Annotated in this window: 49 protein-coding genes and 3 tRNA genes; 43 read left to right on the forward strand and 9 right to left on the reverse strand. The window is 73.3% G+C overall.

Annotation, left to right across the window (positions count from 1 at the left end; translation table 11 throughout):
* Positions 1–56: 56 nt before the first annotated feature.
* Positions 57–1,457, reverse strand: a complete 1,401-nt coding sequence (locus ACK8HX_RS15760; protein WP_411941674.1) for an alkaline phosphatase PhoX — start codon at positions 1,455–1,457, stop codon at positions 57–59.
* 209 nt (positions 1,458–1,666) lie between these two features.
* Between ACK8HX_RS15760 and ACK8HX_RS15765 the strand changes: the two genes are divergently transcribed.
* Together ACK8HX_RS15765 and ACK8HX_RS15770 are read left to right on the forward strand one after the other, a co-directional pair.
* On the forward strand, positions 1,667–2,869 hold the full coding sequence (locus ACK8HX_RS15765; protein ID WP_411941675.1) for an AI-2E family transporter: 1,203 nt from the start codon (positions 1,667–1,669) through the stop codon (positions 2,867–2,869).
* Positions 2,870–3,049: 180 nt separating this feature from the next.
* Complete coding sequence (locus ACK8HX_RS15770) at positions 3,050–8,560, forward strand: ATP-binding protein (RefSeq protein WP_411941676.1); 5,511 nt, start codon at positions 3,050–3,052, stop codon at positions 8,558–8,560.
* A gap of 6 nt (positions 8,561–8,566) precedes the next feature.
* On the opposite strand, the gene ACK8HX_RS15775 is transcribed toward ACK8HX_RS15770, so the two are convergent.
* A complete protein-coding gene (locus ACK8HX_RS15775; RefSeq protein WP_411941677.1) occupies positions 8,567–9,244 on the reverse strand; it encodes an NADPH-dependent F420 reductase in 678 nt (225 codons plus the stop codon).
* A 78-nt stretch (positions 9,245–9,322) separates the two neighbouring features.
* Here ACK8HX_RS15775 and ACK8HX_RS15780 point away from each other — a divergent pair, with 78 nt between their 5' ends.
* The 9 genes from ACK8HX_RS15780 to ACK8HX_RS15820 all read left to right on the forward strand — a co-directional run bounded on the left by ACK8HX_RS15780 (position 9,323) and on the right by ACK8HX_RS15820 (position 18,329).
* On the forward strand, positions 9,323–9,889 hold the full coding sequence (locus ACK8HX_RS15780; RefSeq protein WP_411941678.1) for a TetR/AcrR family transcriptional regulator: 567 nt from the start codon (positions 9,323–9,325) through the stop codon (positions 9,887–9,889).
* Positions 9,886–10,485 (forward strand): nucleotidyltransferase family protein, encoded by a 600-nt coding sequence (locus tag ACK8HX_RS15785; RefSeq protein WP_411941679.1) that lies wholly within the window; start codon positions 9,886–9,888, stop codon positions 10,483–10,485. The genes ACK8HX_RS15780 and ACK8HX_RS15785 overlap by 4 nt, the downstream gene beginning before the upstream one ends.
* 48 nt (positions 10,486–10,533) lie before the next feature.
* Entirely contained in the window at positions 10,534–11,424 is an 891-nt protein-coding gene (locus ACK8HX_RS15790; protein ID WP_411941680.1) for an AAA family ATPase, read from the forward strand.
* Positions 11,421–12,536 carry a vWA domain-containing protein gene (locus ACK8HX_RS15795; protein ID WP_411941681.1) on the forward strand — a complete coding sequence of 372 codons (1,116 nt, stop codon included), beginning with the start codon at positions 11,421–11,423 and terminating at the stop codon, positions 12,534–12,536. Before ACK8HX_RS15790 ends, ACK8HX_RS15795 begins: the two co-directional genes overlap by 4 nt.
* On the forward strand, positions 12,529–13,677 hold the full coding sequence (locus ACK8HX_RS15800; RefSeq protein ID WP_411941682.1) for an XdhC family protein: 1,149 nt from the start codon (positions 12,529–12,531) through the stop codon (positions 13,675–13,677). The genes ACK8HX_RS15795 and ACK8HX_RS15800 overlap by 8 nt, the downstream gene beginning before the upstream one ends.
* A gap of 134 nt (positions 13,678–13,811) precedes the next feature.
* Positions 13,812–14,300: a (2Fe-2S)-binding protein gene (locus ACK8HX_RS15805; protein WP_411941683.1), complete on the forward strand. Its 489-nt coding sequence runs from the start codon at positions 13,812–13,814 to the stop codon at positions 14,298–14,300.
* Complete coding sequence (locus ACK8HX_RS15810) at positions 14,297–16,771, forward strand: xanthine dehydrogenase family protein molybdopterin-binding subunit (protein WP_411941684.1); 2,475 nt, start codon at positions 14,297–14,299, stop codon at positions 16,769–16,771. The genes ACK8HX_RS15805 and ACK8HX_RS15810 overlap by 4 nt, the downstream gene beginning before the upstream one ends.
* Complete coding sequence (locus ACK8HX_RS15815; protein ID WP_411941685.1) at positions 16,768–17,616, forward strand: FAD binding domain-containing protein; 849 nt, start codon at positions 16,768–16,770, stop codon at positions 17,614–17,616. Before ACK8HX_RS15810 ends, ACK8HX_RS15815 begins: the two co-directional genes overlap by 4 nt.
* Positions 17,617–17,621: 5 nt before the next feature.
* On the forward strand, positions 17,622–18,329 hold the full coding sequence (locus tag ACK8HX_RS15820; protein ID WP_411941686.1) for an SRPBCC family protein: 708 nt from the start codon (positions 17,622–17,624) through the stop codon (positions 18,327–18,329).
* Positions 18,330–18,372: 43 nt separating this feature from the next.
* Here the strand turns inward: ACK8HX_RS15820 and ACK8HX_RS15825 are convergent, their stop codons facing one another.
* A complete protein-coding gene (locus ACK8HX_RS15825) occupies positions 18,373–18,657 on the reverse strand; it encodes a hypothetical protein (protein WP_411941687.1) in 285 nt (94 codons plus the stop codon).
* A gap of 83 nt (positions 18,658–18,740) precedes the next feature.
* Between ACK8HX_RS15825 and ACK8HX_RS15830 the strand changes: the two genes are divergently transcribed.
* Positions 18,741–19,694 (forward strand): GlxA family transcriptional regulator, encoded by a 954-nt coding sequence (locus ACK8HX_RS15830; protein ID WP_411941688.1) that lies wholly within the window; start codon positions 18,741–18,743, stop codon positions 19,692–19,694.
* 73 nt (positions 19,695–19,767) lie between these two features.
* Here the strand turns inward: ACK8HX_RS15830 and ACK8HX_RS15835 are convergent, their stop codons facing one another.
* Positions 19,768–21,537: a vWA domain-containing protein gene (locus ACK8HX_RS15835; protein ID WP_411941689.1), complete on the reverse strand. Its 1,770-nt coding sequence runs from the start codon at positions 21,535–21,537 to the stop codon at positions 19,768–19,770.
* A gap of 213 nt (positions 21,538–21,750) precedes the next feature.
* Here ACK8HX_RS15835 and ACK8HX_RS15840 point away from each other — a divergent pair, with 213 nt between their 5' ends.
* From ACK8HX_RS15840 to ACK8HX_RS15860, 5 genes are all read left to right on the forward strand, one after another.
* Positions 21,751–22,458, forward strand: a complete 708-nt coding sequence (locus ACK8HX_RS15840; RefSeq protein WP_411941690.1) for a response regulator — start codon at positions 21,751–21,753, stop codon at positions 22,456–22,458.
* On the forward strand, positions 22,455–25,058 hold the full coding sequence (locus tag ACK8HX_RS15845; protein ID WP_411941691.1) for a DUF4153 domain-containing protein: 2,604 nt from the start codon (positions 22,455–22,457) through the stop codon (positions 25,056–25,058). The genes ACK8HX_RS15840 and ACK8HX_RS15845 overlap by 4 nt, the downstream gene beginning before the upstream one ends.
* A gap of 46 nt (positions 25,059–25,104) precedes the next feature.
* Positions 25,105–25,557 (forward strand): type II 3-dehydroquinate dehydratase, encoded by a 453-nt coding sequence (aroQ, locus tag ACK8HX_RS15850; protein WP_411941692.1) that lies wholly within the window; start codon positions 25,105–25,107, stop codon positions 25,555–25,557.
* Between the two features lie 53 nt (positions 25,558–25,610).
* Positions 25,611–28,856, forward strand: a complete 3,246-nt coding sequence (gene icmF, locus ACK8HX_RS15855; protein WP_411941693.1) for a fused isobutyryl-CoA mutase/GTPase IcmF — start codon at positions 25,611–25,613, stop codon at positions 28,854–28,856.
* 333 nt (positions 28,857–29,189) lie between these two features.
* A complete protein-coding gene (locus ACK8HX_RS15860; RefSeq protein WP_411941694.1) occupies positions 29,190–32,786 on the forward strand; it encodes an ATP-binding cassette domain-containing protein in 3,597 nt (1,198 codons plus the stop codon).
* Between the two features lie 17 nt (positions 32,787–32,803).
* Here the strand turns inward: ACK8HX_RS15860 and ACK8HX_RS15865 are convergent, their stop codons facing one another.
* Positions 32,804–33,604 (reverse strand): deoxyribonuclease IV, encoded by an 801-nt coding sequence (locus ACK8HX_RS15865; protein WP_411941695.1) that lies wholly within the window; start codon positions 33,602–33,604, stop codon positions 32,804–32,806.
* A gap of 71 nt (positions 33,605–33,675) precedes the next feature.
* Here ACK8HX_RS15865 and ACK8HX_RS15870 point away from each other — a divergent pair, with 71 nt between their 5' ends.
* From ACK8HX_RS15870 to ACK8HX_RS15905, 8 genes are all read left to right on the forward strand, one after another.
* Positions 33,676–34,437 (forward strand): SDR family NAD(P)-dependent oxidoreductase, encoded by a 762-nt coding sequence (locus tag ACK8HX_RS15870; protein ID WP_411941696.1) that lies wholly within the window; start codon positions 33,676–33,678, stop codon positions 34,435–34,437.
* Positions 34,434–35,204, forward strand: a complete 771-nt coding sequence (locus ACK8HX_RS15875) for a helical backbone metal receptor (protein WP_411941751.1) — start codon at positions 34,434–34,436, stop codon at positions 35,202–35,204. The genes ACK8HX_RS15870 and ACK8HX_RS15875 overlap by 4 nt, the downstream gene beginning before the upstream one ends.
* 49 nt (positions 35,205–35,253) lie before the next feature.
* Positions 35,254–35,326 (forward strand) — tRNA-Thr (locus ACK8HX_RS15880).
* Positions 35,327–35,368: 42 nt separating this feature from the next.
* A tRNA-Met gene (locus tag ACK8HX_RS15885) sits at positions 35,369–35,442 on the forward strand.
* Positions 35,443–35,576: 134 nt separating this feature from the next.
* Positions 35,577–35,747, forward strand: coding sequence for a 50S ribosomal protein L33 (gene rpmG / locus ACK8HX_RS15890; RefSeq protein WP_166099994.1), 171 nt, complete (start codon positions 35,577–35,579; stop codon positions 35,745–35,747).
* Between the two features lie 98 nt (positions 35,748–35,845).
* Positions 35,846–36,295, forward strand: a complete 450-nt coding sequence (locus ACK8HX_RS15895; RefSeq protein WP_411941697.1) for an FAS1-like dehydratase domain-containing protein — start codon at positions 35,846–35,848, stop codon at positions 36,293–36,295.
* A 2-nt stretch (positions 36,296–36,297) separates the two neighbouring features.
* Positions 36,298–36,720 (forward strand): MaoC family dehydratase, encoded by a 423-nt coding sequence (locus ACK8HX_RS15900; protein WP_411941698.1) that lies wholly within the window; start codon positions 36,298–36,300, stop codon positions 36,718–36,720.
* Complete coding sequence (locus ACK8HX_RS15905) at positions 36,720–37,793, forward strand: UDP-N-acetylmuramate dehydrogenase (RefSeq protein WP_411941699.1); 1,074 nt, start codon at positions 36,720–36,722, stop codon at positions 37,791–37,793. The genes ACK8HX_RS15900 and ACK8HX_RS15905 overlap by 1 nt, the downstream gene beginning before the upstream one ends.
* Positions 37,794–37,854: 61 nt before the next feature.
* On the opposite strand, the gene ACK8HX_RS15910 is transcribed toward ACK8HX_RS15905, so the two are convergent.
* The 4 genes from ACK8HX_RS15910 to ACK8HX_RS15925 form a co-directional block, all read right to left on the reverse strand.
* A complete protein-coding gene (locus ACK8HX_RS15910; RefSeq protein ID WP_411941700.1) occupies positions 37,855–38,358 on the reverse strand; it encodes a helix-turn-helix domain-containing protein in 504 nt (167 codons plus the stop codon).
* Between the two features lie 536 nt (positions 38,359–38,894).
* Entirely contained in the window at positions 38,895–39,947 is a 1,053-nt protein-coding gene (locus tag ACK8HX_RS15915) for an adenosine deaminase (protein WP_411941701.1), read from the reverse strand.
* Positions 39,944–40,402 carry a hypothetical protein gene (locus tag ACK8HX_RS15920; protein ID WP_411941702.1) on the reverse strand — a complete coding sequence of 153 codons (459 nt, stop codon included), beginning with the start codon at positions 40,400–40,402 and terminating at the stop codon, positions 39,944–39,946. Before ACK8HX_RS15920 ends, ACK8HX_RS15915 begins: the two co-directional genes overlap by 4 nt.
* A gap of 9 nt (positions 40,403–40,411) precedes the next feature.
* Positions 40,412–41,707, reverse strand: coding sequence for an aminotransferase class I/II-fold pyridoxal phosphate-dependent enzyme (locus tag ACK8HX_RS15925; RefSeq protein ID WP_411941703.1), 1,296 nt, complete (start codon positions 41,705–41,707; stop codon positions 40,412–40,414).
* A gap of 200 nt (positions 41,708–41,907) precedes the next feature.
* Between ACK8HX_RS15925 and ACK8HX_RS15930 the strand changes: the two genes are divergently transcribed.
* The 18 genes from ACK8HX_RS15930 to ACK8HX_RS16015 all read left to right on the forward strand — a co-directional run bounded on the left by ACK8HX_RS15930 (position 41,908) and on the right by ACK8HX_RS16015 (position 57,073).
* Positions 41,908–41,980: transfer RNA gene (locus tag ACK8HX_RS15930), tRNA-Trp, on the forward strand.
* A gap of 115 nt (positions 41,981–42,095) precedes the next feature.
* Positions 42,096–42,365 carry a preprotein translocase subunit SecE gene (secE, locus tag ACK8HX_RS15935; protein WP_411941704.1) on the forward strand — a complete coding sequence of 90 codons (270 nt, stop codon included), beginning with the start codon at positions 42,096–42,098 and terminating at the stop codon, positions 42,363–42,365.
* 65 nt (positions 42,366–42,430) lie between these two features.
* Entirely contained in the window at positions 42,431–43,342 is a 912-nt protein-coding gene (gene nusG, locus ACK8HX_RS15940; RefSeq protein WP_411941705.1) for a transcription termination/antitermination protein NusG, read from the forward strand.
* 89 nt (positions 43,343–43,431) lie between these two features.
* The gene (gene rplK, locus ACK8HX_RS15945) at positions 43,432–43,863 is read left to right on the forward strand and encodes a 50S ribosomal protein L11 (protein ID WP_411941706.1); all 432 of its coding nucleotides are present in this window, start codon (positions 43,432–43,434) and stop codon (positions 43,861–43,863) included.
* Positions 43,864–43,991: 128 nt separating this feature from the next.
* Entirely contained in the window at positions 43,992–44,714 is a 723-nt protein-coding gene (gene rplA, locus ACK8HX_RS15950) for a 50S ribosomal protein L1 (RefSeq protein WP_411941707.1), read from the forward strand.
* Between the two features lie 303 nt (positions 44,715–45,017).
* A complete protein-coding gene (gene rplJ / locus ACK8HX_RS15955) occupies positions 45,018–45,662 on the forward strand; it encodes a 50S ribosomal protein L10 (RefSeq protein ID WP_411941708.1) in 645 nt (214 codons plus the stop codon).
* Between the two features lie 67 nt (positions 45,663–45,729).
* Positions 45,730–46,122 carry a 50S ribosomal protein L7/L12 gene (gene rplL, locus ACK8HX_RS15960; protein ID WP_411941709.1) on the forward strand — a complete coding sequence of 131 codons (393 nt, stop codon included), beginning with the start codon at positions 45,730–45,732 and terminating at the stop codon, positions 46,120–46,122.
* 256 nt (positions 46,123–46,378) lie between these two features.
* Positions 46,379–47,350, forward strand: a complete 972-nt coding sequence (locus tag ACK8HX_RS15965; RefSeq protein WP_411941710.1) for an ABC transporter ATP-binding protein — start codon at positions 46,379–46,381, stop codon at positions 47,348–47,350.
* A complete protein-coding gene (locus ACK8HX_RS15970) occupies positions 47,347–48,114 on the forward strand; it encodes an MlaE family ABC transporter permease (protein ID WP_411941711.1) in 768 nt (255 codons plus the stop codon). Before ACK8HX_RS15965 ends, ACK8HX_RS15970 begins: the two co-directional genes overlap by 4 nt.
* A gap of 4 nt (positions 48,115–48,118) precedes the next feature.
* Positions 48,119–48,946 carry an MlaE family ABC transporter permease gene (locus ACK8HX_RS15975; RefSeq protein WP_411941712.1) on the forward strand — a complete coding sequence of 276 codons (828 nt, stop codon included), beginning with the start codon at positions 48,119–48,121 and terminating at the stop codon, positions 48,944–48,946.
* Entirely contained in the window at positions 48,943–50,274 is a 1,332-nt protein-coding gene (locus ACK8HX_RS15980; protein WP_411941713.1) for an MCE family protein, read from the forward strand. The genes ACK8HX_RS15975 and ACK8HX_RS15980 overlap by 4 nt, the downstream gene beginning before the upstream one ends.
* The gene (locus ACK8HX_RS15985) at positions 50,271–51,299 is read left to right on the forward strand and encodes an MCE family protein (protein WP_411941714.1); all 1,029 of its coding nucleotides are present in this window, start codon (positions 50,271–50,273) and stop codon (positions 51,297–51,299) included. The genes ACK8HX_RS15980 and ACK8HX_RS15985 overlap by 4 nt, the downstream gene beginning before the upstream one ends.
* Positions 51,299–52,270 carry an MCE family protein gene (locus tag ACK8HX_RS15990; protein WP_411941715.1) on the forward strand — a complete coding sequence of 324 codons (972 nt, stop codon included), beginning with the start codon at positions 51,299–51,301 and terminating at the stop codon, positions 52,268–52,270. Before ACK8HX_RS15985 ends, ACK8HX_RS15990 begins: the two co-directional genes overlap by 1 nt.
* Entirely contained in the window at positions 52,270–53,451 is a 1,182-nt protein-coding gene (locus ACK8HX_RS15995) for an MCE family protein (protein ID WP_411941716.1), read from the forward strand. The genes ACK8HX_RS15990 and ACK8HX_RS15995 overlap by 1 nt, the downstream gene beginning before the upstream one ends.
* Positions 53,448–54,656: an MCE family protein gene (locus ACK8HX_RS16000; RefSeq protein WP_411941717.1), complete on the forward strand. Its 1,209-nt coding sequence runs from the start codon at positions 53,448–53,450 to the stop codon at positions 54,654–54,656. Before ACK8HX_RS15995 ends, ACK8HX_RS16000 begins: the two co-directional genes overlap by 4 nt.
* Entirely contained in the window at positions 54,653–55,909 is a 1,257-nt protein-coding gene (locus ACK8HX_RS16005) for an MCE family protein (RefSeq protein WP_411941718.1), read from the forward strand. Before ACK8HX_RS16000 ends, ACK8HX_RS16005 begins: the two co-directional genes overlap by 4 nt.
* Entirely contained in the window at positions 55,906–56,409 is a 504-nt protein-coding gene (locus ACK8HX_RS16010; protein WP_411941719.1) for a hypothetical protein, read from the forward strand. Before ACK8HX_RS16005 ends, ACK8HX_RS16010 begins: the two co-directional genes overlap by 4 nt.
* Before the next feature lie 163 nt (positions 56,410–56,572).
* Complete coding sequence (locus ACK8HX_RS16015; RefSeq protein ID WP_411941720.1) at positions 56,573–57,073, forward strand: hypothetical protein; 501 nt, start codon at positions 56,573–56,575, stop codon at positions 57,071–57,073.
* The last annotated feature ends 150 nt before the right edge of the window (positions 57,074–57,223 follow it).

The raw sequence follows: 57,223 nt of genomic DNA on the forward strand, positions 1-57,223 counted from the left end.
ACCTGCCACGCGAGCGAGGCCCCGGGCCGGCGAGAGCCGCCCGGGGCCTTCGTGCGTCAGGGCCGGGCGTTGCTCGGCCGGCCCCAGGGACCGGTGATCGCGAAGACGTACCCCGGTGCGTAGATGTTGGCGAACATGGTCGACCCGTCGGCGCTGAACGCGACGCCGGCGAACTCGCTGCCGTTCAGCGCGTTGCGGGCCAGCGGGTAGGTCTTGCCCTCCCCGGTCACGCCCACGAGGTGCTGGATGCCGCCCCCGTCCTCGGCGAGGATGACACCGCCGTAGGGCGAGACGCTGATGTTGTCGGGGCCGTCGTAGCTCCCGGTGTCCGCGGCCGGGTCGAGGTTGACCCCGAAGATCGTGGTGAGGGTGACCTTCTCGGTGGCCGGGTCGTAGAACCAGACCTGGCCGTCGTGCTCGTTGGCGCTGCCGTCGGCGGCCCGGGCGAAGCTGGCCACGAACCAGGCGCCGTCGTCGCCCCACCAGGCCCCCTCGAGCTTCCGGCTCCGGGTGACCTGGTCCTCGGCGAACTGCCGGCGGACCGGGGTCGTGCGGGCGTCACGGTCGGGCACCTCCACCCACTCGACCTTGTACTGCGTGCCGGGCTGGGTGGCCAGCGACAGGTCGGGGACGTGCTGGTCCCCGCGCAGGCAGCGCATGGCCGCCAGGGTGCCGGCAGTGGCGCCTCCCTCGGCGAGGGCGAGGTCGCGCAGGGCACCCTTGCCGGGGACGAACCCCTCCGGCGGGGTCCAGCGCAGGAACAGCCCGTTGGGGGACGCGGCGTCCTCGGTCTCGTAGATCGCTGAGGTCGAGGGGTCGACCGCCACGGCCTCGTGCGCGAAGCGGCCGAGGAAGGTCAGCGGGTCGGGGCTGCGGCCGAGGTTGGCCTCCTGGCTCACCGGGTCGACCTCGAAGACGTAGCCGTGGTCCTTCTGGAACCGCCCGCCCCTGCGCTGCTCGGTCTCCTCGCAGGTCAGCCGCGTCCCCCACGGAGTGACCCCACCGGCGCAGTTGTTGTGCGTCCCCGCGACGCTCGTGTACTCGCGCAGCCGGTTGCCCTCGGCGTCGACGTCGATCGTCGTCGTGCCGGCCCGGGCGCCCGGGTCGTAGGTGAGCCCGGCCAGCGGCGGGACGCCGTAGCGCTCGCCGCCGACGATCTCGTGGTTGTTGACGACCGAGGACCCGTCGCCGAGGGGGAAGATCCCGTTGCCGTCGGGGTCACTGGGCGTGGGAACACCGTCCAGGGTCTGGGTCACCCCGCTGCGGGCGACGACGCGGTAGCGGAACCCGTCGGGCAGGTCCAGCAGGCCGGCCGGGTCCGGGACGAGCGGGCCGTGGCCGGTGGACCCGCGGGGGACGCTGCCGGCCATCGCCCCCGCGTCCCCGGCGATGACGATTCCCAGGCCCGCGACGGCGGTGCCCTCGAGGAAGCGGCGGCGGTTGATCAACGACGACATGGCGTGCTCCTGACCGTGTGGAAGGGACCACCCCGCCCGCTCTGGTGCGGACGAGGCGCCTCGCCCCTCGACCCCGCCCGGCTCGTCGCGTCCAGCCGCACCTCGCCGTCGTCACCGAAGGACCAGGTCCGACCACGATGGCCCCCTTTCGGGGTGACACGCCACAGGACCCTGATCGGACTTCCCGAACCGCGCCCTACGCTCGGCGCATGGAGCCCACCCCCGCCCCCGCCGCCTCGTCCTCGGTGTCGGTGACCCGCGGGCCCCGGTCCGAGTGGCGCCGCGCGTGGGTGGTCGTCGGGGTCCTCGCCCTCGTGCTCGTCCTCTGGTTCGTCCTCACCCGGGGGAGCCAGACCGTCTTCTACGTCGTCATGAGCTGGTTCGCGGCGCTCGCGATGGAGCCGGCCGTCTCGCGCCTGGCACGATGGATGCCACGGGCGGCCGCGACCGCCGCGGTCATGCTCGCCTTCTTCGCGTCGGTCGTCGCCTTCCTCTGGGCGTTCGGCAGCCTCCTCGTCGACCAGCTGGCCGCCCTGGTGACGGCCGTGCCCGACATCGCCACCGACGTCCTCGACCAGGTCAACCGGGCCACCGGGTCGCAGTACACGGTCGACAACCTCCTCGAGTCGGTCGGCGTCAGCCCCTCGGACCTCTCCGGGTACGCGCAGGACGTCGCGTTCGGCGTCCTGGGGTTCGTCACGGCCGTCCTCTCGACCGCCTTCGGGCTCTTCGTCGTCGCGTTCTTCGTCTTCTACATCTCGGTGGGGATGCCGACCCTGCGCCTCTGGCTCGGCGAGCGGATGCCGCCGCGCCTCCAGGTCCCCTTCCTCACCGCGTGGGAGCTGACGAGGGTCAAGGTCGGGGGCTACATCGCGGCCCGGGTCGTCCTCGCCTCGATCAACGCGGTCGCGAGCGGGGTGGCGTTCTTCCTGCTCGACCTGCCGTACTGGCTGCCGCTCGCGCTGTGGACCGGCGTCGTCGCGCAGTTCATCCCGAACGTCGGGACCTACGTCTCCATCGCGCTGCCGGTCGTCGTGGGGCTCACCTCGGGCGACCCGCTGCTCGGGCTCTGGGTGCTCGTCTGGGGCATCGCCTACCAGCAGGTCGAGAACCTCACCCTCGAGCCGCGCATCTCCGCGAAGGCGGTCGACGTCCACCCGGCCGTCTCCTTCGGGGCGGCCCTCCTCGGCGCCCAGCTCTTCGGGCTCTCCGGCGCGCTCATGGGCGTCCCAGTGGCCGCGACGATCATGGCGATGCTCGAGATCTACCAGCGCCGGTACGCGCTGACTCCCGAGACCGAGGCCCGGGTCGCCGCGCTGGTCACCCCGCGTGTCGAGGACGACGGCGCGGACGACGGCGAGGCCGACGAGGAGGGCGGCGCGTCGGGCCCCCCGCCCCCACCCCGCGACTGACGCAGATCACCCACGCCGTCGTCCCCTCGGGGCGTGGGCACCTCGCGATGAGTCGGATGGGGACGGCGGTGGCCGAGTGCTCATTACTCGCGCGTCACCTCGGGTTGGTGACAGGCTCGGGACGCGGCGGGTCAGCCCCGTCCACGACGAGCCGACGAACCGACCCCTGGAGGACCACGGATGTTCACGCGGATCGCCATCGTCAACCGCGGTGAGGCCGCCATGCGACTCGTGCACGCGGTGCGCGACCTCAACGCGCAGGCGGGTCCGGACGGCCACCGCATCGAGGTGGTGGCCCTGCACACCGAGGCCGAGCGCTCGGCGATGTTCGTCCGCGAGTCCGACGTCGCGTACGACCTCGGCCCCGCGTCGGCCCGTCCCTACCTCGACCACGCGGTGCTCGAGAAGGCCCTGCTCGAGACCCGCGCCGACGCCGCGTGGGTCGGCTGGGGGTTCGTCGCCGAGGACCCCGCGTTCGCGGAGCTGTGCGAGCGGATCGGGGTGACCTTCATCGGGCCCAGCGCCGAGGCGATGCGCAAGCTCGGCGACAAGATCGGGTCCAAGCTCATCGCCGAGGAGGTCGGCGTGCCGGTCGCGCCGTGGAGCCGGGGTGGGGTCGACACGCTCGAGGAGGCCGTGGCGTCGGCCGCCGAGATCGGCTACCCCCTGATGCTCAAGGCCACGGCCGGCGGTGGTGGGCGCGGCATCCGCAAGGTCACCTCCGACGCCGAGCTCACCGACGCCTACGAGCGCACCCGCGACGAGGCCGAGCGGGCCTTCGGGTCCGGTGTCGTGTTCCTCGAGAAGCTCGTCACGGGGGCCCGGCACGTCGAGGTGCAGGTCATCGCCGACGGGCAGGGCTCGGCGTGGGCGATCGGCGTCCGCGACTGCTCGGTGCAGCGGCGCAACCAGAAGGTCATCGAGGAGTCGTCCTCGCCGGTCCTCGACGAGACGCAGGCCCTCGAGCTCAAGGCGTCGGCCGAGCGGCTCGCCATCGCGGTGGGCTACGCCGGCGCCGGCACGGTCGAGTTCCTCTACCACCCGGGCGAGCGCTTCTTCGCGTTCCTCGAGGTCAACACCCGCCTCCAGGTCGAGCACCCGATCACCGAGGTCGTCACCCGCACCGACCTCGTGCGGCTGCAGATCCACGTCGCGTCCGGGGGGCGCCTGGAGGGCAGCCGCCCCGACGAGATCGGCCACGCGGTCGAGGCCCGCCTCAACGCCGAGGACCCCGACCGCGACTTCGCCCCCGCCCCCGGTCGCATCGCGCACCTCGAGCTCCCCGCCGGCCCGGGCATCCGCGTCGACACCGGTGTGGCAGAGGGCGACTCGATCCCAGCCGACTTCGACTCCATGATCGCGAAGATCATCGCCAGCGGTCGCGACCGCGACGAGGCGCTCGCCCGGCTGCGGCGCGCGATGCGCGAGACGACGGTCGTCATCGAGGGCGGCGCGACGAACAAGTCCTTCATCCTCGACCTGCTCAAGCAGCCCGAGGTCATCGACGGCTCGGCCGACACCGGGTGGATCGACCGCGTCCGGTCCGAGGGCCGGCTCGTGGCCACCGAGCACAGCGGTGTCGCCCTCGTCGTCGCGGGGATCGAGGCGTACGAGGAGGCCGAGGCGTTCGAGCGGACCCGCCTCCTCGAGACCGCTCGTGGCGGACGGCCCCAGGTGCAGCACGACGTCGGCCGCGCGGTCGACCTCAAGCTGCGCGGCACCGCCTACAAGGTCACCGTGTTCCGCACCGGCCCGGCGCGGTTCCGCGTCACGGTGGCCGACCCGACCGGAGAGGCCCACACGGTCGACGCCGACCTCGAGCGGGTCGGCCCCTACGCCAGCCGGATCCGCGTCGCCGACCGCACGCACCGGCTCGTCACCGCCTCGCACGGCCCGGTCCAGCTCGTCGAGGTCGACGGCGTCACCCATCGCGTCTCCCGCGACGAGGGGGGCGTGCTGCGTTCTCCCGCACCGGCACTCGTGGTCGCGACGCCCGCAAAGGTCGGCGACGAGGTGGCGGCGGGCGCGCCGGTCCTCGTCCTCGAGTCGATGAAGATGGAGACCGTCCTCCCGGCCCCCTTCGCGGCCCGGGTGAAGGAGCTCCTCGTCTCCACGGGCAGCCAGGTCGAGACCGGCGCCGCCCTCGTGCGGCTCGAGCCCACGGGCGACGGCGCCGAGGCGGCGGCCGAGGCGGCGGGGGACGCGGTCGACCTCGACCTGCCCGACGAGCTCGAGGACGGCGACGCGGCCGAGCGCGCCGCCCGGGGTCGCGCCGACCTCTCGGCGATGCTCCTCGGCTACGACCTCGACCCGACCCACGAGAGCCGCACCGTGGCGCGCTACCTCGCCGCGCGGGACGAGCTCGCCGCCGCCGGGAGCTCGCCGGTCGCCGACGAGATGTCGCTGCTCGCGTGCTTCGCCGACTTCGCCGAGCTGAGCCGCAACCGCCCGGTCGGCGAGGAGGCCCACGTCGAGAACCGCGTGCACAGCCCGCGGGAGCACTTCCACACCTTCCTGCAGACCCTCGACCCCGAGCGCGGCGGGCTCCCCGCGGACTTCGTCGGCCGCCTCGAGCGGGTGCTGGCGCACTACGGCGTCGACGGCGTCGAGCGCTCGGAGGGCCTCGAGCGCGCCGTGTTCCGCGTGTTCCTCGCCCAGCAGCGCTCCGCCCCCGAGGTCGCGATGGCGACGTCGATCCTCCAGCGCTGGCTCACCGAGCCCGCGCCCGAGGCTCCCCACGACGCCACGGCCCGTGAGCTGCTCGACCGTCTCGTCGCCGCGACGCAGCTGCGCTTCCCGATCGTCGGCGACCTCGCGCGCAGCGTCCGGTTCCGGTGGTTCGACCAGCCGCTCGTCGACGCCGACCGTGCGTCCGTGCTGGGCTCGGTCGGCGCCGAGCTGGACGAGATCGACGCCCTGCCCGACGGCCCCGACCGCACCGCCAGGATCGACGCGCTGGCGGCGATCCCCGAGCGGATCGTGCGCTTCCTCGGCGAGCGGCTGCGGCGCGCGGTGCCCGCACGCGAGCCGATGCTCGCCGTGCTCGTCAAGCGGCACTACCGCGAGCACGCCCTCCACGACCTCACCGAGTCGACGGTGGGCGGTCGGGCCGTGGCCACGGCGGACTACGCGCTCGACGAGCGCCCCTCGCACCTCGTCACCACGGTGGCGCGCTTCGACGAGCTGACCCCGGACGGTGACCTCTCCCGCCTCCTCGACGACCTCGTCGCCGACCGCGCCGACGGGGCCGACGCCGTCGTCGACCTCTACGTCCACTGGGGCGACCAGCCCGCCGACGCCGAGGAGGCCTCGGCCGCCCTCGGCGCCCGCCTCGCCGCGATGCCGTTCGCGGCGCGCGTGCGGCGCGTGGCCGTCGGTGTCGTCCCGGACGACGAGCGCGAGGTCGGCTACTTCACGTACCGCCCCCAGGCGGACGGCTCGCTGGAGGAGGACCGTGCGGTCCGCGACGTCCACCCGATGGTCGGCCGCCGGCTCAACCTCTGGCGGCTGCGCGACTTCGAGCTGACCCGCCTCGACGCGCCGGAGGACGTCCTCCTCCTGCACGCCGTCGCCCGCGACAACCCCCAGGACCAGCGGCTCGTCGCCCTGGCCCAGGTGCGCCAGCTCGTCGTCGTCCGCGACGAGGCCGGCAAGGTCACGGCCCTTCCGCACGTCGAGCGCGCCCTCGCCAACTGCCTCGAGGCGGTGCGCCGGGCCCGTTCGGCCCTCGGCGGCGGGGCCCGCCTCGACACGAACCACGTGTGGCTGCACATCTGGCCGCCGGTCGAGGCCGACCTCGACCAGCTGACGGCGCTGCAGGCCAAGGTCGCCCCGATGACGGCCGGCGCCGGCATCGAGGAGGTCCGCGTCCAGGGCGAGATCGCGGGCGACAACGGCCACACCGTGCCGATCTGCGCGCGGTTCTCGTACCAGCCCGGTTCGGGGGTCATCTTCACCGTCGAGCAGCCGCCGACGACGAAGGTCGCCCCGCTCGACGAGTACGCCGAGAAGGTCGTCCGGGCCCGCCGGCGCGGGCTCGTCTACCCCTACGAGCTCGTGTCGATGGTGGCCGGGTCGGGCGGGTCGGTCGTCGAGCACGACCTCGACGAGTCCGGCCGCCTCGTCCCCGTCGACCGTCCCTACGGCCAGAACACCGCCGGCATCATCTGCGGCGTCGTCACCACCCCCACCGACCTCCACCCGGAGGGCGTGACCCGCGTCCTGCTGTGCGGCGACCCGCTCCGTGCGCTCGGCGCGGTGGCCGAGCCGGAGTGCGCGCGCGTCATCGCCGCCCTCGACCTCGCCGAGGAGCGGGGGCTGCCCGTCGAGTGGTTCGCGCTCTCGGCCGGCGCCCGCATCTCGATGGACTCCGGCACGGAGAACATGGACTGGGTCGCCAAGGCGCTCAAGCGGATCATCGAGTTCACCCAGGCCGGTGGCGAGGTCAACGTCGTCGTCGCGGGCATCAACGTCGGGGCCCAGCCGTACTGGAACGCCGAGGCGACGATGCTCATGCACACCAAGGGCATCCTCGTCATGACCCCCGACTCGGCCATGGTCCTCACGGGCAAGCAGTCGCTCGACTTCTCCGGTGGCGTCTCGGCCGAGGACAACTTCGGCATCGGCGGCTACGACCGCGTCATGGGACCGAACGGGCAGGCGCAGTACTGGGCCAAGGACCTCGCCGACGCCTACGGCATCCTCCTCGCGCACTACGAGAACACGTGGGTCGCACCGGGGGAGGACGGCCCGCGCCGGGCGCCGACCACCGACCCGCACGACCGCGACGTCACCGTGTTCCCGCACTCGCTGGCCGGCAGCGACTTCACGACGGTCGGCGACATCTTCTCGTCGGCGACCAACCCCGACCGGAAGAAGCCGTTCGACATCCGCACCCTGATGCGGGCCGTCGCCGACCAGGACCACGAGACCCTCGAGCGCTGGGCGGGGATGGCCGACGCCGAGACGGCCGTCGTGTTCGACGCCCGCATCGGCGGGATCCCGGTGTGCCTGTTGGGGATCGAGAGCAGGTCGGTGCCGCGCCGCGGGGTGCCGCCCACCGACGGGCCCGACACCTACACCGCGGGAACGCTCTTCCCGCGGTCGTCGAAGAAGGCCGCCCGTGCCATCAACGCGGCGAGCGGGAACCGCCCGCTCGTCGTCCTCGCGAACCTCTCCGGCTTCGACGGCTCACCCGACTCGATGCGGGCCCTCCAGCTCGAGTACGGCGCCGAGATCGGCCGGGCGGTCGTCAACTTCGACGGCCCGATCGTCTTCGTCGTCGTCTCGCGGTACCACGGTGGCGCGTTCGTCGTGTTCTCCAAGGCGCTCAACCCGCGGATGACGGTGCTCGCCGTGGCGGGCTCGTTCGCCTCGGTGATCGGCGGCGCCCCGGCCGCGGCGGTCGTGTTCGCCCGTGACGTCGACGCCCGAACCGCCGCCGACCCGCGGGTCGCCGAGCTCACCGCCCGCCTGGCCGAGACGTCGGGCCCCGAGCGGGCGGCCGTCGCGACCGAGCTCGACGCGACGCGGACGGCGGTCCGCGCCGAGATGGTCAGCACGGTCGCGGCCGAGTTCGACCGGGTCCACGACATCCACCGGGCCGTCGAGGTCGGGTCGGTCGACGCGGTCATCGAGGGCCGGGACCTACGCCCGCGGATCATCGCCGCCATCGAGGACCTGATGGGGTGAGCCCCCTCAGCGCACGACCTTGAGGTTGAACTTCGCCGTGCCGAGGGCGCCCATGAGGCGCAGCCACACCGGGAGCAGCATCTCGGTCCCGCGCGCCGTCTCGATGCCGCCGAGGTCGATGACGTCGTCGTGCCCGAAGGCGGTGAGCAGCCCGGTGACGACGGCCTTGGCGGTGGCGTCGTCACCCGACACGAAGACGCTCGTGCTCGTGCCGAGGGCGGCGGGGTCGACCATGAGGTCGGCGTTGAGGGTGTTGAGCGCCTTGACGACCCGCGCCTGCGGGAAGGCCCGCTGCACCTGCTCGCCGAGCGAGTCGGTGTCCTTGACGAAGAGCGTGGGAGGGAAGCCCGCGGAGAAGTCGAGCGGGTTGGCGATGTCGAGGAGCGGCTTGCCGGCGAGGTGCTCGGCGCCCGCGAGGGCGAGGACCTCGAGGGTGGCGGCGCCCGAGGACGCGTTGACGACGAGCTCGGCGTCGGCGGCCGCGGCGGCGAAGGTCGCCAGCCCGACCGGCGCGTGAGCGGCGTGCCACGTCGCGAAGGGCGGCGTGCCCATGGCGTCGGGCTCCGTGCGGGCGAGGGTCGCGCCGGGGTCGCGCGTGCCGACGACCACGTCGTGGCCGAGGTCGTCGAGGCGGCCGGCCAGCGCGCGCCCGACCATGCCGGTTCCGAGGACGGCGATCTTCATGGGGTCTCTCCGTAGGTAGACAGGTCTGTCTGGTTGACGGCTGGACCGTAGCAGACAGATCTGTCTACGATCAACCCCATGTCCTCGGCCCGCGACCGCATCCTCGACACGGCCTTCCGCCTCTTCTACGCCCGGGGCCTGCGCGCCGTCGGCGTCGACCTGCTCATCGCGGAGTCCGGCGTCGCCAAGGCGACCTTCTACAAGCACTTCCCGGCGAAGGACGACCTCGTCCTCGCCTACCTCGACCGGGTCGACGACGTCTGGAGCGGCCAGCTGCACGCGGCGGCCGAGGCAGCCGGGCCCGACCCGGCCGACCGGCTCGTCGGCCTCTTCGACGCACTGTCCGGCGCCTGCCGCCGCGAGGGCTACCGGGGCTGCGCCTTCATCAACGCCGCCGCCGAGGCCGTGCCCGGTTCGCCGGTCCACGAGCGGACGGTGGCCCACAAGGCAGCCGTCCTCGCCTGGGTGCGTGGGCTCGCCGAGCAGGCCGGGGCGCAGGACCCCGACGGGCTGGCGCGCGCCCTGACCCTCCTGCTCGACGGAGGTCTGGCGAGCGGGGCGCTCGACGCCGACCCCGACGCGCCCCGGCGGGCCCGGGAGTCGGCCCGGCTGCTCGTCGACGCCGCCACGGGGCGCGCCGCATGACGGTGGTCGCGCTCGTCCTCGCCGCCGGCGCCGGCCGCCGCATGGGTGGGCCCAAGGCCCTCGTCCGCCCGCGTCCGGGCGCGCCGACCCTCCTCGAGGCCGCCGTGGGCCGCGTCCGTGCCGCTGGGTGCGACGAGGTCGTGGTCGTCGTCGGGGCCGAGGCCTCCGCGGCCGGGGACGTCGCGCGCGCGACCGGCGCGCGCGTCGTCGAGGCCACCGGCTGGGACGAGGGGATGGGCGCCTCCCTGCGCGCCGGCCTGGACGCCCTGACCTCAGGGGCCGAGGACGCCGAGGTCGCGCTGGTCACCCTCGTCGACCTGCCCGACGTCGGGCCCGACGTCCTCGCGCGCGTGCTCGACGCCGCCGACGGGCCGGCGACCCTCGCGCGCGCCACCTACGCCGGCACGCCCGGGCACCCCGTCCTCCTCGGCCGCCACCACTGGGCCCCGGTGCGCGACAGCGCAACCGGCGACCGCGGTGCCCGTGAGTACCTGCGGGTCACCGACCACCGGCTCGTCGAGTGCGGCGACCTCGCCACCGGCCGCGACGTCGACACCGTCGACGACCTCCGGCGGTCCGACGCCGCGGATGCCTGAGAGCGGGTCCCGCTTCCGGATCGCCCTCGCGTGGGCGATGCTGGCGCCATGGACCCGAGGACGACGTTCGCGACGACGCACGACCTCACGGGTGCGCTGGGCGAGACCGGCTACCTCGCCGACGAGGCGCTCGCGACCGTCGCGTGGCTCGGCCTCCGGCTCGCGCGGCCGCTGCTCCTCGAGGGCGAGCCCGGCACCGGCAAGACCGCGCTCGCCGAGGCCCTCGCCGAGTCCATGGACGTCCCGCTGATCCGGCTGCAGTGCTACGAGGGCATCGACGCGACGCAGGCCCTGTACGACTGGGACTTCCCCCGGCAGATCCTCCACGTCCGGGCGCTCGAGGCGGTCGAGGGTGCCGCGCGCGACGTCCGCGAGGTCGAGGACGGGTTGTTCGACGAGCGGTTCCTCCTCGCCCGGCCGGTCCTGCGGGCGCTGCGCGAGGCACCGGCCGTCCTCCTCGTCGACGAGGTCGACCGCGCCGACGACGAGTTCGAGGCCTTCCTCCTCGAGGTCCTCTCGACGTGGCAGGTGACCATCCCCGAGCTCGGCACGGTGAGCGCGGCGGTCCCCCCGGTCGTCGTCCTCACGAGCAACCGCACCCGCGAGCTCCACGACGCCCTCAAGCGGCGCTGCCTCTACCACTGGCTCGAGCACCCCGGCATCGAGCGCGAGCTCGCCATCCTCCGCAGCCGCGCGCCCGAGGTGCCCGAGGCGCTGGCGGGGCAGGTGGTCCGCCTCGTCCACGGCATCCGCACCGACCGCGAGCTCGTCAAGCCGCCGGGCGTGGCCGAGACCCTCGACTGGGCCCGGGCCCTCCACGAGCTCGGCACCCGCGAGCTCGACACCGAGCTCGCGGCCGCCACCCTGGGCGTCGCTGTCAAGTACCGCGAGGACGCCGAGCGGGTGAGGAAGGCGCTCGACGCCATGCTGGCGCGATGACCGTCCCGGAGCCGCTCCACCCGCCCGAGGAGGTGCTCCTCGGGTTCGCCCGCGCCCTGCGGGCGGCCGGCGTCAACGTCACCGCCGACCGCGAGCGGACCTACCTCGAGGCCGTCGCGGCGGTCGGCCTCGACGACCAGCCGGCGGTCTACCACGCGGGCCGGGCCACCCTCTGCGCCTCGCCCGCCGACCTCGAGCGCTACGACCAGGTCTACGCCGCGTGGTTCAGCGGGGCCCGCGCCGGGAACAAGGGCCGTCCACCCGTGCCCGACGTCGTCCCCCAGGCCGGGCTCGGCGTGCAGGACGACCGACCCGGCCAGGGTGATGACGACCCGGACACCATTCGCGCACGGGCCAGCTCGACCGAGGTGCTCCGGCACCGCGACGTCGCGTCCCTCGACCGCGGGGAGCGCGAGGAGCTCGCCCGCCTCTTCGCGCTGCTGCGCCCCCGGGCCCCCCGACGCCGGGCCCACCGCCACGTCGCCGCCCCGCGCGGCCGCGTGGACGCCCGTGGCACCCTCCGCGCGACGCTGCGCCGGATGGGGGAGCCGGGCGAGGTGCGGTGGCGGCGCCGCGCCACCCGTCCGCGGCGCGTCGTCCTCCTCGTCGACGTGTCCGGGTCGATGAGCGCCTACGCCGACGCGCTCGTCCGCCTCGCGCACGCCTACTGCGCCGCCGGCGTCCCCACGGAGGTCTTCACCCTCGGCACCCGCCTCACCCACGTGACCCGCCCGCTGCACCACCGCGACCCGGACCGCGCCATCGTCGCGGCGGGGGACGCCGTCCCCGACTGGTCCGGCGGCACGCGCCTGGCCGAGGGTGTCAAGGTCTTCCTCGACCGCTGGGGACGGCGCGGGATGGCGCGCGGTGCGGTCGTCGTCGTCTTCAGCGACGGCTGGGAGCGCGAGGCCCCCGAGGCCCTCGGCGAGCAGGTCCGGCGGCTGCGCGCGGTCGCCCACCGGGTCGTCTGGGTCAACCCGCACCGGGGCCGGCCGGGCTACGAACCGGTGCAGGGCGGCATCATGGCGGTCCTGCCCCACGTCGACGACTTCGTCGCGGGGCACTCGATGGCCGCGTTCGAGGAGCTGACGGAGGTGGTGGCGCGTGCGTGACGTGCTCCCCGAGCTGATGCGCTGGTGGCGCGCGGGCGACACCGTGGGCGTCGGCACCGTCGTGGCGACCTTCCGCTCGGCCCCCAGGCCCGCCGGCGCCTCGATGCTCGTCGGTCCCGGGGGAGAGGCCGTCGGCTCGGTGTCCGGGGGCTGCGTCGAGGGCGCGGTCTACGAGCTCGGCCAGCAGGTGGTCGCGGCCGGTGACCCCGTCCTCCAGCGCTACGGCGTCTCCGACGACGACGCGTTCGCCGTCGGCCTGACCTGCGGCGGCATCCTCGACGTCTTCGTCGAGAAGGTGTCCCGCGAGACCTTTCCCGAGCTCGGGGCGGTCGCCGCCGACGTCGAGGCCGGGCGACCGGTCGCCGTCGCCACCGTCATCGAGCACCCCGACCCGGCCCGGGTCGGGCGCCGGCTCGTCGTGCGCCCGGAGGACGCCACCCCTGCCGCCGCCACCGGCACGCTCGGCAGCCCCCGCGCCGACGCGGCGGTCACCGACGACGCCCGCGGCCTCCTCGCCGCCGGCCGCACCGAGACCCTCACCTACGGACCCGACGGCGAGCGGCGCGGCGAGGGGATGCGCGTCTTCGTCTCCGCGTTCGCGCCCCGCCCGCGGATGCTCGTCTTCGGCGCGATCGACTTCGCCGCGGCGGTCGCCCACGTGGGGGCCTTCCTCGGCTACCGGGTCACGGTCTGCGACGCACGCCCGGTCTTCGCGACCGCGAGCCGGTTCCCCGCCGCCGACGAGGTCGTCGTCGAGTGGCCGCACCGGTACCTCGAGGCCGAGGTCGAGGCCGGGGAGGTCGACGGACGAACCGTCGTGTGCGTCCTCACCCACGACCCGAAGTTCGACGTCCCCCTCCTCGAGGTCGCGCTGCGCCTGCCCGAGGTCGCCTACGTCGGCGCGATGGGGTCGCGGCGCACCCACGAGGACCGCCTCGCCCGGCTGCGGGAGGCCGGGCTCACCGAGGACGAGCTGGAGCGCCTGTCGAGCCCGATCGGCCTCGACCTCGGGGCGCGCACCCCCGAGGAGACGGCCGTGTCGATCGCGGCCGAGATCGTCGCGCTCCAGTGGGGCGGCGGCGGCCGGCGCCTCCAGGGCGTCGAGGGGCCCATCCACCACGGGCAGCACGACCCCGCCTGACCCACCCGCTTTCCTCATCGGAAAGGGCGGTTCCACGACGTGGGAACAGGTCCGCTTTCGACACCCCTTGTGGCGCGCGTCACTTCGGGTGAGGATCACGGACACGACACGTCCCACCTGCGAAGGAGTCAACGATGACTCGGGTCAACGTCACGGTCGACGGAATGCAGTGCTCCGACGAGATCGAACCGCGCATGCTGCTCGTCCACTACCTGCGAGAAGTCGTCGGCAAGGTCGGGACGGTCGTGGGCTGCGACACGAGCAACTGCGGGGCGTGCACCGTCCATCTCGACGGCCGCAGCGTCAAGTCGTGCAACGTGCTCGCGGTCCAGGCCGACGGGCACGAGGTCACGACGATCGAGGGGATCGCGGCGAACGGGGATCTGCACCCGATGCAGCAGGCCTTCCACGACCACCACGCGCTCCAGTGCGGCTACTGCACGCCGGGGATGATCATGCAGGCCATCGACCTGCTGGGCGAGAACCCGAACCCCTCCGAGGAGGAGATCCGGCTCGGGCTCGAGGGCAACCTGTGTCGCTGCACCGGGTACCACAACATCGTCAAGGCCGTCGCGGCCGCAGCCGCGTCGAGCTCCTCGACGCCGGCGGAGGTGGCCCCGTGACCGCCGTCGACGACCGCCCCACCGCCGAGATCGGGACCGCGCGCAAGCGCAAGGAGGACGCCCGCCTCATCACCGGACGCACCCGGTGGACCGACAACATCGTGCTGCCGGGCATGCTCCACCTCGCGATGGTCCGCAGCCCGTTCGCCCACGCGACGATCACCGGCATCGACACCACCGCCGCCAAGGCCGCGCCCGGTGTCGTCGCCGTCTTCACCGGGGCCGACATCGCGGACATCCAGGGCGTCAACATCACCGCCTGGCCGCTCAACGCGGACCAGAAGACCCCCGACCACCTGCCGATGCCGAGCGAGCGGGTCGCCCACGCCGGCGAGATCGTCGCGGTCGTGGCCGCCCGCTCCGCCGCGGCCGCCCGCGACGCGGCAGAGCTCGTCGACGTCGACTACGACGAGCTGCCCGCCGTGCTCGACCTCAAGGAGGCGGCCACCGACGCCGTCCTCGCCCACCCGGGCCTGGGGACCAACAAGTCGGCCTTCTGGCAGCTGGACTCCAAGGAGGGCGGCACCGGCGGCGACGTCGACGAGGCCATCGAGAAGGCCCGCGCCGACGGCATCGTCATCGAGCGCGAGTACCGCCAGCAACGGCTCGTCCCGGCCTTCATGGAGCCGCGGTCCACCGTCGTCGACCCCACCGGTGAGCAGGTGACGATGTGGTCGGCCACCCAGATCCCGCACATCCTGCGGTTCTGCATCGCGGCGACCACCGGCCTGCCCGAGTCCAAGATCCGCGTCATCGCACCGGACGTCGGCGGCGGCTTCGGCGGCAAGCTGCAGACGACGCCCGAGGAGTTCGTCACCCTCGCGGTGGCGCGCAAGCTCGCGAAGCCGGTCAAGTACACCGAGACCCGCTCCGAGTCGATGGTGTCGGCCCACCACGGCCGCGACCAGTGGCAGCGGCTCACGCTGGCCGCGGAGAAGGACGGCACCGTCACCGGGCTCAAGGTCGAGCTCCTCGCCGACCTCGGCGCCTACGCCGCGCTCGTCGGCGGCGGCGTCCCGGTGCTGGGCGCGTGGATGTTCAACTCGATCTACAAGTTCCCCGCGTACCGGTTCAACACGACGAACTACTACACGAACAAGACGTGGGTCGACGCCTACCGCGGCGCCGGTCGCCCGGAGGCGACGTATGCCATCGAGCGGCTCATGGACGAGCTGGCCACCGAGGTCGGGGTGGATCCGCTCGAGATCCGCGAGAAGAACTGGATCACGCACGAGGAGTTCCCGTTCACGACGGTGGCGGGCATGACCTACGACTCGGGCAACTACGAGGCCGCCACCGCGAAGGCCAAGGAGCTCTTCGACTACGACGGCCTGCGGGCCGAGCAGCGGCGGCGCCGCGAGGCCGGCGACGTCGTCCAGCTGGGCATCGGGGTGTCGACCTTCACCGAGATGTGCGGCCTGGCCCCCTCGCGGGTCCTCGGTGCCCTCAACTACGGCGCCGGCGGCTGGGAGCACGCGAGCATCCGGATGCTCACCACCGGCACCGTCGAGGTCATCACCGGCACGTCCCCCCACGGGCAGGGCCACGAGACGGCCTGGAGCCAGATCGTCGCCGACCGCCTCGGGGTGCCCTTCGAGAACGTCGAGGTCCTCCACGGCGACACCCAGATCGCCCCGAAGGGCATGGACACCTACGGGTCGCGCTCGCTCGTCGTCGGGGGCGAGGCGCTCGTCCTCGCGGCCGACAAGGTCATCGAGAAGGCCAAGCCGCTCGCGGCGCACCTGCTCGAGGCCAGCGTCGACGACCTGGAGTTCAGCGGCGGGAGGTTCTCCGTCAGGGGCACCGACAAGGGCGTCGGCATCACCGACGTCGCCCTGTCGACGTGGACCGGCCACGACTACCCCGAGGGCCTGGAGCTCTCCCTCGACGCCGACGCGACCTTCGACCCGACGACCTTCTCCTTCCCCCACGGCACGCACCTGTGCGCCATGGAGGTCGACACCGAGACGGGCGCGACGACGATGGTCAGGTACGTCTGCGTCGACGACATCGGGAACATCATCAACCCCCTCATCGTCGAGGGCCAGGTCCACGGCGGGCTCGTCCAGGGCATCGCCCAGGCGCTGTGGGAGGGCGCGGAGTACGACGACCAGGGCACGCTCGTCACGGGCTCCTTCGTCGACTACACCCTCCCCACGGCGGCCGACACGATCAGCTTCGTCACCGGCCACACGACCTCGCCGTCGACGTCGAACTCGTTGGGCACCAAGGGAGTCGGCGAGGCCGGCACCATCGCGTCCACGCCCGCGGTGGTCAACGCGATCGTCGATGCCGTCCGCCACCTCGGCGTCAGCGACATCGCCATGCCGTGCACGCCCGAGCGCGTGTGGAAGGCGATCCAGGGCGGCGGGGCCGGCGGTGCGACGACCGCCGAGGCCCAGCCGCACTTCGCGGACGAGGCGCCGAACCAGGACCCCGGTGCAGGCACGACGGACGGAGCGGACCAGTGATCCCCGCGGCATTCGACTACGTGGCCCCGACGACCGTCGACGAGGCCCTCGCGGCGCTCGCCGAGGGCGGTGACGAGGCGAAGGTCCTCGCCGGCGGACAGTCCCTCCTGCCGATCCTGCGGATGCGGCTCAACGCGCCGGAGACGGTCGTCGACCTCGGCCGGATCGAGGAGCTGCGCGGCATCCGCGAGGACGGCGACGCGGTCGTCATCGGTGCGATGACGCCCTACAGCGAGGTCGTCAAGGACCCCACGGTCCGGCTCCACGCGGCCCTGCTCGCGCAGGCCGTCGAGGAGGTGGCCGACCCCCAGATCCGGCACCGGGGCACGGTGGGCGGCGCGCTCGTCCACGCCGACCCGGCCGGTGACGTCGGGGCGCCGGTGCTCGCGCTCGACGCCGAGCTCGTCATCCGCGGGCCCGGCGGGGAGCGCACCGTCGAGGCCGCCGACTTCTTCCGGGACCTGTTCGAGACCGCGGTGGGCGAGGGCGAGCTGCTCACCGCCATCCGCATCCCGAAGCACACCGGGTGGGTGTCGCACTACGAGAAGTTCGTCCGGGTCTCGCACCAGTGGTCGATCGTCGCCGTCGCGGCGGCGCTGCGCGTCGAGGGCGGCACGATCGCCGAGGCACGGGTCGGTCTGACGAACATGGGCTCGACGCCGCTGCGCGCGCGCTCGGTCGAGGCGGCGCTCGTGGGCCGGTCGGCCTCCGACCTCGGCGACGCGTGCGACTCCGCGGCCGACGGCACGAACCCGCCGAGCGACCTCAACGGTGACGCCGACTACCGGCGCCACCTCGCGCGCGTCCTCACCCGGCGGGCCGTCGCGACCGCGCTCGGGAGCTGAGGCCCGTGGAGCTGAGCCACTCGTTCACCGTCCCGGCGTCGGTCGACGACACGTGGGCGACCTTCATGGACCTCGAGCAGGTCGGAGGGTGCTTTCCCGGGGCCACGGTCACCGAGGTGGCCGACGACTCGTTCGCCGGGACGGTGAAGGTCAGGCTCGGCCCGATCGCGCTGCAGTACGCGGGCTCCGGGCGCTTCGTCGAGCGCGACGACGTGGCCCACCGCGCCGTCATCGACGCCAAGGGCAAGGACAAGCGGGGCAACGGGACCGCAGGGGCCACGGTGACGATCCAGCTCGCGCCCGACGGATCGGGCACGAAGGTCGACGTCGCCACCGACCTCCAGGTCACCGGCAAACCGGCGCAGTTCGGCCGAGGGGTCATGCAGGACGTGTCCGACAAGCTGCTCGGCCAGTTCGTGGGGTGCATCGAGGGCAGGCTCGCGGCCGTTCCCGCGGCAGAGACCGCCCCAGCCCCCGAGGTGGTCGACTCCCCGGCGCCGGCGACCGCGGCCGCGGCGTCCCCGGTCCCCGCGCCGCTTCCCACCACGCCCTCGCCCGTACCGCGGGCGGCCCCGACGCCGACGGAGCAGGAGGACTCCATCGACCTCGGGGCCACCGTCCTGCCGGTGCTCGCCCGGACCTACGGCGGCTACGTGCTCGCCGGGATCGCCGGCCTCGTCATCGGCTGGCTCATCGGGCGCGGCGGCAGCTGAGCGGACCGGGTGTCGGGTCGGTCCCGACACCCGGCCGGTGGGCTCAGGCGTGCCGCACGCCGTGGCGGTGGTGCAGCCGGGTCGAGGCGCGGCGGGGTCCCGGGTGTCCGGCGGAGGACCCGGTGCCCTCCTCGCCCGAGCGCGCCCGGAGCTCGTCGTTGATGCGGCGCGCGTCGGCGTCGCGGCCGTCGGTGAACCAGCCGATGCGCCCGCCCTGGTCGGCGGACATCCGGCGGTGGGTGCGCTCCATGAGCGCGACGAGGGGAGCGAGGAGCGCCCCGGCAGCAGCAGCGGTGAGGACCGTCTCGAGCATCTCGTTCGTGAACATGGCACAAGTTTGACGGTCGTTGAGACTCTGCCACCAGTGGCAGTATTGACACTGATGCACAAGTTCCTGCCATACTCGTGACCATGGCCCTCCGCTCCGTCGCCGTCCTCCTCCAGGAACCGGTCGCGCTCTTCGAGTACGGCGTCCTCACCGAGGTCTTCGGCCTCGACCGCACCGACGAGGGCGTGCCCGCCTTCGACTACCGCGTGTGCTCGGAGGAGGACCGCCCGCTCGACGCGCGCAACGGCACGAGCGTGACCGCCGCCCACCGCCTCGAGGCCACCGAGGACGCCGACCTCGTCGCCGTCCCCGCGTCGCCCTCGGCGCAGAACCCCAGCCCCGCGGTCGTCGCGGCCCTCAGGGCGGCGGACGCGCGCGGCGCCTGGATCATGTCGGTGTGCTCGGGGGCCTTCACGCTCGGGGCCGCGGGCCTCCTCGACGGCCGGTCGTGCACGACGCACTGGCGGCACGCCGCCGAGCTCGCCGAGCTCAACCCGGCCGCCCGAGTCGACCCCGACGTCCTCTACGTCCGCGACGGCAACGTCATCACGAGTGCGGGCACCGCGGCCGGCATCGATGCCGCCCTCCACCTCGTCCGCCTCGAGCACGGTGCCGGGGTGGCGAACACGATCTCGCGCCGGATGGTCGTCCCACCGCACCGCGACGGCGGGCAGCGCCAGTACGTCGAGCGGCCCGTGCCGTCGTGCGACGCGGAGAGCCTCGGCCCCCTGCTCCAGTGGATGGTGCAGCACCTGGACGAGGCGTTCACCGTCGACGACCTCGCCCGCCGCGCCACGATGTCGCCGCGCACGTTCGCGCGCCGCTTCGTGGCCGAGACGGGGACCACGCCGCACCAGTGGCTCACCGACCAGCGCGTGCTGCGGGCGCGCCACCTCCTCGAGGAGACCGAGCTGTCGGTCGAGGAGGTCGCCCGCGACGCCGGGTTCGGCTCGGCGGCGCTGCTCCGGCACCACTTCACCAAGTGCACGGGCATCAGCCCCACGGCCTTCCGCACCCAGCACCGCGTGTCCGCCTGACCGGCGTGCACGAGGGCCCGCACCCCCGGGGTGCGGGCCCTCGCGGTTCAGGGCCGGTGCCCTGCGATGCGCCTCACTGCGGCGCGCGGGGGACCCTGCAGGTCACCGGCGCGGACACGTTGCCCGATCCGTCGACCGCGGTGAGGACGGCGTCGCCACGGCCCTTGAGGTTCCACTCGACCGCCCCGTCGCCGGCCTTCTGGCCGGGCGTGGCGCCGGCCTGGACCCACTTGACGTCGGTGCCGACGGCGAACGGGCCGAACACCGTCGTGCTCCCGCCGTCCTTGACGAACAGGTCGAGGTCCTCGGCGGGCCAGACGTCGTCCGCGGCGAGCAGGCGGTAGAACCCGTCCTGGTTCTGGCCCTGGCCGCCACCACCGGGTGCGGCGGGGATGCTGCCGTCCGGGTTCGGGCCCTGGACGCACCGGGCGACCGGCGGGGTGGTGTCCTGCCACAGCTTCGTCACGTCGAGCGAGACGGTGTCGCCGCCGACGTCGAGCGTGCCGGTGATGGTGTCGGTGCCGAGCGAGCCGGGCTCGACGGGGACGGTGTAGGTGAAGGTCACCGTGCCCGAGCCGTCGGTCTCGCACGAGGCCGGGGCGCACGTGCCCGCGGTCCCGCTGTTCGGGCCGGCCGACACCGAGAAGTCGACGGGCAGGCCGGCGAGCTCACCGGCGGGCCCGGTGACGGTGGCCGTCACGGTGTGGGTGTGGTCGACACCGAGCTCGTTCGTCGCGGTCGGCGGCGCGAGCGAGAACCCGAGGACCGAGAACGTCTCGCAGCGCTCGGCGACGGCCGTCGCCGCCGGGTCGCTCGCGGGCCCCGTGCCGGTCGCCGTGGCGCACACCTCGTGGCTGCCCGGTGCGAGGCCCTGGCCCGTCGCCGTCCACCCCACGGAGGAGGGGCCGGGCTGGGGGAGCGCGGCGGACGTCGTGGACGCGACCGGCGCACCGTCGACCTCCACGTCCACGGTGTCGAGCGTCGTCGCCGTGACGTTCGTGATGACGTCGGGCAGGTCGGACGGGTCGGTCACCGCGAAGCACTCGGTGCCACTCGCGTCGGCCATCTGCTGGAGCGTTCCCGCGAGGCCGCCGGTGCACGACGAGCCCGGACCCACGGCGAACGGGTAGATCGTCGCCTCGGCCGCCAGCGTGGCCAGCGCGCCCGCGAACCCCGAACCGGTCCCCGAGATGCCGTCCGAGAGGAACACGACGTTGACCGAGGACCCCGCCGCGGCCTGCGCGATCTCGTGGGCCGCCTCCAACCCGGCCTGGAAGTTCGTGTTGGTCCCCCCGACCGAGCGCGGCGTGAACTGCGACATGCCGCCGGCGACGATCGAGGAGATGGCGGTGTCGACATCGGGGTCGGACGGTGCGGTGACGAGCTGCTCACCGGCCGCGGAGGAGATGTCCGCGGCGGCGCCGCCGAGCCCGAAGATCGCGAGGCCGACGTCGACCGCCGAGCCGTCGGTGACGACGAGGTCGTTGAGCCCGGCGACGGCGTCCTTCTCGCAGTCGAGGACCGTCGGCCCGCCGGTACATCCGGCGCCGGTGCTGCCGGAGACGTCGACGACGTAGACCCACGACACGCTCGGCGCACCCTGCGCCACGCTCGCCGTGCCCGAGAGGGGCACGTCGACGGTGGTCGCGCCCGCGGGCACGACGAAGGTGTCGCCCGTGACGGGGGCGTCGACGGTGACGGTGAGGCCGGCGCCGTTCGGCAGCGGCGAGGTGGTCGAGCCGGCGAGGGCCGGCCCGGCGAGGGCCGCGGAGCCCGCGAACGCGGCCCCGACGGCGAGGGCGAGACGGCGCGAGCCGGTCCGCCCCGAGGTGGTCGGTGACATGGTGGTACCCCTCCATCCGGCGGGAGCCGTCGCAGGACGCCCCGTGCGGACACCCCCCGGTCCCGCCGGAGTCGAGGAGGGGGGACCCGGGCCCCCTGATACGAGCGGGCTGATCGGTCCTGCCGATCGGCCCCTCATCGCAGAAGCGACCTTCACACGATCTCCACACCGCCCTCCGGCGCCCTCCACCCGCCCGGTCCTACGCTCGCTTCCATGACCGAGGGGAGCACCGAGAGCGCGCGCACCGTCCTCGTCGTCGAGGACGAGCCGACGATCAACCGCGCCGTCACCGACCGGCTGCGGGCCGAGGGCTTCCGCGCGGTGCAGGCGCATGACGGCCCGGCCGCCGTGGCCGCCTTCGAGGAGCACCACCCCGACCTCGTCGTCCTCGACGTCATGCTCCCCGGGTTCGACGGCCTCGAGGTCTGCCGGCGGATCCAGGCGGTGCGCCCGGTGCCGGTCCTCATGCTCACCGCGCGCGACGAGGAGACCGACCTCCTCGTCGGCCTCGGCGTCGGCGCCGACGACTACATGACCAAGCCGTTCTCGATGCGGGAGGTCGTCGCCCGCGTCCGCGCCCTGCTCCGCCGGGTCGACCGCGCCGAGGCGCTCGCCGCGTCCGGTGGCCCCACGCACCTCGACGCCGCCGGCCTCGTCATCGACGTCCGCACCCGGCGGGTGTCGGTCGGCGGGGAGGTCGTCCACCTCACCCCGCTCGAGTTCGACCTGCTCTGCGCGCTCGCCACCGAGCCCGGCACGGTCCGCACCCGCGAGGTCCTCATGCGCGAGGTGTGGGGCTGGGGCGACGCGTCGGGGACCCGCACCCTCGACAGCCACGTCAAGGCGCTGCGCGCCAAGATCGGCGCCGACCGCGTACGCACCGTGCACGGCGTCGGCTACGCCCTGGAGGTGGGCCCGTGAACACCGAGCGGCCGCTCGACGGGATCGCCTCGATCAAGGTCAAGCTCGGCCTGCTCGTCGGCGTCAGCGTCCTCGCGGCGGTGACGATCGCCGAGGTCGCCGACGGCGGTCAGGTGCCCCTGTGGCTCAGCGTGCCGGTGACGGTGGTCGGGGCGCTCGCCGTGACCCAGTGGCTCGCCCGGGGCATGACCTCGCCGCTGCGGGAGATGACCGAGGCGGCGCAGCGGATGGCGGCCGGCGACTACGGCCAGCGCGTGCGGGCGACCTCCACCGACGAGGTCGGCGCGCTCGGCCGGGCGTTCAACGCGATGGCCGCCGACCTCGCCTCCGCCGACCAGCAGCGCCGCCAGCTCGTCGCCACCGTCTCCCACGAGCTGCGCACCCCCCTCACCGCGCAGCGGGCCCTGCTCGAGAACCTCGTCGACGGTGTCGTCAGGCCCGACGACGAGGCGCTGCGCGCCGCCCTCCAGCAGTCCGAGCGGCTGAGCGCCCTCGTCACGGACCTGCTCGACCTCTCCCGCATCGACGCCGGCGCCGCGCCGCTGGCCGTCGAGGAGGTCGAGGTCGCCGACCTGCTGCGCGCCGCGGTCGCCGAGGCCTCGGTCGACGGGCGGCCGGTCCGGGTCGTCGACAGCGTCGAGCCAGCCGACCTCGTCGTGCACGCCGACCCCGCCCGGCTCGCCCAGCTCGTCGCCAACCTCGTCGACAACGCGGTCCGGCACAGCCCGGCCGGGGGAGCGGTCGCCCTCGCGGCCCGGGCGAACGGCAGCGACCGCTGGGTCCTGGAGGTCCGCGACGAGGGGCCGGGCATCCCGGCCGAGCGCGCCGAGAAGGTCTTCGAGCGGTTCGGCTCGGGCGACGACGCCTCGGGAGGCACCGGCCTCGGCCTGGCCATCGCCCGCTGGGTCGCCGAGCTCCACGGCGGCGACCTCGCCGCCGTGCCCACGCCTGCGGGCGCCACCGGCGCCGTGCTCCGGGCCGACCTGCCCCGGCGGGCCCGGTCGACCCGCCCCACCCACCTGCTGGAGGAACGCGCCATGACCGCCGTCACCCCCGAGCCTCCGGCCCCGGCCCCGGCCCCGACCCCGGCCTCCCCGCCCGTCCCCGCCCCGGGGCAGGGCGGCGGCAGCCCGTTCACCCCGTCGGTCGCGTGGCCCGAGTCCGACGCCCGCCCCCAGCCCACCGTCGTCCTCGCGGCCCTGGGGATCGGGGCCTGGGCCGCGCTGACCTGGCCGGAGCACGACATCGGGTTCGCCGTCGCCGTGACGATGCTCGCTGCCGGCCTGCTGTTCTGGCGGGTGGCCAAGTACCGGCGCGAGGTCTTCACGACGGCGTGCGCCGTCGTCGCGGCCCTGCTCGTGTCGGTCGTCGCCCTGCGCGACGCCGACGGGGTCGTCGTGCTCTGCGTGCTCGTCGCGGTCGTCCTCGCGGCGGCCGGGCTGACCCGGGCGAGGACGATGCTCGCCGTGCCGCTCGGCGTCGCCGCCTGGCCGCTGTCCGGGCTGCGCGGCCTGCCCCTCCTCGGGCGGACCATCACGGCCACCGGGCGGATGCGCGTCATCTGGCCCGTCCTGCGGACCGTCGCCTTCTCGCTCGTCGTGCTCGCGGTGTTCGGTGGCCTGTTCGCCTCCGGTGACGCCGTGTTCGGCTCGTGGGCCGAGGCCGTGGTGCCCGACCTCGGGTGGGACACGATCGTCCAGCGGACCTTCGTGCTCTTCCTCGTCGCGGGCGTGGCACTCACCGGTGCCTACCTCGCCCTCAACCCGCCGAACACCGGTGACGTCGAGCTGCCCGCGTCGAGGCGCACGGCCCGACCGTGGGAGTGGGCGGTGCCCGTCGGCATCGTCGTCGCCCTCTTCGCCGGCTTCCTCGTCGCGCAGGCCACGGCGATGTGGGGCGGCCACGAGTACCTGCGCGAGACGACCGGGCTCACCTACGCGGAGTACGTGCACCAGGGCTTCGGGCAGCTGACCACTGCGACGTTCCTCACCGTCCTCGTCGTCGCCGTGACCATGCGGGTCGCCCCCCGGGAGAACCCGCGCGACGGGCTGCTCCTGCGCATCCTCCTCGGGGCGCTGTGCGTCCTCACCCTGGCGGTCGTCGCGAGCGCCCTCTACCGGATGTCGCTGTACCAGGAGGCCTACGGGTACACCGTGCTGCGCGTCTTCGTCGACGGCTTCGAGCTGTGGCTCGGCCTCGTCGTCGCCTTCCTCCTCGCCGGTGTGCTGCGGCTGTCGGGGGCGTGGATCCCGCGGGCCGTCCTCGTCTCGGCCGCGGTGTTCGTCGTCGGCTTCGCGGCGATGAACCCCGACGCGTGGGTCGCCGGCCGCAACATCGACCGGTACGAGGCGGGCAAGCCGCTCGACACCCGCTACCTGTCGACCCTGAGTGCCGACGCCTCGCCCGTCCTCGCGGACCGGTTGCCGGCCGAGCTCGCGGCCTGCGTGCTGCGCGACGCCCCGAGGTCGGTGAGCGACGACGACCACGACGACGGCGTCCTCGGCTGGAACCTCGGGCGCGTGCGGGCCACCGCCGTCCACGAGGGGCTGCCGCCCGCGACGGCGTGCGACCCGCTGCTCGGCGACCTCCACCGCGGCTGACGAACACCCGCGCGAGCCCCGTCCGCCGCGTCTAGGCTCGGCGACCATGGACGACCGGACCGTGCTCGTGCTCAACGGACCCAACCTCAACCTCCTCGGCGAGCGCGAGCCCGGGGTCTACGGCCACGACACCCTCGCCGACGTCGAGGCGCTGTGCGTCGAGGCCGCCGCGGCGCACGGGCTCACCGTCGACTTCCGGCAGACCAACCACGAGGGCACACTCGTCGACTGGGTCCAGGAGGGGCGGTCCGGCATCGCGGGCATCGTCGTCAACGCCGCCGGGTACACCCACACCTCCGTCGCGCTGCGCGACGCGCTCTCGGCCTGTCGGGTGCCGCGGGTCGAGGTGCACATCAGCGACATCCACGCGCGCGAGGAGTTCCGCCGCCACAGCTACCTCACCGACGTCTGCGACCACCACGTCATCGGGCACGGGGTCCGGGGGTACGCGGAGGCGGTCGACTGGGTGGGGGCCGGGCGGTCGGTGACTTCCCGGTAACTACTAGGACGTCCTAGTATCTCGGGGAGAAGCCACCCGAAGGGACCCCCACGATGGCAGCGCAGCCGACCGACACCGGTCTCCACGTCCCGCAGCACCCCGTCCGCATCGTCTCGGCGTCGAGCCTGTTCGACGGCCACGACGCGTCGATCAACATCATGCGGCGGATCATGCAGGCGCAGGGCGCCGAGGTCATCCACCTCGGGCACAACCGCTCGGTCCAGGAGGTCGTCGACGCCGCGGTCGAGGAGGACGTCCAGGGCGTGGCCGTGTCGTCCTACCAGGGTGGGCACGTCGAGTACTTCGAGTACCTCGTCGAGCTGCTCCGTGAGGCCGGAGCCGGACACGTGACGGTCGTCGGGGGCGGTGGCGGGGTCATCGTGCCGGCCGAGATCGAGCGGCTGCGCGCCGCCGGGGTGACGATCTTCAGCCCGGAGGACGGCCAGCGGCTCGGCCTCCCGGGGATGGTCAACCAGGTGGTCGCCGCCTGCGACCGCGACCTGTGGGTGGAGGGCCCGACCACCGCGGCGGCCGTCCTCGCGGGGGAGCGCGCGGCCGTCGCGCGCGCCGTCACCGCCGCCGAGACCGGCCACCTGACCGACGACCTGCGCGCCGAGCTCGAGCGGGCCGCTGCCGGGCGCACGGTGCCCGTCCTCGGCATCACGGGCACGGGCGGGTCGGGCAAGTCGTCGCTGACCGACGAGCTCGTCCGCCGCCTGCGGGTCGACCAGCAGGACAAGCTGCGCGTCGCCTGCATCGCCATCGACCCGACCCGCCGCCGCGGCGGGGGTGCCCTCCTCGGCGACCGGATCCGGATGAACAGCCTCGACGGCGACCGCGTCTACTTCCGCTCGCTCGCGACCCGTGGCGGGCGCGAGGTCCCCGAGGCGCTGCCCGACGTCCTCACCATCCTCAAGGCGGCCGGCTTCGACCTCGTCGTCGTCGAGACCCCGGGCATCGGCCAGGGCGACGCCGCGATCACGACGTACGCGGACGTCAACCTCTACGTCATGACGCCGGAGTTCGGCGCCGCGAGCCAGCTCGAGAAGATCGACATGCTCGACTTCGCCGACGTCGTCGCCATCAACAAGTTCGAGCGCCGCGGAGCCATGGACGCGTTGCGCGACGTCGGTCGCCAGCTCGTCCGCAACCGGGGGGCCTTCGGCAAGAGGCCCGAGGACATGCCGGTCTTCGGCACGTCTGCCGCGACCTTCAACGACGACGGGGTCACCGCGCTCTACCAGGAGCTCACGCGGCTGCTGGCGGACAAGGGGCTCGGGCTGTCCGAGGGGACCCTCGCGCACGTCGACGTGCGGCACTCCTCCGTGCTGCGCCAGGTCGTCCCGCCGTCGCGGGTCCGCTACCTGTCCGAGATCGCCGACACCGTGCGTGACTTCCACGGCGACACCGAGCGCTGGGCCGACGCCGCCCGCCGCGTGCAACGGCTGTCCGAGGTCGGCACCGCCCTCGAACGGGCCGGCAAGGACCGCTCCGACGTCGACGCGCTGCTGGCCGAGGCCCGGGACGACCTGCCCATCGAGGTCGCCCGCCAGCTCGCCGGGTGGTCGTCGGTCGTCGAGGCGTACTCGGGTGACGAGCAGGTGGTCACCGTGCGCGACAGGGAGATCCACACCTCCCTCGTGCGGGAGTCGCTGTCCGGCAACCGGATCCGTCGGGTGTCCCTGCCTCGGTACAACGACGACGGCGACCTCGTGTCGTTCCTCCGGCGCGAGAACCTCCCGGGCCACTTCCCCTTCACCGCAGGCGTCTTCCCGTTCAAGCGGGACAACGAGGACCCCGCGCGCATGTTCGCCGGCGAGGGTGACCCGTTCCGGACCAACCGCCGCTTCAAGCTGCTCTCCGAGGGCCAGCCCGCCACCCGCCTGTCGACGGCCTTCGACTCGGTCACGCTCTACGGGCGCGACCCGGACCGCCGCCCCGACATCTACGGCAAGGTCGGCACCTCCGGGGTCTCGGTCGCGACCCTCGACGACATGAAGGAGCTCTACGCGGGCTTCGACCTCACCTCGCCCACGACGAGCGTCTCGATGACGATCAACGGGCCGGCGCCGACCATCCTCGCGTTCTTCCTCAACACCGTCATGGACCGCGCGGTCGAGGCCTGGGTCGCCGAGAACGACCGCCGGCCGTCGGCCGAGGAGGAGGCGGGCGTGCGCGCGAGGGCGCTCCAGGTCGTCCGCGGCACGGTGCAGGCCGACATCCTCAAGGAGGACCAGGGCCAGAACACCTGCCTGTTCTCCACCGAGTTCTCGCTGCGGATGATGGCCGACATCCAGGAGTGGTTCATCGACAAGGGCGTCCGCAACTTCTACTCGGTCTCGATCAGCGGCTACCACATCGCCGAGGCCGGGGCGAACCCCATCAGCCAGCTCGCCTTCACCCTCGCCAACGGGTTCACGTACGTCGAGGCCTACCTCGCGCGCGGCATGGACATCGACGACTTCGCGCCGAACCTGTCGTTCTTCTTCTCCAACGGGATGGACCCCGAGTACACCGTCATCGGCCGCGTCGCCCGCCGCATCTGGGCCATCGCGATGAAGGAGAAGTACGGCGCCAACGAGCGCAGCCAGAAGCTGAAGTACCACGTGCAGACGTCGGGCCGGTCGCTGCACGCGCAGGAGATGGACTTCAACGACATCCGTACGACGCTCCAGGCGCTCATCGCGATCTACGACAACGCGAACAGCCTGCACACCAACGCGTTCGACGAGGCCGTGACGACGCCCTCGGAGGAGTCGGTGCGACGGGCCCTGGCCATCCAGCTCATCATCAACCGCGAGTGGGGTCTCGCCATGAACGAGAACCCGCTCCAGGGCTCGTTCGTCGTCGACGAGCTGACCGACCTCGTCGAGGCCGCGGTGCTCGCCGAGTTCGACCGCATCTCCGAGCGCGGGGGCGTCCTCGGCGCGATGGAGACCGGCTACCAGCGCGGCAGGATCCAGGACGAGTCGATGCTCTACGAGCACCGCAAGCACGACGGGTCGCTCCCGATCATCGGCGTCAACACCTTCCGCAACCCGCGGGCCGACGAGGCGCCGAAGGAGGTCGTCCTCGCGCGTGCCTCGGAGTCGGAGAAGGAGAGCCAGCTCGCGCGCGTCACCGCGTACCGCGAGGCCCACCGCACGGAGGCCGAGGAGGCGCTCGCCCGCCTCAAGGAGGCCGCTGTGTCTGGCGAGAACGTGTTCGCGGTGCTGATGGACGCGGCGCGGGTGTGCTCGCTGCAGCAGGTGACCGAGGCGTTCTTCGAGGTCGGCGGCCAGTACCGGCGCAACGTCTGAGGGCGGCCGGTCGGGTCGGCCGGGCCCGGCCAGCCGCCGGCGCACCACGCGTCGGCCCAGCGTGGGCTCGGCATGGACCTCGTACCCGGCGGTGGCGGCGCCGAGCTCGTCCATCAGCCCCTGCCGGCGGAAGCCCTTGCGGACGACGAAGCAGGTGACCGACCACACGCCCTCGGCCTCCGGGGTCGGCGGTGGTCGCCTCGTTGGCCGGCCGCCAGGCGAACTCGGGCACGGCGCGAGCGTCGTGGCGGGCACCGACGGGGCGGCTGCGCCGGGGCGCTCGGCGGAAACCCGGGTGACCGGCGTCGGTGCCGGCACGTAGGTTCGTCGGTGATGGGGACCACGACCGCACCAGCACCGAGCAGCACCGACGCCGCACCGGGACCGACCGGGTCGGGCCCCGGCCGGGGCGACGACGCCGCGCGTTCCATCGGTCCGCGCCGGCTGCGCGGCTGGGCCTCGGGGCTCGCCCTGTCCGCCTCGGCGGTCGGCGCGGTCGGACGCACCCTCGGCACCGTCGTCGCCGGGCTCCTCGTGGCCGACCCGTCCACCCGGCTCGTCGGGCTGCTGGCCCTGTGCGTCGTCGGGGCGGCCGTCCTCGACACCGCGGGGCGCACGGTCTGGGCGGGCGTCGTCGACCGTGCGGAGGGCCGCCTGCGTGGCGACCTCCTCGACGCCGCCCTCCACCAGCCGCTCGCCGCCCTCTCCGAGCAGGCGGTCGGTGAGGTCCTCGACCGAATCGACGACGACACGCACCACGTCGGCTCGATGCTGCGGCGCCAGGTCTGGGACGCCTTCCGCACGGTCTTCGCGGCCGTCCCGATGTGGGTGGTCGCGGGCCTGACCTGGTGGCCGGCGTGGGTGCTGTTCCCCCTCGCCGGCGCCTCGGCCTTCCTCGTCGTGCGGCGGCTGCTCCCCGCGATCGCCGAGCGCAAGGTCGTCGAGGAGATGGCGTGGACCGACCACGCGGCCGCGCTCGAGGAGGGCGTCACCGCCCGCGACGACCTGCGCACCAGCCTCGGGCAGGCGCACGTGGTCCGGCGGCTCAGCGCGCTGTCGGCGGTGGTCCACCGCAGGCTCGACGACGTGCTGGCCCTGCAGAGCAGGGTGATGGTGCGCACCGGTGCGCTGCTGTACGGGCTGCTCGCGGGCACGTGCGTCGCCGGCGTGGCGCTCGTCGCCGACGGCAGGCTGTCCGTCGCCCGGCTCGTCACCCTCTTCCTCGTCACGAGCACCTTCGTCGGGCAGGTCGACCAGATGGCGCGCCACCTCCCCGAGCTCCAGGCCGGGCTGGGTGCCATCACCCGGCTGCGGCAGCTGCTCGGCACGGCCCCGGAGCCCTCGGGCGGGGCGTCGGTCCCCGAGGGTCCGCTCGACATCGAGTTCCGCGACCTCCACTTCGCCTACGGGAGCGGGGAGTTCGCCCTGCGCGGGGTCTCGCTGCACGTCCCCGGAGGGCGCACGTGTGCCCTCGTGGGGCGTACCGGCTCGGGGAAGTCCACGCTCGCGTCGCTGCTCTCGCGGGCCGTGGAGCCCGAGCGCGGGTCCGTGCTGCTCGGCGGGGTCGACGTCCTCGACCTCGACCTCGAGCGGCTGCGAGCGGCGGTGGGGGTCGTCACGCAGCGCACCGAGATCCTCGCCGGCACGCTCGCCGAGAACATCGCGCTGTTCGCCGACCTGCCACGAGCGCGGGTCGAGGCGGCCGTCACCGAGCTGGGCCTCGACGGGTGGGTCGCGGGCCTGCCCTCCGGGCTGGACACGCTGCTCGGTCCGGGGGGCACGCCGCTGTCCGCGGGCGAGGAGCAGCTCGTCGCCTTCGCCCGGCTGCTCGTGCGCGACGTCGCGGTCGTCGTCCTCGACGAGGCCACCGCCCGGATGGACCCGCTCACCGAGTCCCTCGTCGTCGGGGCCGCCGACCGGCTGCTCACCGGCCGCACCGGCATCCTCGTCGCGCACCGGCTCACGACGACGGCCCGCGCCGACGCGGTGGCCGTCCTCGACCACGGCCGCGTCGTCCAGCAGGGCCGGCGCAGCGAGGTCGCCCTCGAGCCGGGTCCCTTCCGGCGCCTCCTCGAGGCGAGCGGGTCCGACCTCGTGGCGCCGGGCGGGCCGGACCCGGGCGCGGACGCCGCCGTGGCCGACCAGGGACGCGGGGCCCTTCGGGTCGGCGACGACGTGGCCGGGGTCGGTGGTGCCCGTCGCACGGGCCCTCCGCCGGTCGTCCCCGACCCCGGTGACGGGCCGTCGCTCGCCCGCGGCGTCCTCTCCGCCCTCCTCGTGCGGCCGCGGTGGGGCATCTGGCCGGCCATCCTCTTCCTCGTGTCGGCCCTCGGCGGCGCCTTCGGTGCGGCCACCGGCTTCGTGTGGGGCCGGGTCGTCGAGCACCTGCGCACGGGCGCCGGCTGGGACACCCGCACGGTCGTCCTCACGGCCCTGACCGCGACGTTCGTCGTCGTGTCACCGCTCATCCTCACCGCGGCGATCCGCCGCTACCCGCGCTGGTGGATCGAGGTCATGCTGCGGGTGCGGATGTCGGTGCTCGCCGGGCAGACCCGCCAGCACCGGCTCGAGCGCACCCCGCCGGGCGAGGTCGTCGCGCGGTCGATGGACGCCGACCGCTACGCCCTCTACGCCGACCGGTGGGTCGACTTCCTCAACGGCCTCGCGATCGTCGTGGTCACCGCGCTGCTCGGCGGCAGCCTCCTCGCCGGGGGCGTGCTCCTCGTCGTGCTCGTCGGCTCGGCGCTGGCGTCGGCGGTGGGGCGCCCGGTCGCGGGCCGGTCCGCCGCCGAGTCGTCGAGGGCGCGGGCCCGCTTCGGGCGCTCGCTCGTGTCGGTGCTGGAGTCGGCGCGGACCGTCAAGCTCGCCGCCGCGACCCCGGCCGCGCGCCGCCACCTGCGGTCGGTCGACGCCGGGCGCGTCGAGGCCGCGGTCTTCGAGCACCGCGTCCAGGCCGTCCTCGACGGAGTCCCGGTCGTCATGGTCCAGGTGGGCGTGGTCGCCGCGTGGGCCACGTACGTCCTCGGCACCTGGGAGCTCGGCACCGCGATCCTCGTCGCGGGTGCGGTCAACGGGTTCGACTGGTTCGGGCGCGTCGCCGGTGCCGTCGTCACCGAGGCGCCCGGTACCCGGTCCTGGCAGCGGGCCACGAGCCGCCTCGCCGGTGGGGTCGACCTCGTGCGCCTCCCGGCCGGTGTCGACCTCGTCGCGGGCACGGCCCCGGCGGCCGAGGAGCCCGAGCGCGTCCCGCTGCGCGAGCTGCGGCTCACCGGTGTGGGCGCGGTCCACGACGACGGCACGCGGGGGGTCGAGGGCGTCGACCTCACCGTCGGGGCCGGCGAGCTCGTCCTCCTCCTCGGGCAGGTCGGGTCCGGGAAGTCGAGCCTGCTGGGCGCCCTGGCCGGGCTGCTCGACCACACCGGGTCGATCACCTGGAACGGCGTCGAGGTCGAGGACGCGCAGGTCTTCCTCCGCCCCGGACAGGTGTCGTACGTGGCGCAGGTGCCGCGCGTGCTCTCGGGCACCTTCGCCGAGAACGTCGCGCTCGGGCACGGGCGCGCCCTCGACCGCGCCATCGCCGACGCCCGCCTGCGCGACGACGTCGACGACGCCGGCGGCCACGACGCCGTCGTCGGGCACCGCGGGGTCCGGCTCTCCGGCGGCCAGGTCCAGCGGCTCGCGCTCGCGCGGGCCCTCGCCGCCGAGACCGAGCTCGTGCTCGCCGACGACGTGTCCAGCGCCCTCGACGCGACGACCGAGGTCGAGCTGTGGTCGGCGCTGCGCGAGCGCGGCACGACGGTCATCGGGGCGACCTCCAAGCGCGCCGCCCTCGAGCAGGCCGACCGGGTCGTCGTCCTCGTCGACGGTCGGGTCGCGGGCATCGGGCCGTGGCGTTCCCTCGCCCCGGCCTGGGGGCACCTGGCCGGCTGACGCCGCGACGGCCTCGGTCAGGCGTCGACGCGGTCGCGGAGCCAGGCGATGTCGGCGCTCTGGCCCTCGACACCGCCGGGCGTCTCGACGACGACCGGCGCCCCGGCGGCCCGGACCAGCTCGGCGAGGTCGGCGGCGTCGATGTGCCCCGACCCGAGGTTGGTGTGCCGGTCGGCCCCCGAGTCGAACTCGTCGCGGCTGTCGTTGCAGTGCACGAGGTCGATCCGTCCGGTGACGGCCCGGACCTTCTCGACGACGCTGCCGAGGTCGTTGCCACCGGCGTGCGCGTGGCAGGTGTCGAGGCAGAAGCCGACGGTGTCACCCCCCTCGGCCCGGCCGATCGCCTCCCAGAGCCGCTCGATCGCCTCGAGCCGCCGCGCCATGGCGTTGTCGCCACCCGCCGTGTTCTCGATGAGGAGCGGCACCGCCATGTCGAGCCCGTCGACGCACTTGCGCCAGTTGTCGAAGCCGACGTCGCTGTCCTCGTCCTTGCCGAGGTGGCCGCCGTGGACGATGACGCCCTTGGCGCCGATCTCGGCGGCGGCGGTGAGGTGCTGCTGGAGCAGCTTGCGCCCGGGGATGCGGATCCGGTTGTTCGTCGCGGCGACGTTGATCGGGTAGGGGGCGTGGACGTAGAGGTCGACCCCGGCCGCCTCGGCCGCGGTCCTGAGGGCCGCGGCCCCGCCGGCGTACTCGACGACCGGCCCCTTGTAGCTCTGCGGGTCGCCGAGGAAGAACTGGCTGAGGGTCGCGCCGCGCGCGGCGGCCTCGGCCACCGGGTCGGCCTGGTCGACGTGTCCACCGATGCGCAGTGCCATGACTCCACGGTACGGCGCACTCCCGGTGCCCGGGCTCGGCCCGGTGGCCCGGGCACGGCAGGATGGCGCCCATGCAGACCGCGAACACCACCGCCATCGTCACCGGGGGCGCATCGGGACTCGGCGCCGCCACCGCGGCCGCCCTCGCCGGCGCCGGCGCCCGCGTCGTCGCCCTCGACCTGCCCGCCGCGTGCGAGACCGCCCCGGACGCCCCCGGCATCGAGTACGTCCCCACCGACGTCACCTCGGAGGACGAGGTCAGGGCCGCCGTGGCGGTCGCCTCGAACGACCCCGACCGGCCCCTGCGGATCGTCGTCAACTGCGCCGGAATCGGGCCCTCGGCGCGCATCCTCGGCCGCAAGGGCGTCCACGACCTCGCGCTCTACGCCAAGGTGGTCCAGATCAACCTCGTGGGCTCCTTCACGGTCCTCGCCGTCGCCGCCGAGGCCATCGCCGCCACCGAGCCCGACGAGGGCGGCCAGCGCGGCGTCGTCATCAACACGGCGAGCATCGCCGCCTTCGACGGCCAGGTCGGGCAGGCGGCGTACGCGTCCTCCAAGGGCGGCATCGTCGGGCTCACCCTCCCGGCGGCGCGCGACCTGGCCCAGTACGGCATCCGCGTCATGACGATCGCCCCCGGCATCGTCGAGACGCCGATGCTCGCGACGGTGTCGGAGGAGTTCCGCGCCGGCCTCGCCGCCGGGGTGCCGTTCCCGCAGCGCCTGGCCCGCCCCGACGAGTACGCCCGGCTCGCGCTCGCGATCGTCGACCACGACTACCTCAACGGCGAGGTCATCCGGATGGACGGGGCGCTGCGGATGGCGCCCCGCTGACCGTGACCCTGCGCGACGACCTCGGCGCACCCGTGCCCCTCGCGGGACCGGTGCGCCGCGTCGTCTCGCTCGTGCCGTCGCTCACCGAGGCGCTGGCCGCGACCTGCCCGGAGCGCCTCGTGGGGGCGACCGACTGGTGCACCCACCCCGCCGACCTCGACGAGCGGGGCGTCGCGCGCGTGCGCGGGACGAAGAACCCGGACCTCACGGCGGTCGCGGCGCTGGCGCCCGACCTCGTCGTCGCCAACCAGGAGGAGAACCGCGAGCTGGACGTGCGGCGGCTGCGCGAGCGAGGGGTGCCGGTGTGGGTGACCGTCATCGAGACCGTGCCGGAGGCGCTCGCGACGATGCGGCGGTTGTTCCGGTCCGTCCTCGGGGTCGCGGGCGACCCGGAGTGGCTCGTCGAGGCCGCTGCGGCGTGGAGTGGTCCGGTGCCGTCGCCGCACACCCGCGCCGTCGTGCCGATCTGGCGCGACCCCTGGATGGTCGTGGGGCGGCCGACGTTCACCGCCGACCTCCTCGCCCGCGCCGGCATCGAGGTCGTCACCGGGGGAGGGGAGGGCCGGTACCCGAGGGCCGACCCCGAGGAGCTCGACGACCCCGAGGTGGCCGACGTCGTGCTGCTGCCGGACGAGCCCTACGTGTTCACGGGCACCGATGGGCCGGAAGCCTTCTCGCGGCTGCCGACCCGGCTCGTCTCGGGTCGTCTGCTCACCTGGTACGGGCCCTCGCTCGTGCCGGCCCGGATTTCATTCGACCGGACCTGACCGTGTAGTGTCTCCGTCGCGCCCGCGGCCTCGAAACCGCAGGGCGCACGCCCCCTTAGCTCAGTCGGCAGAGCGTTTCCATGGTAAGGAAAAGGTCGTCGGTTCGATTCCGACAGGGGGCTCTGGTCCGGCCGGGCCGGTCATCGGTCCCGGGCGCACCCCTTGGCGGGGTAGCTCAGCTGGTTAGAGCGCACGACTCATAATCGTGAGGTCGCGGGATCGAGCCCCGCTCCCGCTACCGATCGCAGGCGATTTCGGGGATTCCCCGAGGTCGCGTATCGTTGGGTGCCGGTTGTCGCGCGAGTGCCTCTCGCACCGCCGGCCGACACCCCCGATCCAGACCGTTTCACCTTCTCGAGAGCAGGTTGCCCCGTGGCCAGCAAGAGCGCCGACGTCCGCCCCAAGATCACCATGGCGTGCACGGAGTGCAAGGAGCGCAACTACATCACGAAGAAGAACCGCCGCAACGACCCCGACCGGCTCGAGCTGGCGAAGTTCTGCCCGCGCTGCAAGAAGCACACCGCGCACCGCGAGACCCGCTGACCCCAGCGTCTCCGAGGCCGCCCGCACCCCCGGTGCCGGCGGCCTCGCGCATGTCCGGGCGGCATGGGTTCCTCGGGCGGCGCACTAGGGTGGTCGCCATGGCCGTGAACCCAGACTTCGTCGGGCGGACCTACCCGCCGAGCGGGCCCTACGCCGTCGACGCCGCCCTCATCGCCGCGTTCGCCGCGGCCGTCGGGGCCACCGACCCGGTCCACACCGATGCCGTTGCCGCGCGCGCGGCCGGTCACCGCGACGTCATCGCCCCACCGACGATGGCGGTCCGGTTCTCCCAGGCCGCCGAGCGCGCCTACGTCACCGACCCCGAGGCCGGCATCGACTTCAGCCGCGTGGTCCACGGTGAGCAGCGCTTCGTCCACCACCGCCCCATCACCGCGGGCGACGAGGTGGTCGGCACGACCACCGTCGACGCCGTCCGCTCGGCCGGCGGCCACGCGATGGTGACCACGCGCACCGAGCTCGCGACGTCGGCCGGCGAGGCCCTCGCGACGTCGACCTCGACGATCGTCGTCCGCGGCGGGGAGGAGTGAGGATGACCGTCCGCCAGCTCTCGGAGGTCTCGGTCGGCGAGGTCATCGGCCCCGTCACCGTGCCCGTCTCGCGGGGGACGCTCGTCGCGTACGCGAACGCGTCCGGCGACCAGAACCCGATCCACCAGGACGAGGCGTTCGCCCGGTCGGTCGGGCTGCCCGACGTCATCGCCCACGGGATGTGGACGATGGGGGCGTCCGGCACCGTCGTCTCCGACTGGGCCGGCGATGCAGGACGGGTCGTCGAGTTCGGGACCCGTTTCACCAAGCCGGTGGTCGTGCCGGCCGAGGGCTCCTCGATCGAGGTGTCCGGCGTCGTCAAGGCGGTCGACGTCGAGTCCGGCCGGGTGACCGTCGACCTCACGACCACGTGCGGAGGCGAGAAGGTCCTCGGCCGCTGCGTCGCGGTCGTCGTGCTGCCCTGATGCAGGAGCTGTTCGCCGAGCCCCTCGCGGGGCACACGACGATGCGTGTCGGGGGTCCGGCCGCGCGCATGGTGGTCGTCTCGACCGCGGACGAGCTCGTCGACGCCGTCCGTGAGGTCGACGACGCCGACGAGCCGCTCCTCGTCCTCGCCGGCGGGTCCAACCTCGTCGTCGCCGACGAGGGGTTCGAGGGCACGGTCGTCAAGGTGGCGACGACCGGGGTCTCGGTGGACTCGGCGGACCTGTGCGGTGGCGCGAACGTCACCGTGGCCGCGGGCGAGGACTGGGACGGATTCGTCACGCGCGCCGTCGAGGAGGGTTGGTCGGGCGTCGAGGCGCTCTCCGGCATCCCCGGCTCGACCGGTGCGACGCCCGTGCAGAACGTGGGCGCGTACGGGCAGGAGGTGGCCCAGACGATCGCCCGCGTGCGGGTCTGGGACCGCATGGAGCAGCGGGTGCGGACGATGGCGGCCTCCGACTGCGGGTTCACCTACCGCCACTCGGTGTTCAAGTCGACCGACCGCTACGTCGTCATCGACGTCATGTTCCAGCTGGTGCTGCAGTCCCTCTCCCAGCCGGTGCGCTACGCCGACCTCGCCACCCAGCTCGGGGTGGAGGTGGGGGAGCGCGTTCCCCTCGCGGACGCGCGTGAGGCCGTCCTCGCCCAGCGGCGGCGCCGGGGGATGGTGCTCGACGCCGAGGACCACGACACGTGGTCGTGCGGGTCGTTCTTCACCAACCCGATCCTGTCCGAGGCCGACTTCGAGGCCCTGAGGACGCGGGTGGGGGAGCGGCTCGGACCGGACGCTGCGCCTCCACCCGGCTTCCCGGACGGGTCGGGCCACGTGAAGTCGAGCGCGGCGTGGCTCATCGAGCGCGCCGGGTTCACCAAGGGGTTCGGGCTGCCGGGGCCGGCGTCGCTGTCGACGAAGCACACCCTCGCGGTGACGAACCGAGGCTCGGCGACCACCGATGACGTGATCGACCTCGCGCGGCGCGTGCGCGCCGGGGTGGAGGAGGCCTTCGGCGTGCGGCTGGTCAACGAACCGGTCCTCGTCGGCGCGACCCTCTGACCGCACCCGGTCGGCCACCCTGGACAGCATCGGCTCGAGGGAGCGACCCGCGTCGGCTCGGCTACGAAGCGACGTCCCATCCGGCGCCCGTCCTCGGTGCGTACCAGTTGGGTTCCTTGGCGAAGGCCCAGGTCGCCTCGCGGTTCCACCACCACAGCGGCGGCCGGGAGACCTGGCCGGTCGGGTGGTGCGCCGGAAACCGTCTGGACCCGTCACGCGTGCGCGCCAGCAGCTCGGTCCGAGGCCAGTAGCCGGGCGCGACGACCGTGCCGTGCCCGGCGGGCTCCTCGCCCTCGGGCGCCCGGTGGCAGAGCCGGAGCTCGAAGGCGGTGCCGTCGAGGGCGTGGACGACATCGCCGAGCTTGAGGTCGCCGGCGTGCGCCTCGAGCCGGGCGACCATCGCGTTCGTGAGTCCTCGGCGGACCGCGTAGGCCCGTTGGCTCAGGTGGAGCCGACGGCGGTCGGCGCGGAGCGCGAGGCCGATCTCCTGCGCGAGGTCGAGTCGGGTCCTCGCCGTCAGGAGCTGGTCCGCGAAGGTGGGCCAGGTGCGTGGAGTGGGTGTCATGGGTCGACGATCCATTCCGCGCAGGCGAGCGGGTAGGGGCGCCGAGCATCTGTGGAAAGCCGGTCCGCCGGTGGGCAGGTGTGGACGAAGGGGGTGCACCGCGACCCTCCGTGAGTCGCTACGCATTGCTTCCCCTGACGGAGCGAAGTGCGGTGCTCCGCCTGTCGGAGCGAAGTGCGGTGCTCCGCCTGTCGGAGCGAAGTGCGGTGCTCCGCCTGTCGGAGCGAAGTGCGGTGCTCCGCCTGTCGGAGCGAAGTGCGGTGCTCCGCCTGTCGGAGCGAAGTGCGGTGCTCCGCCTGTCGGAGCGAAGTGCGGTGCTCCGCCTGTCGGAGCGAAGTCAGCTGCACCCCCCGGTGAGGCACACATCGCTACTTCGCGTGGGGAGGCAGCTCGCTGGGCGTTGTGGGGCGGCGCAGAGGTGGGTGCTTCCCAAGGGGACGCAGTGCGAGGTGCTTCCCGAGGAGAAGCGAAGCGTACTGATCGAGCAGGGTGGTGGTCCGCGCCTCCGCGAGGGTCGACCGGGTCACGAGCGGGCGTCAGCCCGTCGTGTCCAGCCAGGCGGCGATGTCACGCTCGGCGGCGGTGCGGATGTCGGAGGGGGCCCGGCTGGCGGCCAGCGACGCGCGGGCCAGGTCGGCGAGCTCGGCGTCCGAGAAGTCGTGGTCGGCGCGCGCCGAGGCGTACTGGTCGGTGAGCCGCGACCCGAAGATCAGCGGGTCGTCGGCCCCCAGCGCCACGCGCGCCCCCGCGGAGACCAGCCGCCGCAGCGGGACGTCGCCGGCCTCGTCGAAGACCCCGAGGGCCACGTTCGACAGCGGACACACCTCCAGCGCCACCCCGGCGGCCACGACCCGGTCCAGCACCGCCGGGTCCTCCACCGACCGCACGCCGTGGCCGAGGCGGTCGGGGGCCATCGCCTCGAGGGTCGCCGCAACGGCCTCCGCCCCGAGCAGCTCCCCCGCGTGCGGGACCAGGGCCAGCCCGGCCCGCCGCGCGATCCGGAAGGCCGCGCCGAACTCCGCCGTGTCACCGCGTCGCTCGTCGTTCGACAGCCCGAACCCGACCACCGACCCCGCACCGGAGCCGGCGTACGAGGCCGCGAGCCGGGCCAGCGTCCGGGCCTCGAGAGGATGACGCATCCGGCTCGCCGCCACGACGACCCCCACCGAGGCGGCACCCGGAACCGCGGACACCGACCGGGCCTCGTCCAGGACGATCTCGAGGGCAGGCGTGATGCCGCCGACGAAGGGGGCGTACGACGTGGGGTCGACCTGCAGCTCCAGCCACCGCGACCCCTCGGCCCCGTCGTCCACGGCGGCCTCGCGCACGATCCGCCGCATCGCGTCCTCGCCGCGCACGGTCGCCCGCGCGGCGTCGTAGAGCCGCTGGAACCGGAACCAGCCGCGGGCGTCGGCCGCGTCGAAGCGCGGCGGCCAGCCGGTCGTCAGGGACGACGGCAGCCGGATGCCCTGGCGCTCGGCGAGGTCGCGAACCGTCGCGACCCGCATCGAACCGGTGAAGTGGAGGTGGAGGTGCGCCTTCGGCAGGTCGGTGACCGACCGCGTCGGCGGAGGAACGGCGTCGGTCACTCCTCGTCGACCACGTCGCCGACCTCGGGGTCGCCGACGACGTGCATCGCCGCCTCCTCGGCCGGCCCCCCCGTGCCGGACCCGGCGCCGTCGACCGCGCCCTCGCCCTCGTCGCCGAGCCAGTCGTCCTCGGCCGCGATGCTGTCGGGGTCGTCCCCGCCCACCCGCGCCACGTCCTCGTCGAGGCCGCTCTCGTTGTCGGGCGCCCCGTACGCGGTGCCCTCCTCGGGCACCTCCTGGTGGATCCGCTCCTCGATCGTCTCGTCGCGCGCCTGTTCCTCGGCCGTGACGCCGTGGGCCAGTGAGCCGTGCAGACGCTCGGGCGGCGAGTACCCCTCGTCGAGCACGTCGTCGGGGCCCCCCTGCTCCAGGGTGTCCTCGGGCTGGAGCTGGTCCTCGTCGTCCACGCTGTACGAGCCCAGGTCGTCGGTCAGGTCTTCCGGCTGGTCGGACATGGCCTCACCCTACGCGCGGGTCAGGGCCTCCGCGGTGGCGAGGGCGACGCAGGTGGCGACGCCCGCCATCGCCGTCTCGACCTCCGCCAGGACGGGGAAGGACGGGGCGAGCCGGATGTTGCGGTCGCGGGGGTCATGGCCCAGGGGGAAGGACGCGCCGGCCGGCGTGAGCGCGATGCCGGCCTCCTTGGCGAGCTCGACGACCCGGGTCGCGCAGCCGTCGAGGACGTCGAGGCTGACGAAGTAGCCACCGGCCGGGCGGGTCCACTCGGCGACCCCGAGGCCGGCGAGCTCGGCGGTCAGCGCGGCATCGACCGCCGCGAACTTCGGCGCGAGGATCGCCCGGTGCCTGCGCATGTGCTGGCGCACGCCGTCGGCCGACCCGAAGAACTGGACGTGGCGGAGGTGGTTGACCTTGTCCGGCCCGATCGAGGCGAACTGCTGGTGCGCCAGGTACTCCTTGACGTTCTCGCGCGACGCCGCGAGGAAGGCGACCCCGGCGCCGGCGAAGGTGATCTTGCTCGTCGACGCGAACATGACCGGACGGTGAGGGTGACCGGCGGCTGAGGTCAGCGACAGGATGTCGGCCGACTTCGCCTCGTCCTCGGTGAGGTGGTGGAAGGCGTAGGCGTTGTCCCAGAAGATGCGGAAGTCGGGGGCGGCGGTCGGCATCGACGCGAGCCGGCTGGCGACCTCCTGCGAGACCACCGAGCCGGCCGGGTTCGCGTAGGTCGGCACGATCCAGATGCCCTTGACCGACGGGTCGTCCCGGACCAGCTCCTCCACCGCGGCCACGTCCGGCCCGTCGGGGAGCATCGGCACGGTGACCATCTCGATGCCGTAGGACGCGAGCATCGTGAAGTGCCGGTCGTACCCGGGCACCGGGCAGACGAAGGTCACCTTCTCCTCGTCCCTCCACGGGCGCGGCGAGTCCAGGCCACCGTGGAGCAGGTGCTGGACGAGGACGTCGTGCATCATCGTCAGGCTCGACGAGCCGCCGGCGACGACCTGGTCCGGGTCGACCCAGAGCAGCTCGGCGAACATCTCGCGCAGCTCGCGCAGACCGTTCAGCCCGCCGTAGTTGCGCACGTCGGTGCCGTCGGCGTCGACGTGACCGCGGGGGAGCGAGAGGAGCTCCTCGGACAGGTCGAGCTGCTCGGCGGACGGCTTCCCGCGGGTGAGGTCGAGCTTCAGCCCGCGGTCCTTGAGTGCCGCGTACTCGCGGCGCTGCTCGTCGAGGAAGGCCGCGAGCTCCTCGGGGGAGCGGTCGGCGAGGGGGGTCCGGGCGGTGGTCTGCTCGCTCACGCGGCCATCGTCCCAGACCGCCCACGGGACCGGGGAGGGCTCCCCACGGCGTGGGACGAGGGCCGTGCCCCGGCCCGGGCGGGTTCGCGATCGGGCCGGGGCGTCACGTATGCTTGCCGTTCGGTGTGGCCACGAGGCTCTGCCCTGCCCCGGCAGGCGAGCGGTCGCACCACGGAGCACCACCCAACCGGGTGCTCCGTAGGGCAGTGGCTCAATTGGTAGAGCACCGGTCTCCAAAACCGGCGGTTGGGGGTTCGAGTCCCTCCTGCCCTGCGTCGCACGTGTGGTTCGTCCACGACTGCGCCCCGCCTCCACGGACGGGGTGCCTTCGCGGTCGTGCCGCGCCGAGGCACCCGACAGACCAGCCAGAGAACCGTGAAGAGGCATCGTGACCGACGTCGGCCAGACGAGGACTCCCTCCCGCCCCGCCAAGGGCACGGAGGGCGGCGGCAACCCCGTCGCCCGGTGGTTCCGCGCGCTCGGGCTGTTCGTCAGCCAGATCCTCGACGAGCTCCGCAAGGTCGTCCGCCCGACTCGCTCCGAGCTGTGGAACTACACGCTCGTCGTCGTCGTGTTCGTCACGGTGATGATGGCGCTGGTCTCCGGGGTCGACTTCGGCTTCAGCAAGCTCGTCGGCCTGGTGTTCGGCTCGGACTGACGCCGCGCCCGTCGAGCGCCGTCCGCCCAGCCCGCCCAGACCACCGCAACCAGGAAGAGGTCACCGTGTCCGACCAGAGGACCGACACCCCCGACGTGGCGTCCGACGACGCCCCCGAGGTGCTGCCCGACAGCGTGACGGAGTCGTCGCGCGAGGCCGACTCGGTCTCGGAGGGCTACGACTCGGCCATCGGCACCGAGACCGTCGAGAAGGACGAGGACGACCTCGTCGGCGACATGGCGCCCGCCCCCGGTGACGACGACGAGGCCGACGGCTTCGCCCGTGAGGACGAGGCCACCGCCCCGGCCGACGAGACCCCCACCGCCACCACCGACGAGGACGGCGACGTCCTCCCCGAGGGCGTCGACGCCGTCAAGGCGTTCAAGGACGACCTCGCGAGCCGGGTCGGCGACTGGTACGTCGTGCACTCCTACGCGGGGTACGAGAACCGCGTCAAGGCCAACCTCGAGACCCGGATCACCTCCCTCAACATGGAGGACTACATCTTCGAGATCCAGGTCCCGATGGAGGAGGTCACCGAGATCAAGAGCGGTCAGCGCAAGCTGGTCCGCCGCGTCCGGATGCCCGGCTACGTCCTCGTCCGCATGGACCTGACCGACGAGTCGTGGGGCGCCGTGCGCCACACCCCGGGCGTCACCGGGTTCGTCGGTAACGCGCACCAGCCGGTGCCGCTCACCCTCGACGAGGTCTACGGGATGATCAAGCCCGCCGACCTCGAGGCCGCCGCCGCGCCCGCCGCGGGTGGCCAGGCCGCCGCCGGCGGCGCGACCCGCGAGGCGACCGTCGTCGACTTCGAGGTCGGCGAGTCGGTCACCGTCATGGACGGTCCGTTCGAGACCCTCCCGGCGACGATCTCCGAGATCAACCCCGACACCCAGAAGCTCAAGGTGCTCGTCTCGATCTTCGGCCGGGAGACCCCGGTCGAGCTCTCCTTCAGCCAGGTCGCCAAGATCTGAGCCGCTGAGGAGCCCCGCCCCGGGGTCCGGGGCTGCAAAGGGGTCATCGCCCACGGCGTCGGCCCACCACCACCAGAACAAGGACAGACATGCCCCCCAAGAAGAAGGTCTCCGGCTACATCAACCTGCAGATCCAGGCAGGTGCCGCGACCCCCGCGCCCCCGGTCGGCCCCGCGCTCGGTCAGCACGGCGTCAACATCATGGAGTTCGTCAAGGCGTACAACGCGGCGACCGAGCACCAGCGCGGCAGCATCATCCCCGTCGTCATCACGGTCTACGAAGACCGGTCCTTCACCTTCATCACCAAGACGCCCCCGGCGTCGGAGCTGATCAAGAAGGCCGCGGGCGTCCAGAAGGGCTCCGGCGAGCCGCACAAGGTCAAGGCCGGCAAGCTGACCAAGGACCAGGTCCGCGAGATCGCCGAGACCAAGATGCCCGACCTCAACGCCAACGACGTCGACGCCGCGATGAAGATCATCGCCGGCACCGCCCGTCAGATGGGCATCGACACCGAGCTCTGAGCTCGGACCCCCATCGGCCCGCCCCAGCGGCGGGCCGGGGTGGGGCACCACGAGGGTGTCCCACCGGTGGCAGGGCCGGCGCTGGCCCGACGACCACGACTCCACACCGGAAGCACCAGGAGCAGCACATGAAGCGCAGCAAGGCCTACCGCGCCGCGAGCGAGAAGATCGACGCCGCGAAGCTCTACGCCCCCCTCGAGGCCGTCCGCCTCGCCAAGGAGACCGCGTCGGCGAAGTACGACGAGACCGTCGAGGTCGCCATGCGCCTCGGCGTCGACCCCCGCAAGGCCGACCAGATGGTCCGCGGCACGGTCAACCTCCCGCACGGCACGGGCAAGACCGCCCGCGTCCTCGTCTTTGCCAACGGCGACAAGGCCGAGGCCGCCAAGGCCGCCGGCGCCGACCACGTCGGCTCCGACGACCTGCTCGAGAAGGTCGCCGGTGGCTGGCTCGACTTCGACGCCGTCGTCGCGACCCCTGACCTCATGGGCAAGGTCGGCCGCCTCGGCAAGGTCCTCGGCCCGCGCGGCCTCATGCCGAACCCGAAGACCGGCACCGTCACCATGGACACCGCCAAGGCCGTCACCGACATCAAGGGCGGCAAGATCGAGTTCCGCGTCGACAAGCACGCGAACCTCCACTTCATCATCGGCAAGGCGTCCTTCGACGAGAAGGCGCTCGTCGAGAACTACGCCACCGCGCTCGAGGAGATCCTCCGCCTCAAGCCGGCCGCCTCGAAGGGCCGCTACATCACCAAGGCCACCCTGGCCACGACGATGGGCCCCGGCATCCCGCTCGACGCGAGCAAGACCCGCAACCTCCTCGTCGAGGAGGCCGCGGTCGAGGCCTGAGCCACGCCGCACCGGCGGAGCCCGTCACCCCTCGGGGTGGCGGGCTCCGCCGATTTGGGAGGACGGTCCCCCCTCCCGTACCCTTGGGGACGACCGAAGACCGCCGGTTGTCCAGGGCTCCCGCCCGAGACCGAAGATCCCACCACCGGGTGGGGCGCCAGCGCAGGCCACGACGTTCGACTCGCGTCCCCCGGAGCATGCTCCGAGGCAGCGCGCCAGCGACGAGCCCCGTGCCCTGTGCCGGGGCTCTTTCTCGTGTGGCAGGCCTTCACCCGACGGTCCACACGACGGAAGGAGGCGCCCATGTCTCGTGCCGACAAGGCCGCGGCGATCGCCGAGCTCAGCGAGAAGTTCAAGAGCTCGAACGCCGCCGTTCTCACGGAGTACCGCGGGCTCACGGTGAAGCAGATCACCGACCTGCGCAACTCCCTGCGGGGCAATGCGACCTACGCCGTGGTCAAGAACACGCTGACCGAGCTCGCCGCCAAGGACGCCGGGGTGACCGCGTTCGACGGTCAGCTCGTCGGCCCGTCCGCGATCGCCTTCGTCGAGGGCGACCCGGTGGAGGCAGCCAAGGGTCTGCGTGACTTCGCCAAGGCCAACCCGCTCCTCGTGATCAAGGGCGGTGTGCTGGACGGCAAGGCCCTCAGCGCCGCCGAGATCACGAAGCTCGCGGACCTCGAGTCCCGCGAGGTCCTCCTCGCCAAGCTGGCCGGCGCCATGAACGCCTCGCTCAGCAAGGCGGTCTACCTCTTCGCCGCACCGCTGTCGCAGGCCGCTCGCACGGTCGACGCGCTGCGCGCGAAGGTCGAGACGGAGGGGCCGGTCTCCGGTTCCGCCGCCCCGGCCGTCGAGGAGACCACGACCGAGGCCGTCGAGGCCGAGGTCGAGACCGAGGCCCCCGCGGCCGAGGCCACCGACGTCGCCGAGGGTGGCGACGCGAGCTGATCCCGCCAGGGATCCGGCTCACCCCAGTAACCGCCACTCACGGCACCACAACGAAAGGACGCCAGACATGGCCAAGCTCAGCACCACCGAGCTCCTTGACGCCTTCAAGGAGATGACCCTCATCGAGCTCTCCGAGTTCGTCAAGGAGTTCGAGGAGACCTTCGGCGTCACCGCCGCCGCCCCCGTCGCGGTTGCCGCTGCGGGCGCCCCGGCCGCTGGTGGCGGCGACGCCGCCGCCGTCGAGGAGCAGGACGAGTTCGACGTCGTCCTCGAGGCTGCCGGCGACAAGAAGATCGCCGTCATCAAGGAGGTCCGCGCGCTGACCTCCCTCGGCCTCAAGGAGGCCAAGGACCTCGTCGACGGCGCCCCCAAGCCCGTCCTCGAGAAGGTCGACAAGGCCTCGGCCGAGAAGGCCAAGGAGCAGCTCGAGGGCGCCGGGGCGACCGTCACCCTCAAGTGACCCGGTCCCCGCGAGGGGACTGAGCCACACCGCCGACGGGCGGGTCCGGGACCGTACAGGTCCCGGGCCCGCCCGTTGCGCGTGCGGGGCGCTCCGCCTGCGAGCCGGCTGAGAGGACGTGACCGACGCCACGAAATCGGTGGGGCACAACGCCCCATCGGGGGGCCGAGTTCGGTTCAATGGTCCGGCGCCACGAACCTACCGTCGGGTAACTTTCGGGCGCCGTGGCACGACCGAGAAGGAACGGAAGGACGACATGGGTGTCGAGATCGCGGTCAGCGGGCTGACCAAGCGGTTCGGGCGTCAGCTCATCTGGGGCGACGTCACCCTGACCCTTCCTGCCGGCGAGATCTCCGTCCTCCTCGGCCCGTCGGGCACCGGCAAGTCGGTCTTCCTCAAGACCCTCGTCGGCCTGCTCCGCCCCGACGAGGGCTCGATCGTCGTCGACGGCCGCGACATCACCCGGCTGCGCGGCGACGACCTGTACGAGGTCCGCAAGCTGTTCGGCGTGCTCTTCCAGGACGGCGCGCTCTTCGGCTCGATGAGCCTGTTCGACAACGTCGCCTTCCCGCTGCGCGAGCACACCCGCAAGTCGGAGAGGCAGATCGCCGACATCGTCCGCGAGAAGATGGACCTCGTCGGGCTGTCCGGTGCCGAGGACAAGCTCCCGGGCGAGATCTCCGGTGGGATGAAGAAGCGCGCCGGCCTGGCCCGCGCCCTCGTCCTCGACCCCGAGATCCTCCTCATCGACGAACCCGACTCCGGCCTGGACCCGGTGCGCACGTCGTACATCAACCAGCTCTTCGTCGACCTCAACGCGCAGATCGACGCGACCTTCCTCATCGTCACCCACGACATCAACACCGCGCGCACGGTGCCCGACAACATCGGGCTGCTCTACCACCGGCACCTGGCGATGTTCGGGCCGCGCGAGATGCTGCTCTCCTCCGAGGAGCCCGTCGTCCGGCAGTTCCTCAACGCCCAGACGATCGGCCCGATCGGCATGTCCGAGGAGAAGGACGCCGACGAGCTCGCCGCCGAGTCCGGGCAGGAGCTGCCGCCGCTGCCGCCGATCCCGCTGCAGCTCGGGACGAGTGACGGGAGCCCGCGCCGCGCCGAGCGCCCGGCGGGGGAGTGGTGCCGCGCCAACGGCGTCCTCCCGCCGCCCGGCAGCTTCACGTCGACGACCGCCGGCATCCCCGGGGTCCGCCAGGGGGCCACCGCATGACGGCCGTGGCGAACGGCCTGCGCCAGGCGGGCTCCTTCTTCCAGCTGTGCATCGACGTCGCGAAGGCCGTGCCGAAGCGGCCCTTCCAGCTCAAGGAGATGGTCCAGCAGGCCTGGTTCGTCGCATCGGTGACCATCGTCCCCACGGCCCTCGTCTCCATCCCGTTCGGCGCCGTCATCGCCCTCCAGCTCGGCACCCTGACCCGCCAGCTCGGCGCCCAGTCGTTCACCGGTGCCGCCTCGGTCCTCGCCGTCGTCCGCGAGGCCTCGCCCCTCGTGACCGCCCTCCTCATCGCCGGGGCGGGGGGCTCGGCGATCTGCGCCGACCTCGGGTCCCGCAAGATCCGCGAGGAGATCGACGCGATGGAGGTGCTCGGCATCAGCCCGATCCAGCGGCTCGTCGTCCCGCGGGTGCTCGCGACCATGCTCGTGGCGGCCCTGCTCAACGGTCTGGTGTCGGTCGTCGGCATCGTCGGCGGGTACGTGTTCAACGTCCTCGTCCAGGGCGGCACCCCGGGGGCCTACCTCGCCTCGTTCACCGCGCTCGCCCAGCTCGCCGACCTGTGGACCGGTGAGATCAAGGCGCTGATCTTCGGGGCCATCGCCGCCCTCGTCGCCTCGTACAAGGGGCTGACGGCGGGTGGTGGCCCCAAGGGGGTGGGCGACGCGGTGAACCAGAGCGTCGTCATCACCTTCATGCTCCTGTTCGTCGTCAACTTCGTCGTCAGTGCCGTGTACTTCGAAGTCGTCCCCCAGAAGGTCTGAGCCCATGGGACGACTCGGCGACACCGCCACGCGCCCGCTGCGCACGCTCGACGCGCTCAGCGACCAGATGCACTTCTACGTGCGCTCCATCGGCTGGGTCCCCCGCACCCTGCGCCGGTACCGCAAGGAGGTCATCCGACTCCTCGCCGAGGTCTCGCTCGGCAGCGGCGCCCTCACCGTCATCGGCGGCACGGTCGGTGTCCTCACCTTCCTGGCCTTCTTCACCGGCTCCCAGGTGGGCCTGCAGGGCTACAGCGCCCTCGACCAGCTCGGCACCGGTGCGTTCGCCGGCTTCGTGTCGGCGTACTTCAACACCCGCGAGATCGCCCCACTCGTCGCCGGTCTCGCCCTCGCCGCCACGGTCGGGTGCGGCTTCACCGCCCAGCTCGGCGCGATGCGGATCAGCGAGGAGGTCGACGCGCTCGAGGTCATGGGCATCCCGAGCCTGCCGTTCCTCGTGACGACGCGGATGATCGCGGGCTTCGTCGCGGTCATCCCGCTGTACGTCCTCGGGCTGCTCAGCTCGTACGCGGCCACGCGGTTCGTCGTCACCGGCTACTTCGGGCAGTCCGTCGGGACCTACGACCACTACTTCCACCTGTTCCTGCCACCGCAGGACATCTTCTGGTCCTTCGTCAAGGTCCTCGTCTTCGCCGTCGTCATCATCGGCATCCACTGCTACTACGGGTACACGGCGAGCGGCGGCCCCGCGGGGGTCGGCGTGGCCGTGGGCCGCGCCGTGCGGACCTCGATCGTCGCGATCAACGTCGTCGACTTCTTCGTCTCGCTCGCCATCTGGGGCGCGACCACGACCGTGAGGATCGCGGGATGACGACCGGCACCGGAATCCTCGCGCGCCTCGGACACCGGGCGTACGGCATCGCCTTCCTCCTCGTCGTCGCGCTCGGCGTCTCGCTGTCGGTCGCCTCCTTCACCAAGGTCTTCCAGAGCGTCGTCTCCGTCGAGCTGCGCACCGACCGCATCGGCAGCCAGCTCCAGAAGGCGTCCGACGTCAAGATCCGCGGCGTCATCGTCGGCGAGGTCCGCACGATCACCGCGACGGCCGAGGGCGCCACGCTCGGTCTGGCCCTCGACCCAGAGAAGGTCGACCTCATCCCGGCCGGCGTCAGCGCACGCCTGCTGCCCAAGACGCTCTTCGGCGAGCGGTTCGTCGACCTCGTCCCGCCCCCCGGCGACCGCGGCCGCGCGATCCGCGACGGCGACGTCATCCCCCAGGACCGCACCGAGGTCGCCATCGAGCTCGAGCGCGTCTTCGAGAACCTGCTGCCCCTGCTGCGCACCGTCCAGCCCGAGAAGCTCGCCGCGACCCTCAACGCCCTCGCGACCGCCCTCGACGGCAGGGGCACCCGGCTCGGCCAGAACCTCGTCCTCGTCGACAGCTACTTCACCGAGATCAACCCGCAGATGCCCCTCATCCAGGCCGACATCAGCGGGCTCGCCGACCTCGCGAGCACCTACGCCACCGCGGCCCCGGACCTGCTGCGCGCCGCCGACGCGCTCCGCACGACGAACGCGACGATCGTCGAGAAGCAGGGCCAGCTGTCCGGGTTCTTCACGGGCACGGCCGGGTTCGCGAACACGACCGCCGACTTCCTCGAGCGCAACGACGACCGGATCATCCAGGTCGGCCGGGTCCAGCGGCCCACGCTCGAGGTCCTCGCGAAGCACGCCCCGGTCTACCCCTGCCTGTCGCGCGGGATGGTCAACTGGCTGCCCCGCATCCGCGAGGTGTTCTCGAGCGGGAGCTTCCACATCACCATGGAGATGCCCGAGCAGCGCGGCGGGTACCGCCCAGGCCAGGAGCCCGTGTGGGCCGACGACCGCGGGCCGAACTGCCGAGGTCTGCCGAGTCCCGGTGGGAGCCAGTCGAACCCGCGCGGCGGGATCACGTTCAACGACGGAAGCGGCGGTGCGGCGAGCACCTCACGAGCCAGCGGGTCGGCCGGCTCGGCACTGCCCTCGGCCCTCCTCGCGCCCGAGGCCGTCGGCATCACCGGCGTCGACTCCGGCCTCGCCGGCACCGTCGACGAGCAGCAGGTCGTCGCCATCGCGCTGGCCACGAGGGGCGGTGGCGAGCCCTCCGCGCTCACCACCCTGCTGGCCGGACCGCTCCTGCGGGGGGCGGTGGTCGACCAGTGAGGACGCTGCCCAGCCTCGCCAAGCTCATCGGCTTCGTCGTCGTCACCGTGCTCGCCACCGGCCTGCTCGCGGGGACCATCGCCAACGTCCTCCCCGGCGACAAGACCACGTACAAGGCGGTCTTCACCGACGTCACCGGTCTCAGCGAGGGCCACGACGTCCGGATCGCCGGCGTCCGGGTCGGCACCGTCACCGGGATCGACGTCGCCGAGGACCGGGTCAACGCGCTCGTGTCCTTCGAGGTGCTGCGGACCACCGCGCTGACCCTGGGCACCGTGGCGACGATCAAGTACCGCAACCTCGTCGGCGAACGCTACGTCGCCCTCACCCAGGAGCCGGGCAGCGCCGAGACCCTGCCCGAGGGCGGCACCATCCCGCGCGAGCGCACCCGCCCGGCCCTCGACCTCACGGTCCTGTTCAACGGGTTCAAGCCGCTGTTCGCGGCCCTGTCGCCGAGGGACGTCAACGAGCTGTCGGCGCAGATCATCTCGGTGCTCCAGGGCGAGGGCGGCGACATCGACACCCTCCTCGGGCAGACCGCGTCGCTGACGAAGACCCTCGCCGACCGCGACGTCGTCATCGGCCGGACGATCGACAACCTCACGACCGTCCTCACGACCGTCGAGTCGCACGACGCCGCGTTCGCCGAGCTCCTCAAGCAGCTCCAGCGCTTCGTGTCCGGCCTCGCCGAGGACCGCGCCGCCATCGGGGGCTCGCTCGACGACATCAACCGCGTCACCGGCGACACCGCCTCGCTCCTCGCGGCCGGGCGCCCCGACATCAAGGCCGACGTCTCGAACCTCCGACGGCTGTCCTCGACGTTGAACGAGCCGGGCAACACCGCGCTGTTCGAGAAGTTCATCCAGAACGCACCCGGGAAGATCGACACCATCACGCGCACCGCCACCTACGGCTCCTGGTTCAACTTCTACCTGTGCCGGTTCGACGCCGAGAACGTCGTCCTCCCGACCGGCCCCACGCCCGGCGGGCTGGGGTACAACGTCGACGCGGCGAGGTGCCGCTGATGACCGGGCCCCTCAAGGAGAAGGACCCCCTGCGCCTCGGCGTCGTGGGCATCCTCGTCGTCGTGCTCCTCCTCGTCCTCGCGTTCAACGCCTCGAACCTGCCCCTCATCGGTGGGGGCGACCGGTACAGCGCCGCCTTCACCGAGGCCGGCGGCATCCGCGACGGCGACGACGTGCGGATCGCCGGCGTCAAGGTCGGTGACGTCACCGGGGTCGAGCTCGACGGGTCGCACGTGCGCGTCGACTTCCGCGTCACCGACGACGGGATCGGGTTCGGCCCGCAGACCGCCGCCTCGATCCGGATCAAGACCCTCCTCGGCGAGAAGTACCTCTCCCTCGAGCCGCGCGGGTCCGGTCAGCTCGAGGAGGGCTCGCAGATCCCGCTGACGCGGACCGTGTCGTCCTACGACGTCATCTCGGCGTTCTCGGACCTCACGACGACGACCGAGCAGGTCGACACCGACCAGCTCGCCGCGTCCCTCGACGTCCTGGCGACCGAGTTCAAGGACACCCCCGAGAACGTGCGCGCCGCCCTCGACGGCATGAGGCGGCTGTCGGCGACCATCGCCGACCGCGACGCCAAGCTGCGCGAGCTGCTCCGGGCCGCGAACTCGGTGACCGGGACCGTGGCCGAGCAGAACGCGGTCGTGGACCGCCTGATCGACGACGCCGACCTGCTCCTCGTCGAGCTCGAGAAGCGCCGCGAGGCCATCCACACGCTGTTCCAGAACACCTCCGCCCTCGCCAAGGAGGTCACCGGCCTCGTCCGGGACAACCGCGCCGAGCTGAGGCCCGCCCTCGAGGAGCTGAAGAAGGTGCTCGCCGTCCTCCAGAAGCACGACGAGGACCTCCAGCGGACCATCGCGTCGATGGCGCCGTTCACCCGGGTGTTCGCCAACACCCTGGGTACCGGGCCGTGGTTCGACACCTACATCCAGAACCTCACGGTCCCGACGGGGACGGTGGGCTGATGGCACGCCTGCGCCTGCCCCGCCTCCCGCTCCCCTCGCGCGGGTCGCTGCCGACGGTCCGTCCGATGACGGCCGCCGTCGCCGCGGTGGTCGTCCTCGCCCTCGTCGCGGTCGGCTACCTGCTGTGGCCGCGCCAGGAGGCGGTCCGCGTCTCCGCCGACTTCGTCCGCGCGGTCGGCCTCTTCCCGGGGTCCGACGTCCGCATCCTCGGCGTCAAGGTCGGCGAGGTCCTCGAGGTCCAGCCGCGCGGTGACCGGGTGCGGGTCTCCTTCGAGTTCACCGGCGAGCACCCCGTGCCGGCGAACGCGACCGCCGCCGTCGTCGCGCCCTCGCTCGTCAGCGACCGCTACGTCCAGCTGCTGCCCGCGTACACCGCCGGGCCGCGCATGCGCTCCGGCGCCCACATCCCGATGGAGCGCACCGCCGTCCCGGTCGAGCTCGACCGCGTCAGCCAGAGCCTCGACGACCTCATGGTCGCCCTCGGTCCGCAGGGCGCCAACGAGGGCGGTGCGTTGTCCCGACTGCTCGAGACGAGCGCCGCGAACCTCGACGGCAACGGCCAGGCCCTCAACGACACCACCCGCAACCTCTCGCGCGCCGTCCAGACCTTCAGCGAGGGCCGCGGGGACCTGTTCTCGACCGTGAAGAACCTCAACACCTTCAGCGAGACGGTCGCGGCCAACGACGCCCAGGTCCGCCGGCTGAACAAGAACCTCGCGTCCGTCACCACCCAGCTCGACGCGGAGCGCGACGACCTCGCTGCGGCGCTCGCCAACCTCGCGGTCGCCCTCGACGAGATCACCTCGTTCGTCCAGGACAACCGCGCCGTGCTCAAGGACGACATCGCCCGCCTGTCGGCCGTGACGGGGTCGGTCGCGGCGCGCCGGGCCGAGCTCGCCGAGACCCTCGAGGCCGGACCGGTGGCGCTCTCGAACCTCCAGCTCGCGTACAACGCCCGCAGCGGCACCCTCGACACGCGGGCGAACTTCGAGGGCCTCGACGAGCCGGGGCTGCTCCTGTGCTCGCTCATCACCGGGCCCACCGGCACGGGCAACACCGAGCTGTGCGAGAGCTCCGGCCTCAACGACCTCGAGGCGCCGACCCTGCCGCCGCTCGGCGGCGCGAAGAGCCCGCTCCGGCTCGGTGGCGCCGACCCGACCCTCGGAGGGCTGCTCGGATGACGACCCACCGCGTCCGCGCCCGCGCGCTGACCGCCGTCGCCGCCACCACGGCGCTGCTGCTGTCCGGCTGCTCGGCGGCCGAGCTGCCCCTCCCCGGCGGCGCCGAGATCGACGGACGCCAGATGACGGTGCGAGCCGACTTCGCCGACGTCCTCGACCTCGTGCCCCGGTCGTCGGTGAAGATCAACGACGTCACCGTCGGCGAGGTCACCGAGATCGAGCTGAGCGGCTGGACCGCCCGGGTGACGATGCGCATCCCGGCCTCCGCGAAGCTCCCCGACGACGCCCGCGCCGAGCTGAAGCAGACCTCGCTGCTCGGCGAGAAGTACGTCGCGCTCGTGCGTCCGGAGACCGGCGGCACGGGGACCCTGGGCGACGGCGACCTCATCCCGCTGGCCCGCACCGGTCGCAACCCGGAGGTCGAGGAGGTCCTCGCGGCGATGTCGATGCTCCTCAACGGCGGTGGCGTCGGCCAGCTGAAGATCATCGAGGCCGAGCTGAACAACGCGATGCGGGGCAACCACGAGGAGATCGACAGCCTCATCTCGAACCTCAACACCTTCATCGGCGGCCTCGACGAGCAGAAGGCCGACATCGTCCGCGCCATCGACGGCATCGACCGGCTCTCGGCACGCCTGGCCGAGCGCAAGGACGACCTCGCCGGCGTGCTCGAGGAGACCCCGAAGGGGTTGAAGATCCTCGCCGACCAGCGCGCCCAGCTCACCGAGATGCTCACGGCGCTCGGGCGGCTGGGCAAGGTCGGCAGCCAGGTGATCCGGGCCTCGCGCGAGGACACCCTCGCCAACCTCGCGGCGCTCAGGCCCGTCCTCGGCGAGCTCAACCGGGCCGGCGACGACCTCCCACGCTCCCTCGAGCTCCTCCTCACCTACCCCTTCCCGGACGCCGCGACCCAGGCGATCAGGGGCGACTACACCAACCTGTGGGTCACCGGCGACTTCGACCTGCGCGACATCGAGGTGCTGCCGCAGCCGACGAACCCCGGCCCCCAGCCGACGCTGCCGGTGCCGACCCTGCCCGTGCCGACCCTGCCCCTGCCGACGGTCCCGCTGCCCACGGTCTCGGTGCCCGGCGTCCCCCTGCCGACGTCGACGTCGACGTCGACCGGCGGCATCCTGTGCCCGCCGGTGTGCGCGCAGGGCGAGGACCGCTCGTGGGAGTCGCTCTACACCGGGGGGACGTCGTGATCCGCCGCCTCACGAAGATCCAGCTCGCGATCTTCGCCGTCGTCACCGTCGTCGGGGTCTCGATCCTCTCGGCGAGCTACGTCGGCCTCACCGAGCGCGTCCTCGGCGGCGGGCCCACCGTCATCGCCGACCTCGAGCGCTCGGGCGGCATCTTCGTCGGCTCCGAGGTCACCTACCGCGGCGTCCGTGTCGGTCGCGTCTCCGACCTCACCCTCACCGAGGACGGCGTGCGCGTCCACGCGAGGCTGGACCGCGGCACCGAGGTGCCGCGCGACACCCGCGCCGTCGTCGAGAACCGGTCCGCCGTCGGCGAGCAGTACCTCGACCTGCAGCCGCGCCGCGACGACGGCCCGCTCCTCGCCGACGGCGACGTCATCGCGCGCGACCGCACGGCGACGCCTCTGCCGGTCGAGAAGCTCCTCCTCGACGTCGACCGCACCGTGCAGTCGGTCCCGAAGGACGCCCTCGTCACGACGGTCGACGAGCTCGGCACCGCGTTCAGCGGCAGCGGCCCCGACCTGGCCCGGCTCATCGACAACGGCAACCTGCTGACCCAGGCGGCCATCGACGCCCTGCCCCAGACCGTGGCCCTGCTGCGGAACGGCAAGACGGTCCTGGACACCCAGCGCGACACGTCCTCGCAGATCGTCGCGTTCTCGGCGAGCCTCGCCCGGGTGTCGGAGACGCTCGAGTCCAGCGACGGCGACCTGCGCGTCATCCTCGACCGCGGTGCCGTGGCGTCCAAGGAGCTCGAGGCGGTGGTCCGCGAGAACGACCGGGCCCTCGGCACCCTCCTCGCCAACCTCGTCACCGTCGGCCAGGTGACGAGCGCCCGCGCCGAGGGGATCGACCAGCTCCTCATCACCTACCCCGAGGTCGTCGCCGGCGGCTTCACCGTCGTCCCCGGCGACGGCACCGCCCACTTCGGCGTCCAGCTGAGCGAGGACCCGCCGGCCTGCACCCGGGGCTACGAGGGCACCCGGAAGACCGACCCGAACCGTACCGAGAACCTGCCGCCGCTCAACCGCGACGCCCGCTGCACCCTCCCGCGCGGCTCGGCCTCCACGGTCCGGGGTGCGCAGAACGCCCCCGGCGCGCGCAGCCTCGAGCGCTCGAGCTGGTCGATGGCCTACGGGTCCGACCCGGTCCCGCTGGGCACGACGGCGTACGGTGCTCCCGCCGACTACGCGGTGCCGCTGGCGCCCGAGGGCGGCGACCGCTGGTCCTGGATCATGGAGGAAGCCACCCGATGACCACCCACGACCCCGTGCGGGGACGGGTGCGGGCGCTGTGGGCGCTCGTCGCTGTCGTCCTCGTCGTCACCGCCGTGCTCGCCGCCACCCGCGGCCGCGCCTGGTGGGACGCCCGCCAGGTCGCCGAGGCGCACCGCGACGCCCTCGCCGCGGGGCGGCAGATCGCCGTGAACTTCGCGACCCTCGACCACCGCACCGTCGACGCCGACACCGGCCGCGTCAAGGCCGGCGCGACGGGGGAGTTCCTCGCCAGCTACACCAAGAGCCTCGCAGACCTGCGCACCGTCGTCGTCGAGAACAAGTCGACGTCGAGGGTCGAGCGCGCCGAGGCGGCCCTCGTCTCCGGCGACCGGGACTCCGCCCAGGTCATCGTCGGCGTCGTCGCACCGACGACCAACACCAACGTCCCCGACGGCGAGAAGAAGACCTACCGGATGAAGCTGGGCCTGCGTGAGGTCGGCGGGACGTGGAAGGTGGAGCGCCTTGAGTTCGTCGGATGACCGCCGCCGCACCCCCCGCGTCGCCGGCCAGCGCCGTCGCCCGCGCCCCGTCGAGGCCGAGCGCCCCACCACGGGACAAGATCGCCCAATAGGTCGAAGTCCGCACACGGCCGCGGGACAAGATCGCCCTATTGGTCGAAGTGAGCACGGGGCAGGCGAGGACGTGCCCTCGCGTGGGGGGTCCCGCGTACCGCGCGCGCTGTGGGCGCCGCTGGCAGCGCTCGCCGTCTCGCTCCTCCTCCTCGCCGGCGTCGCCGCGGTCTCCTTCGGTGACCCCGGCGCGGCCGACCGCGACGCCCGCGCCGCCACCGCGGCGGCCCGCGCCGACCTCGAGCAGCTCCTCAGCTACGACCACCAGACCCTCGAGCAGCAGGCCGCGCGCAACGCCGCCCTGCTCACCGGGCCGTTCAAGGACGAGTACGCCGCGACGATGGCGAAGACGATCCTGCCGCTCGCGCGGGAGGAGAAGGCCGTCGTCCGGGCCCGCTCCTACGAGGCGGGCGTCATGAGCCAGTCGGCGGACACCGTGACCGTGCAGGTCTTCGTCAACCAGGCGAAGACGAGCGCGAAGCAGGAGCAGCCCTCGGTCGACCAGAACCGCGTCATCGCGACGATGCAGCGCGTCGGCGACCGGTGGCTCATCGCCCGGCTCGTCGCGTACTGACGGCCCTCGCCGAGCGCGACCGGACGTCCGCGGAGCGTGAAAACCGGCGGATCGCCTTGACGAGCCCGAGGTGACAAGCCATCCTGTCTGCGTCACCCGCTCCGGCTGGTGACCACCGCCCGGGCCTCGCGGCTTGACCGGGCTGGACGG

The organism is Oryzobacter faecalis, assembly GCF_046764005.1.
Taxonomy (GTDB): Bacteria; Actinomycetota; Actinomycetes; order Actinomycetales; family Dermatophilaceae; genus Oryzobacter; species Oryzobacter faecalis.

Bases quoted from the DNA above. Each gene is read 5' to 3' on its own strand.
- ACK8HX_RS16010 (WP_411941719.1), top strand. From the start codon at position 55,906: ATGACCACCCACGACCCCGTGCGGGGACGGGTGCGGGCGCTGTGGGCG.
- ACK8HX_RS15920 (WP_411941702.1), bottom strand. From the start codon at position 40,402: ATGTCCGACCAGCCGGAAGACCTGACCGACGACCTGGGCTCGTACAGC.
- ACK8HX_RS15795 (WP_411941681.1), top strand. From the start codon at position 11,421: ATGACCGTCCCGGAGCCGCTCCACCCGCCCGAGGAGGTGCTCCTCGGG.
- ACK8HX_RS15975 (WP_411941712.1), top strand. From the start codon at position 48,119: ATGGGACGACTCGGCGACACCGCCACGCGCCCGCTGCGCACGCTCGAC.
- ACK8HX_RS15865 (WP_411941695.1), bottom strand. From the start codon at position 33,604: ATGGCACTGCGCATCGGTGGACACGTCGACCAGGCCGACCCGGTGGCC.
- ACK8HX_RS15825 (WP_411941687.1), bottom strand. From the start codon at position 18,657: ATGTTCACGAACGAGATGCTCGAGACGGTCCTCACCGCTGCTGCTGCC.
- ACK8HX_RS15765 (WP_411941675.1), top strand. From the start codon at position 1,667: ATGGAGCCCACCCCCGCCCCCGCCGCCTCGTCCTCGGTGTCGGTGACC.
- ACK8HX_RS15895 (WP_411941697.1), top strand. From the start codon at position 35,846: ATGGCCGTGAACCCAGACTTCGTCGGGCGGACCTACCCGCCGAGCGGG.
- ACK8HX_RS15965 (WP_411941710.1), top strand. From the start codon at position 46,379: ATGGGTGTCGAGATCGCGGTCAGCGGGCTGACCAAGCGGTTCGGGCGT.
- rplA (WP_411941707.1), top strand. From the start codon at position 43,992: ATGAAGCGCAGCAAGGCCTACCGCGCCGCGAGCGAGAAGATCGACGCC.
- ACK8HX_RS15990 (WP_411941715.1), top strand. From the start codon at position 51,299: ATGACCGGGCCCCTCAAGGAGAAGGACCCCCTGCGCCTCGGCGTCGTG.
- ACK8HX_RS15790 (WP_411941680.1), top strand. From the start codon at position 10,534: ATGGACCCGAGGACGACGTTCGCGACGACGCACGACCTCACGGGTGCG.
- ACK8HX_RS15905 (WP_411941699.1), top strand. From the start codon at position 36,720: ATGCAGGAGCTGTTCGCCGAGCCCCTCGCGGGGCACACGACGATGCGT.
- ACK8HX_RS15870 (WP_411941696.1), top strand. From the start codon at position 33,676: ATGCAGACCGCGAACACCACCGCCATCGTCACCGGGGGCGCATCGGGA.
- ACK8HX_RS15995 (WP_411941716.1), top strand. From the start codon at position 52,270: ATGGCACGCCTGCGCCTGCCCCGCCTCCCGCTCCCCTCGCGCGGGTCG.
- ACK8HX_RS15910 (WP_411941700.1), bottom strand. From the start codon at position 38,358: ATGACACCCACTCCACGCACCTGGCCCACCTTCGCGGACCAGCTCCTG.
- ACK8HX_RS15805 (WP_411941683.1), top strand. From the start codon at position 13,812: ATGACTCGGGTCAACGTCACGGTCGACGGAATGCAGTGCTCCGACGAG.
- ACK8HX_RS16000 (WP_411941717.1), top strand. From the start codon at position 53,448: ATGACGACCCACCGCGTCCGCGCCCGCGCGCTGACCGCCGTCGCCGCC.
- ACK8HX_RS15835 (WP_411941689.1), bottom strand. From the start codon at position 21,537: ATGTCACCGACCACCTCGGGGCGGACCGGCTCGCGCCGTCTCGCCCTC.
- rplL (WP_411941709.1), top strand. From the start codon at position 45,730: ATGGCCAAGCTCAGCACCACCGAGCTCCTTGACGCCTTCAAGGAGATG.
- icmF (WP_411941693.1), top strand. From the start codon at position 25,611: ATGGCAGCGCAGCCGACCGACACCGGTCTCCACGTCCCGCAGCACCCC.
- ACK8HX_RS15970 (WP_411941711.1), top strand. From the start codon at position 47,347: ATGACGGCCGTGGCGAACGGCCTGCGCCAGGCGGGCTCCTTCTTCCAG.
- ACK8HX_RS15860 (WP_411941694.1), top strand. From the start codon at position 29,190: ATGGGGACCACGACCGCACCAGCACCGAGCAGCACCGACGCCGCACCG.
- ACK8HX_RS15770 (WP_411941676.1), top strand. From the start codon at position 3,050: ATGTTCACGCGGATCGCCATCGTCAACCGCGGTGAGGCCGCCATGCGA.
- rplJ (WP_411941708.1), top strand. From the start codon at position 45,018: ATGTCTCGTGCCGACAAGGCCGCGGCGATCGCCGAGCTCAGCGAGAAG.
- ACK8HX_RS15840 (WP_411941690.1), top strand. From the start codon at position 21,751: ATGACCGAGGGGAGCACCGAGAGCGCGCGCACCGTCCTCGTCGTCGAG.
- ACK8HX_RS15760 (WP_411941674.1), bottom strand. From the start codon at position 1,457: ATGTCGTCGTTGATCAACCGCCGCCGCTTCCTCGAGGGCACCGCCGTC.
- aroQ (WP_411941692.1), top strand. From the start codon at position 25,105: ATGGACGACCGGACCGTGCTCGTGCTCAACGGACCCAACCTCAACCTC.
- ACK8HX_RS15900 (WP_411941698.1), top strand. From the start codon at position 36,298: ATGACCGTCCGCCAGCTCTCGGAGGTCTCGGTCGGCGAGGTCATCGGC.
- rplK (WP_411941706.1), top strand. From the start codon at position 43,432: ATGCCCCCCAAGAAGAAGGTCTCCGGCTACATCAACCTGCAGATCCAG.
- ACK8HX_RS15785 (WP_411941679.1), top strand. From the start codon at position 9,886: ATGACGGTGGTCGCGCTCGTCCTCGCCGCCGGCGCCGGCCGCCGCATG.
- ACK8HX_RS15780 (WP_411941678.1), top strand. From the start codon at position 9,323: ATGTCCTCGGCCCGCGACCGCATCCTCGACACGGCCTTCCGCCTCTTC.
- ACK8HX_RS15830 (WP_411941688.1), top strand. From the start codon at position 18,741: ATGGCCCTCCGCTCCGTCGCCGTCCTCCTCCAGGAACCGGTCGCGCTC.
- ACK8HX_RS15980 (WP_411941713.1), top strand. From the start codon at position 48,943: ATGACGACCGGCACCGGAATCCTCGCGCGCCTCGGACACCGGGCGTAC.
- ACK8HX_RS15775 (WP_411941677.1), bottom strand. From the start codon at position 9,244: ATGAAGATCGCCGTCCTCGGAACCGGCATGGTCGGGCGCGCGCTGGCC.